The 57,177-nt window shown below is 46.2% G+C and carries 59 protein-coding genes and 2 riboswitches (2 of these 61 cut by a window edge); of the genes, 14 read left to right on the top strand and 45 right to left on the bottom strand.

All coding sequences use genetic code 11. From position 1 onward, the window contains the following. A protein-coding gene (locus tag NST25_RS02805; protein ID WP_340393280.1) for a hypothetical protein crosses the window boundary here: on the bottom strand, window positions 1–2,034 show its 5' portion. Its footprint begins 381 nt before the window's first position; 2,034 of the gene's 2,415 nt are visible here — the first part of the coding sequence; its start codon is at window positions 2,032–2,034; the stop codon falls past the left edge of the window. A gap of 67 nt (window positions 2,035–2,101) precedes the next feature. Beyond that, window positions 2,102–3,154, bottom strand: a complete 1,053-nt coding sequence (locus tag NST25_RS02800; RefSeq protein WP_076193723.1) for a LacI family DNA-binding transcriptional regulator — start codon at window positions 3,152–3,154, stop codon at window positions 2,102–2,104. Window positions 3,155–3,369: 215 nt separating this feature from the next. Between NST25_RS02800 and NST25_RS02795 the strand changes: the two genes are divergently transcribed. Continuing rightward, on the top strand, window positions 3,370–3,687 hold the full coding sequence (locus NST25_RS02795; RefSeq protein WP_076124439.1) for an MGMT family protein: 318 nt from the start codon (window positions 3,370–3,372) through the stop codon (window positions 3,685–3,687). On the opposite strand, the gene NST25_RS02790 is transcribed toward NST25_RS02795, so the two are convergent. The 8 genes from NST25_RS02790 to NST25_RS02755 form a co-directional block, all read right to left on the bottom strand. Further along, window positions 3,684–4,379 (bottom strand): DUF1361 domain-containing protein, encoded by a 696-nt coding sequence (locus NST25_RS02790; RefSeq protein ID WP_340393278.1) that lies wholly within the window; start codon window positions 4,377–4,379, stop codon window positions 3,684–3,686. The two genes, NST25_RS02795 and NST25_RS02790, sit on opposite strands and share 4 nt — an antisense overlap. Window positions 4,380–4,529: 150 nt before the next feature. Further along, window positions 4,530–6,293 carry a SulP family inorganic anion transporter gene (locus tag NST25_RS02785; RefSeq protein WP_076279648.1) on the bottom strand — a complete coding sequence of 588 codons (1,764 nt, stop codon included), beginning with the start codon at window positions 6,291–6,293 and terminating at the stop codon, window positions 4,530–4,532. A 107-nt stretch (window positions 6,294–6,400) separates the two neighbouring features. Continuing rightward, complete coding sequence (locus NST25_RS02780; RefSeq protein ID WP_036676741.1) at window positions 6,401–6,727, bottom strand: metalloregulator ArsR/SmtB family transcription factor; 327 nt, start codon at window positions 6,725–6,727, stop codon at window positions 6,401–6,403. Between the two features lie 61 nt (window positions 6,728–6,788). Next, window positions 6,789–7,166, bottom strand: a complete 378-nt coding sequence (locus tag NST25_RS02775; RefSeq protein WP_076307915.1) for a hypothetical protein — start codon at window positions 7,164–7,166, stop codon at window positions 6,789–6,791. A 62-nt stretch (window positions 7,167–7,228) separates the two neighbouring features. Further along, window positions 7,229–8,797 (bottom strand): phosphatidylserine/phosphatidylglycerophosphate/cardiolipin synthase family protein, encoded by a 1,569-nt coding sequence (locus NST25_RS02770; protein WP_340393276.1) that lies wholly within the window; start codon window positions 8,795–8,797, stop codon window positions 7,229–7,231. 175 nt (window positions 8,798–8,972) lie between these two features. After that, window positions 8,973–9,266 carry a putative quinol monooxygenase gene (locus NST25_RS02765; protein WP_076124444.1) on the bottom strand — a complete coding sequence of 98 codons (294 nt, stop codon included), beginning with the start codon at window positions 9,264–9,266 and terminating at the stop codon, window positions 8,973–8,975. 59 nt (window positions 9,267–9,325) lie between these two features. Then, window positions 9,326–9,961, bottom strand: coding sequence for a nitroreductase family protein (locus NST25_RS02760; protein WP_076101373.1), 636 nt, complete (start codon window positions 9,959–9,961; stop codon window positions 9,326–9,328). 33 nt (window positions 9,962–9,994) lie between these two features. Continuing rightward, window positions 9,995–10,423, bottom strand: coding sequence for a MarR family transcriptional regulator (locus NST25_RS02755; RefSeq protein WP_076304354.1), 429 nt, complete (start codon window positions 10,421–10,423; stop codon window positions 9,995–9,997). 164 nt (window positions 10,424–10,587) lie between these two features. On the opposite strand from NST25_RS02755, the gene NST25_RS02750 reads away from it, so the two are divergent. Further along, a complete protein-coding gene (locus NST25_RS02750) occupies window positions 10,588–11,367 on the top strand; it encodes a carbon-nitrogen family hydrolase (protein WP_340393275.1) in 780 nt (259 codons plus the stop codon). Window positions 11,368–11,469: 102 nt separating this feature from the next. Here the strand turns inward: NST25_RS02750 and NST25_RS02745 are convergent, their stop codons facing one another. Then, window positions 11,470–12,363: a hypothetical protein gene (locus NST25_RS02745; RefSeq protein ID WP_340393274.1), complete on the bottom strand. Its 894-nt coding sequence runs from the start codon at window positions 12,361–12,363 to the stop codon at window positions 11,470–11,472. 239 nt (window positions 12,364–12,602) lie between these two features. On the opposite strand from NST25_RS02745, the gene NST25_RS02740 reads away from it, so the two are divergent. Next, the gene (locus tag NST25_RS02740; RefSeq protein ID WP_076124450.1) at window positions 12,603–13,490 is read left to right on the top strand and encodes a CHAD domain-containing protein; all 888 of its coding nucleotides are present in this window, start codon (window positions 12,603–12,605) and stop codon (window positions 13,488–13,490) included. Between the two features lie 28 nt (window positions 13,491–13,518). Here NST25_RS02740 and NST25_RS02735 read toward each other — a convergent pair whose 3' ends face one another. From NST25_RS02735 to NST25_RS02705, 7 genes are all read right to left on the bottom strand, one after another. Continuing rightward, window positions 13,519–14,730: a Ger(x)C family spore germination protein gene (locus tag NST25_RS02735; RefSeq protein WP_076302357.1), complete on the bottom strand. Its 1,212-nt coding sequence runs from the start codon at window positions 14,728–14,730 to the stop codon at window positions 13,519–13,521. Beyond that, window positions 14,727–15,818 carry a GerAB/ArcD/ProY family transporter gene (locus tag NST25_RS02730; RefSeq protein ID WP_076179795.1) on the bottom strand — a complete coding sequence of 364 codons (1,092 nt, stop codon included), beginning with the start codon at window positions 15,816–15,818 and terminating at the stop codon, window positions 14,727–14,729. Before NST25_RS02730 ends, NST25_RS02735 begins: the two co-directional genes overlap by 4 nt. A 27-nt stretch (window positions 15,819–15,845) precedes the next feature. Next, on the bottom strand, window positions 15,846–17,594 hold the full coding sequence (locus NST25_RS02725; protein WP_139330149.1) for a spore germination protein: 1,749 nt from the start codon (window positions 17,592–17,594) through the stop codon (window positions 15,846–15,848). Between the two features lie 111 nt (window positions 17,595–17,705). Continuing rightward, window positions 17,706–18,032: a thioredoxin domain-containing protein gene (locus tag NST25_RS02720; RefSeq protein WP_076124458.1), complete on the bottom strand. Its 327-nt coding sequence runs from the start codon at window positions 18,030–18,032 to the stop codon at window positions 17,706–17,708. A 37-nt stretch (window positions 18,033–18,069) separates the two neighbouring features. Beyond that, window positions 18,070–18,462: a MerR family transcriptional regulator gene (locus NST25_RS02715; protein ID WP_076185170.1), complete on the bottom strand. Its 393-nt coding sequence runs from the start codon at window positions 18,460–18,462 to the stop codon at window positions 18,070–18,072. 145 nt (window positions 18,463–18,607) lie between these two features. Further along, entirely contained in the window at window positions 18,608–19,243 is a 636-nt protein-coding gene (locus NST25_RS02710) for a ThuA domain-containing protein (RefSeq protein ID WP_280753273.1), read from the bottom strand. 48 nt (window positions 19,244–19,291) lie between these two features. Next, window positions 19,292–20,014 carry an SDR family NAD(P)-dependent oxidoreductase gene (locus NST25_RS02705; protein ID WP_280753274.1) on the bottom strand — a complete coding sequence of 241 codons (723 nt, stop codon included), beginning with the start codon at window positions 20,012–20,014 and terminating at the stop codon, window positions 19,292–19,294. Between the two features lie 228 nt (window positions 20,015–20,242). Between NST25_RS02705 and ytxJ the strand changes: the two genes are divergently transcribed. Both ytxJ and NST25_RS02695 read left to right on the top strand, forming a co-directional pair. Beyond that, window positions 20,243–20,569 (top strand): bacillithiol system redox-active protein YtxJ, encoded by a 327-nt coding sequence (gene ytxJ, locus NST25_RS02700; protein ID WP_042123836.1) that lies wholly within the window; start codon window positions 20,243–20,245, stop codon window positions 20,567–20,569. Next, entirely contained in the window at window positions 20,566–20,805 is a 240-nt protein-coding gene (locus NST25_RS02695) for a glutaredoxin family protein (protein WP_076124465.1), read from the top strand. Before ytxJ ends, NST25_RS02695 begins: the two co-directional genes overlap by 4 nt. 99 nt (window positions 20,806–20,904) lie before the next feature. Here NST25_RS02695 and NST25_RS02690 read toward each other — a convergent pair whose 3' ends face one another. The 5 genes from NST25_RS02690 to NST25_RS02670 all read right to left on the bottom strand — a co-directional run bounded on the left by NST25_RS02690 (window position 20,905) and on the right by NST25_RS02670 (window position 28,357). Further along, a complete protein-coding gene (locus NST25_RS02690; RefSeq protein WP_076220122.1) occupies window positions 20,905–23,229 on the bottom strand; it encodes a histidine kinase in 2,325 nt (774 codons plus the stop codon). A 104-nt stretch (window positions 23,230–23,333) separates the two neighbouring features. Further along, complete coding sequence (kdpC, locus tag NST25_RS02685) at window positions 23,334–23,942, bottom strand: potassium-transporting ATPase subunit KdpC (RefSeq protein WP_339191108.1); 609 nt, start codon at window positions 23,940–23,942, stop codon at window positions 23,334–23,336. 55 nt (window positions 23,943–23,997) lie between these two features. Next, window positions 23,998–26,031, bottom strand: coding sequence for a potassium-transporting ATPase subunit KdpB (gene kdpB / locus NST25_RS02680; RefSeq protein WP_340393273.1), 2,034 nt, complete (start codon window positions 26,029–26,031; stop codon window positions 23,998–24,000). A 16-nt stretch (window positions 26,032–26,047) separates the two neighbouring features. Then, window positions 26,048–27,724 carry a potassium-transporting ATPase subunit KdpA gene (gene kdpA, locus NST25_RS02675; protein WP_076141854.1) on the bottom strand — a complete coding sequence of 559 codons (1,677 nt, stop codon included), beginning with the start codon at window positions 27,722–27,724 and terminating at the stop codon, window positions 26,048–26,050. 216 nt (window positions 27,725–27,940) lie between these two features. Then, window positions 27,941–28,357: a hypothetical protein gene (locus tag NST25_RS02670; protein ID WP_076124472.1), complete on the bottom strand. Its 417-nt coding sequence runs from the start codon at window positions 28,355–28,357 to the stop codon at window positions 27,941–27,943. A 251-nt stretch (window positions 28,358–28,608) separates the two neighbouring features. Further along, window positions 28,609–28,798: riboswitch (cyclic di-AMP (ydaO/yuaA leader) on the bottom strand. 419 nt (window positions 28,799–29,217) lie between these two features. After that, window positions 29,218–29,382, top strand: a riboswitch (cyclic di-AMP (ydaO/yuaA leader). 68 nt (window positions 29,383–29,450) lie between these two features. Here NST25_RS02670 and NST25_RS02665 point away from each other — a divergent pair. Genes NST25_RS02665 through NST25_RS02655 form a run of 3 tightly spaced genes read left to right on the top strand, consistent with a single transcriptional unit; the run spans window position 29,451 to window position 31,034 of the window. Then, on the top strand, window positions 29,451–30,005 hold the full coding sequence (locus NST25_RS02665; protein WP_076124474.1) for a hypothetical protein: 555 nt from the start codon (window positions 29,451–29,453) through the stop codon (window positions 30,003–30,005). 14 nt (window positions 30,006–30,019) lie between these two features. Next, the gene (locus NST25_RS02660; protein WP_051490930.1) at window positions 30,020–30,541 is read left to right on the top strand and encodes a hypothetical protein; all 522 of its coding nucleotides are present in this window, start codon (window positions 30,020–30,022) and stop codon (window positions 30,539–30,541) included. A 40-nt stretch (window positions 30,542–30,581) separates the two neighbouring features. Then, window positions 30,582–31,034: a hypothetical protein gene (locus NST25_RS02655; RefSeq protein ID WP_340393272.1), complete on the top strand. Its 453-nt coding sequence runs from the start codon at window positions 30,582–30,584 to the stop codon at window positions 31,032–31,034. A gap of 459 nt (window positions 31,035–31,493) precedes the next feature. Here NST25_RS02655 and NST25_RS02650 read toward each other — a convergent pair whose 3' ends face one another. The 6 genes from NST25_RS02650 to NST25_RS02625 form a co-directional block, all read right to left on the bottom strand. Next, window positions 31,494–31,685 carry a hypothetical protein gene (locus NST25_RS02650; RefSeq protein WP_340393271.1) on the bottom strand — a complete coding sequence of 64 codons (192 nt, stop codon included), beginning with the start codon at window positions 31,683–31,685 and terminating at the stop codon, window positions 31,494–31,496. Between the two features lie 31 nt (window positions 31,686–31,716). Further along, window positions 31,717–32,997: an ABC transporter permease gene (locus NST25_RS02645; protein WP_076124479.1), complete on the bottom strand. Its 1,281-nt coding sequence runs from the start codon at window positions 32,995–32,997 to the stop codon at window positions 31,717–31,719. Beyond that, window positions 32,990–33,892, bottom strand: a complete 903-nt coding sequence (locus NST25_RS02640; protein WP_036676693.1) for an ATP-binding cassette domain-containing protein — start codon at window positions 33,890–33,892, stop codon at window positions 32,990–32,992. The genes NST25_RS02645 and NST25_RS02640 overlap by 8 nt, the downstream gene beginning before the upstream one ends. A gap of 4 nt (window positions 33,893–33,896) precedes the next feature. Beyond that, window positions 33,897–34,826, bottom strand: a complete 930-nt coding sequence (locus NST25_RS02635) for an ABC transporter ATP-binding protein (protein WP_340393269.1) — start codon at window positions 34,824–34,826, stop codon at window positions 33,897–33,899. An 18-nt stretch (window positions 34,827–34,844) separates the two neighbouring features. Beyond that, entirely contained in the window at window positions 34,845–35,240 is a 396-nt protein-coding gene (locus NST25_RS02630) for a GntR family transcriptional regulator (protein ID WP_076124482.1), read from the bottom strand. Window positions 35,241–35,301: 61 nt separating this feature from the next. Continuing rightward, window positions 35,302–36,030: a hypothetical protein gene (locus tag NST25_RS02625; RefSeq protein WP_076185183.1), complete on the bottom strand. Its 729-nt coding sequence runs from the start codon at window positions 36,028–36,030 to the stop codon at window positions 35,302–35,304. A gap of 344 nt (window positions 36,031–36,374) precedes the next feature. Between NST25_RS02625 and NST25_RS02620 the strand changes: the two genes are divergently transcribed. After that, window positions 36,375–36,548, top strand: coding sequence for a hypothetical protein (locus NST25_RS02620; protein ID WP_179088739.1), 174 nt, complete (start codon window positions 36,375–36,377; stop codon window positions 36,546–36,548). Window positions 36,549–36,935: 387 nt separating this feature from the next. On the opposite strand, the gene NST25_RS02615 is transcribed toward NST25_RS02620, so the two are convergent. The 7 genes from NST25_RS02615 to NST25_RS02585 form a co-directional block, all read right to left on the bottom strand. Beyond that, window positions 36,936–37,400: a DUF420 domain-containing protein gene (locus NST25_RS02615; RefSeq protein WP_076124485.1), complete on the bottom strand. Its 465-nt coding sequence runs from the start codon at window positions 37,398–37,400 to the stop codon at window positions 36,936–36,938. A 26-nt stretch (window positions 37,401–37,426) separates the two neighbouring features. Continuing rightward, window positions 37,427–38,347 carry a cytochrome c oxidase assembly factor CtaG gene (ctaG, locus tag NST25_RS02610; RefSeq protein ID WP_340393268.1) on the bottom strand — a complete coding sequence of 307 codons (921 nt, stop codon included), beginning with the start codon at window positions 38,345–38,347 and terminating at the stop codon, window positions 37,427–37,429. Window positions 38,348–38,432: 85 nt separating this feature from the next. Next, on the bottom strand, window positions 38,433–38,759 hold the full coding sequence (locus tag NST25_RS02605; protein WP_036682505.1) for a cytochrome C oxidase subunit IV family protein: 327 nt from the start codon (window positions 38,757–38,759) through the stop codon (window positions 38,433–38,435). Window positions 38,760–38,764: 5 nt separating this feature from the next. Then, on the bottom strand, window positions 38,765–39,391 hold the full coding sequence (locus NST25_RS02600) for a cytochrome (ubi)quinol oxidase subunit III (RefSeq protein WP_038568531.1): 627 nt from the start codon (window positions 39,389–39,391) through the stop codon (window positions 38,765–38,767). Next, window positions 39,388–41,235 carry a cytochrome c oxidase subunit I gene (gene ctaD, locus NST25_RS02595; RefSeq protein WP_076185229.1) on the bottom strand — a complete coding sequence of 616 codons (1,848 nt, stop codon included), beginning with the start codon at window positions 41,233–41,235 and terminating at the stop codon, window positions 39,388–39,390. Before ctaD ends, NST25_RS02600 begins: the two co-directional genes overlap by 4 nt. Before the next feature lie 126 nt (window positions 41,236–41,361). Further along, window positions 41,362–42,408: a cytochrome c oxidase subunit II gene (gene coxB / locus NST25_RS02590; protein WP_076124488.1), complete on the bottom strand. Its 1,047-nt coding sequence runs from the start codon at window positions 42,406–42,408 to the stop codon at window positions 41,362–41,364. Window positions 42,409–42,811: 403 nt separating this feature from the next. Then, window positions 42,812–43,000, bottom strand: coding sequence for a hypothetical protein (locus NST25_RS02585; protein ID WP_019913840.1), 189 nt, complete (start codon window positions 42,998–43,000; stop codon window positions 42,812–42,814). Window positions 43,001–43,469: 469 nt separating this feature from the next. On the opposite strand from NST25_RS02585, the gene NST25_RS02580 reads away from it, so the two are divergent. From NST25_RS02580 to NST25_RS02570, 3 genes are all read left to right on the top strand, one after another. Then, entirely contained in the window at window positions 43,470–44,459 is a 990-nt protein-coding gene (locus NST25_RS02580) for a serine hydrolase (RefSeq protein ID WP_340393267.1), read from the top strand. Window positions 44,460–44,552: 93 nt separating this feature from the next. Continuing rightward, a complete protein-coding gene (locus NST25_RS02575) occupies window positions 44,553–44,891 on the top strand; it encodes a hypothetical protein (protein ID WP_340393266.1) in 339 nt (112 codons plus the stop codon). 110 nt (window positions 44,892–45,001) lie between these two features. Then, complete coding sequence (locus NST25_RS02570) at window positions 45,002–45,958, top strand: diacylglycerol kinase family protein (RefSeq protein WP_340393265.1); 957 nt, start codon at window positions 45,002–45,004, stop codon at window positions 45,956–45,958. A 113-nt stretch (window positions 45,959–46,071) separates the two neighbouring features. Here the strand turns inward: NST25_RS02570 and NST25_RS02565 are convergent, their stop codons facing one another. From NST25_RS02565 to NST25_RS02550, 4 genes are read right to left on the bottom strand one after another with little or no spacing between them, the layout of a single operon-like run. Then, on the bottom strand, window positions 46,072–46,665 hold the full coding sequence (locus tag NST25_RS02565) for a xanthine phosphoribosyltransferase (protein WP_076101352.1): 594 nt from the start codon (window positions 46,663–46,665) through the stop codon (window positions 46,072–46,074). Between the two features lie 42 nt (window positions 46,666–46,707). Continuing rightward, entirely contained in the window at window positions 46,708–47,010 is a 303-nt protein-coding gene (locus NST25_RS02560) for a hypothetical protein (RefSeq protein WP_038568522.1), read from the bottom strand. A 25-nt stretch (window positions 47,011–47,035) separates the two neighbouring features. Continuing rightward, window positions 47,036–47,854, bottom strand: a complete 819-nt coding sequence (locus tag NST25_RS02555; RefSeq protein ID WP_076124492.1) for a TrmB family transcriptional regulator — start codon at window positions 47,852–47,854, stop codon at window positions 47,036–47,038. 40 nt (window positions 47,855–47,894) lie between these two features. Then, entirely contained in the window at window positions 47,895–48,686 is a 792-nt protein-coding gene (locus NST25_RS02550) for a zinc ribbon domain-containing protein (protein WP_076193702.1), read from the bottom strand. A gap of 204 nt (window positions 48,687–48,890) precedes the next feature. Between NST25_RS02550 and NST25_RS02545 the strand changes: the two genes are divergently transcribed. Then, complete coding sequence (locus NST25_RS02545; RefSeq protein ID WP_076218890.1) at window positions 48,891–49,619, top strand: GTP pyrophosphokinase family protein; 729 nt, start codon at window positions 48,891–48,893, stop codon at window positions 49,617–49,619. 364 nt (window positions 49,620–49,983) lie between these two features. On the opposite strand, the gene NST25_RS02540 is transcribed toward NST25_RS02545, so the two are convergent. From NST25_RS02540 to NST25_RS02530, 3 genes are all read right to left on the bottom strand, one after another. Next, window positions 49,984–51,135: a YCF48-related protein gene (locus NST25_RS02540; RefSeq protein ID WP_340393264.1), complete on the bottom strand. Its 1,152-nt coding sequence runs from the start codon at window positions 51,133–51,135 to the stop codon at window positions 49,984–49,986. Between the two features lie 140 nt (window positions 51,136–51,275). Continuing rightward, on the bottom strand, window positions 51,276–52,067 hold the full coding sequence (locus tag NST25_RS02535; protein WP_340393263.1) for a hypothetical protein: 792 nt from the start codon (window positions 52,065–52,067) through the stop codon (window positions 51,276–51,278). Between the two features lie 33 nt (window positions 52,068–52,100). Continuing rightward, a complete protein-coding gene (locus NST25_RS02530) occupies window positions 52,101–55,196 on the bottom strand; it encodes a DEAD/DEAH box helicase (RefSeq protein ID WP_076124498.1) in 3,096 nt (1,031 codons plus the stop codon). A gap of 463 nt (window positions 55,197–55,659) precedes the next feature. Between NST25_RS02530 and NST25_RS02525 the strand changes: the two genes are divergently transcribed. Beyond that, window positions 55,660–56,427, top strand: coding sequence for a TspO/MBR family protein (locus tag NST25_RS02525; RefSeq protein ID WP_076124500.1), 768 nt, complete (start codon window positions 55,660–55,662; stop codon window positions 56,425–56,427). Window positions 56,428–56,522: 95 nt separating this feature from the next. On the opposite strand, the gene NST25_RS02520 is transcribed toward NST25_RS02525, so the two are convergent. Together NST25_RS02520 and NST25_RS02515 are read right to left on the bottom strand one after the other, a co-directional pair. After that, the gene (locus NST25_RS02520) at window positions 56,523–56,903 is read right to left on the bottom strand and encodes a RidA family protein (protein WP_036682524.1); all 381 of its coding nucleotides are present in this window, start codon (window positions 56,901–56,903) and stop codon (window positions 56,523–56,525) included. Window positions 56,904–56,996: 93 nt separating this feature from the next. Then, window positions 56,997–57,177 carry the final stretch of an oxidoreductase gene (locus NST25_RS02515; RefSeq protein WP_076124502.1) on the bottom strand. 485 nt of this gene lie beyond the right edge of the window, so the window shows 181 of its 666 coding nt (coding positions 486–666); the start codon falls outside the window, past its right edge; its stop codon occupies window positions 56,997–56,999.

Raw genomic sequence — 57,177 nt, 5'->3', positions numbered from 1 at the left:
ACTATATGTAGAGGCTGCCTCTCCAGGCAACAAACGGCGTGGAGTAGAGCGTACATTCCAATCGTAACAATTGAATACTGCCATCGTAGAACGGTAAGCGGCTTCCAAATATTCAGGGTCTTCAAGGAATTCATAGGCAACCCGGGATGCACCTGCTACCAATCCACCCCAAAGGGAATGAATCATATACGACAAAGCTTCCCACCAACGATCCGGATTCTGCACTCTGTAATCATTGCTGAATCCGATATTTGCCAGAATTAGTTGCCCATAACGCTGAGCCTCCTCTTTATTTCCAAGGTGACACAATGTTTCACAGGTAGGACCAAATCCTGCATTATCGTAAAAATGCTCCGTTATAGCTCCCTCATACTGCTGTATCCCTGTCTCCAGATTTCTGCCAAATTGCTCCCATAAGGTAAGTAGACGTTTATACTCTTCTGAAAGACCGCTCTGCTTCAGTGCCTCTAATAAATCAAGAATATAGAGCACAAATATACCATTTAGACGGCTCTCATCCTGTTCACGCTGCCCACTATGCCGATCAGGGTCTAGGCGAAGGCACATGATTTCGGCAGTCCATTGTAGATATTCTCTAGGAGAATGAATTTTAAGTAATGAACCATCCATTCGTGACAATAGATAAAAGACATGCCCAATATAATCCAGATCATAAATGCGGTAGAATTCTCCATACAAGGGACGCGGATGATTGAAATCTCCGCCTTCAAACCAATGCTCCTTCACATCCAATACTGCGGCAATCTCGGCCTTAGCTACTTGTTCGGGGACAGCCTTGGCCATGCTATTCTTCATCAGAAGAAAAGCAACCTTACCCAGCGATTCTCCCTGATTCGATAGCGGACGGAAGGCATATGGCCTCTCAGCCTCACCTGTCCCTCCAAAGTTGTTATTTACCAACCACTCGGCTCTCTTTTCCAGAATCAGGTCAATCGACTCCAGTACATTCCAGACCAGGATATCGGTCCGTCCATCTTCTAGCCCCAGCTCCAGCTTATGTTCTCCCGGCTCCAAACGCTGTAAAGATATAGTGTAGCTGCTGCCTGACTCCAACCGTACAGCTTCGTTCGTAATATTCTCCTGGCGGATCAGCTCCGTTGCCGTTGAAGTGCTATACAAACGCAGCTCACGTAGAGCCTGGCCCTGCGGCAGATCAACAACAGCTTCGAACCTTCCTCCCCGGGTTAATACAGGCGTATAGCTCCAGCGCGGATGTCCATAGGCCATACCCTGCCTATAGAAATCATCTCGATTCTGACAGGGATGGAATATGTATTCCCAGCTGGAGGTCTCTCCAGCGTCAAGATCCAGCGGACTGTAAGCGCCACCATATATCCAGTCGGCAGCTGCAGATTCGGTCATAGATGATCCGTCCTCCACCAACGATAGCCGATGATACAGCAGACCATCCAAAGAAGGGGAAACCTGCTCAAGAAAACGATTCTTATAACTACAATAAGTACCTACGGTTACTGTTCTGCCCTGAACACCATAAACACCCAGATGTGGTGCTTCGTTGCTCCGTCGAATGGCAGCAATTTTAGCGAAATCTCCACCAAGATGGGGGAATACTGCACAGGACTGACTCATATTGCGCTGCACATTTTCATCTCTGTACATGACATAAGCGAGCGAAAACCACACATGAAGTCCATTAATTCTTACAGACTGTGTTGAGCGGTTCATAGCTTCAATAGTCCATCTTAGTCGCTCATCTTCCAAAGAATATGTAAGTCTGATTGCAATCGGCGCACCTTCAAAATCCACAATTACACGATTTTTTCCTTCTGGCGTGATTTTGGGCAACAGATCAGTGCTTTTTATGATATTCCCGTCTAGCTCTATTGTCCATTCTCCGAATAGCTTATCTGTATCCGCATAACCTGCCTCTTTCAAATAAGACGGATCAACTACCCAATTCATTTCACTAGGGTCGCCCTGTAATATCAGAGACTGAAGTGCTCCGCGGTCGCTTAGCTCCATCCTGAAATTTTCGTTGCCTAGAATCGTCATTGCCTAGCACCTCTTCAATATTTTAAGTTAAACGTTTAGATTTATGAGAAAAAAGGAGCTGTGAAACTTATTTTTGTCTCACAGCATTTTTTAACGTAGCCACAGAATCACGTTCGATCAACCGGCACTCCGGCATGGTCAGTGAATCCATCTTCGTCCCCTTGATTAAATTGAACAACACCTCAATAGCTTGATAGCCCATCTCATGTAGCGGAAGTCCCATTGTTGTTATACGCGGGCGTAAGTAATCACTGAATTCACGATTATCAAAACCGACAACCGACAGATCATCCGGTATTTTAAACCCTTTTTCCTCTGCCGCCTGCAAAATACCTACAACCATTACATCATTCATGGAAAGAATCGCGGTTGGAGGCTCCGGCAAAGCGAGCAACTCGGAGGTAAGACGATACCCTGATTCCCTCTCCCAGTCTCCCATCTTAATTAACAGTGGATCGAACGGTAATTGATATTCAGTAACGGCCTTGTAATAACCGTTCAGTCTTAATCTGGAAGGGATTGAATCCATCAAACCACTGATTACAGCAATTCTGCTATGTCCTTGGTTAACCAAGTAGGACATGGCTTGGTAAGCAGCTTGCTCATCATTATACTGGATAGAGATATCGTCCTGTGTGTAAGAGTAGGTATACACAATAGGCTTACCTTCCGTATCGATTAAACCCGTTAAATCACGGGGATGAACACCGATATAAATAATCCCATCCACTTGATTACTGAGCAGTTCGGCAACCGCATTAGCGGCATACTTTCGATAGTCTTCCGTATTCGAGAAGTTACGGCCGATACGCTTGTCCAAACGAAGATTCACCAGTAAAATATGCAAATCATTACGATCTCCAAAATCATTAATTCCATCGATAATATCGGGGGTGTTAAATACCGTCACATCTTCTGCAATAACACCTATTGTATTCGTACGGTTGAGTTTGAGACTCTTCGCAATAGCATTCGGCTTATAATTCAACTCCTCAATGGCTGCAACAACTCGTTCCCTTGTATCGGAACGTACATTGCGGGTACCATTAAGCACATAGGAGACTGTAGCAATCGAAACATTAGCCTTTGCGGCTATGTCTTTAATGCTGGTTTTCCTCATTACACCTTCTCCTATCTTATTATGGGAACTCTTTTAATCACGTTGTTAAACGTTTAGATTATTTTTACAGTTAAAATATACCACGCGTATTTATTGCTTTGCAACCCCTTTTTTGCTATTCTCAAAAAATCCTCCTGTTCGTCCCCCGTTTCGTTTAGAATTGATTTATCTGTTGTTCATTGGATAAAAATAAGATATAGGAGCTTGAGCTTACTATGACACCATTTACTGAGAGAGTTATTCATATCATACAGTCTATACCAGAAGGTAAAGTGATGACTTACGGAGGAGTTGCCCGCGCGGCAGGCAGCCCAAGAGGAGCGAGGCAGGTCGTTCGCATCCTTCATTCCATGAGCAAAAAATATAAGCTGCCCTGGCATCGGGTCATTAATGCTAAGGGAATGATCGCACTAACTGAGGATGAGTCTAACTCCCTCCAGAGGCTCTATCTACAGGGAGAGGGAGTTAGTTTTAATGAAAAAGGTGTGGTAGATCTGAAGCAATTCCAGTTTGAGCCGGAGTGTGCCGATTAGTACCCTCTGGTAACTCTTCGTCTTTCTCCTGTGCCAAGAGCATTGAGTAGACAATACATCGTCGCGTAAATGACCAGCAGGACAAAGGCAATGAACAAGCTGAAAAATACGGACTGGAGATTCAGGCTATCCAGAACAAGTTGATACAACTGATGCCTGTCCGTCAGGACGTCCCAGCTATTGAGTCTGTAGACTCGGCCAAGCAGTACACCATATCCCCCGAGCATACATGCCGCAAGCACGAATACCCATGACCACAGCAGGTTGCTTTTACGATAAATGACCGTCTGGAACTGATACAATGAGAAAAAACCGGTCAACCATCCACTCCAGGTGAACAATAAAAGAGTGACCAAGTCATACCAGTAGCGATTCTGAACGGCTCCCTCCACGATATATCTACTTTTTCTTACCGTTAAATGCACCAGGTCAGTCATGAGATAAGGCGCGTTGGGAAAGAACAGCAGCCACGCGACACCCAAAGGAAGAAGTAATAGACCGCCTATCTTCCTTTTGTCTAGCTCATAAGCAGCCATGGAGAATAAAAACGGAATCCATGCTAAGAACAAATTCCAAATTAAAAAACCGTAAAACGAATCCGTCTGAAGTGACACTACACGATATACCGCCAATGTAGCGACAGACAATCCCGCCAAGAGCATAAACACCTTCGGATAATTCAATTCCTTCATGAGCTTATATTCTCCTTATCGATATTGATTACATTAAACTTATACCTAATTGTACAAATTCAGAATTCCGAAGTCCAATTTTAATACAAAAGCCCAGACGCAAGAATAGCGCCCAGGCCGACTTTATTTATTAAGCTCAAGTACCGCTGATTAGTTCAGAGGCAATGCTGGCTTCTTGCGTCCTGTCAGACCTCGTAGTCCACCTGCATCCTCCTGACAGGATAATGCCGTACACTCCCTAAACGCCGCATGGCTGCATCCGATACATTTATTGTGATTAATACTGCTAAGAGCTTCATTGATCGCTTCACCGGTATGATGATAGAACTGTGCCTCTCCTATTTTGTCATATAGCCCGGTTCTCTTAAGTAGCTCAAGCGGCTGCGGCTGAACACCGGAGATCATCAGTTTCCCTCCAACAGCATGGAGATGCCGCACCAGCTCCGCCAGATTGGATTCGCCCGTAGTATCCATGAATGGCACTTTTCCCATCCGCATTAATATAATTTTCGGCTGATCGGAGCCATAACCCGGCATGGTGTCATCAAATCTATACGCAGCGCCAAAAAACAGCGGCCCTTCCACGGTATAAATCCCAATCTGCGGACAATCATGACTCTCCGTTACCATATGTGCTCCTACCTTGACGGAATTAGGATCAGGCAATACTTTGGATACCAGATGAACCTCTCCCATCCGTTTCACAAACAAAATCACCGCAAGAATCAATCCCACCTCTACAGCCAGCGTTAAATCTGCAAATATCGTCAACAAGAAGGTGATGAATAACACCAAAGAATCACCTGTTTTGATTTTAAGCAAATGAAGAAATTGTTTACGCTCACTCATATTCCAAGCTACTACCATCAAGATAGGAGCCATCGCTGCCAACGGAATACTAGAAGCATAGGGTGCAAACAACAGAAGAATTAGGAATACCACTACCCCATGAACGATCCCTGAGATCGGAGAAACTGCGCCGCTTTTGATATTTGTGGCGGTTCTGGCAATGGCACCCGTGGCTGGAATTCCTCCAAACAATGGAGCTGCAATATTGGCGATTCCCTGACCAATCAGTTCACGGTTGCTGTTATGGCGGCTGCCCGTCATCCCATCAGCTACGACAGCTGACAATAAGGATTCAATAGCACCCAACATCGCGATGATAAAGGCCGGACGAATCAGCAGTATAATCCGCTCCCAGGTAATGGTCGGAAAACGGAAGCTTGGCAATGTATTAGGGATATTCCCATAGGCCAAACCAATCGTAGTCACCTTACCGCTAAAAAATAACGCTGCTATGACAGTTGCACAAAGAAGACCGACCAATGAACCCGGCACCTTCGGAGCAAAGCGAATCGCTAGGATAACAACGGCCAGACAAATCGCGGCGGTCAGGATACTATATCCATTGATCGTCGATAGATGAAGTCCAATTTCTTTCATGTTATCTACAAAGCTCTCGTGCCGTTCAATATCCCTTAACCCAAGGAAGTTAGCAATCTGTCCGGTGAAGATAATAACCGCTATTCCTGCTGTGAAACCAATCGTGACCGGCTTCGGAATAAATTTAATCAGTACACCCAGCCTTAACAATCCCATGAGGACTAAAATAACCCCCGCCATCATCCCCGCTAACAGCAGGTTCTCATAACCATACTGCATCCCAATGGCGAACAAGATAGGAATAAATGCACCTGTCGGTCCACCAATCTGAAATTTCGATCCCCCGAACAATGAAATACATATGCCGGCAACGATTGTCGTATAAATGCCATATTCCGGCTTTACACCAGAAGCAATAGCAAATGCCATCCCTAAAGGAATGGCAATAACCCCGACGATTGTCCCTGATATCAAATCCTTGCGAAAAGCGTTCATGTTGTAGCCTTTATAACGACCCCGCCCTGTCATGTTCAAACCTTCTTTTCTTTAAATATCTGATTATTTGAATATAAGAAGAACATTACTCTAGGACGCGACTGTTGTCAACGCCAAAATAACGTTAATCTATTCCATTTTCACTCGCCGCGCATGCCTTCCAGCAATGAAATGGTATTCACGAGATGGTTATCAAATATTTGTTTGGCCACGACCAGAAGGTCCTTGATCAGAGGATCACGTAAGGCATAAATGACTGTGGTGCCTTCTTTCACACTGGTTACTACATTTTTGGCGCGTAAAACAGCTAGCTGCTGGGATACAGCAGAACCTTCCGAGCCGAGAATAGCCTGCAGTTCATTCACATTCTTCTCACCTTCGCTAAGCAGCTCCAGAATACGAATACGCATCGGATGAGCCAGCGCCTTGAAGAATTCGGTCTTAAATTGCTGAATTTCGGTGTTCATAGCTTTCTACTCCTCATGCTTAACTTTCTGAATCTAATGTTATCTTAGTCCCTAAGAAGCGTCAAATACTGAAGGGATAGATTCGCACATCCCGGACCTGCAATTCTACGAACACACCCAGTGCCATAGGTTCACCGAGACACTCGAACATCACTAACCCTTCACCTATTCGTAAAAATCCTGTGCCATCTTCTTCAATATTCTCCAACACGCCCGTAAAAATAACCCTATCCTGTTCGAGCCTGATGTTGAACTCACCTGCAGGCACAGGATGGATATCCACCCACCTCATAAGCAGCTCCGAAAGCTCGAATTCCACATCCATTTCTGCCCCTGGATTCACAGGAGCACCACACCAGACTCCCCGGCCCTCCCCAAATTCTGTGAGAAAAAATACCTCGTCCTTTTTCAACCCACTTTTTGTAATTTTGATTTGCATAGCCCATACTCCACCCTAATGATTTATAACGATCATTATATCATGAGAATTAGCCCAATTTATCAAGTATAATTCTGGGTTGCCTTATTCAGATAAGTACTAGGGTGTAACCAAGGATGCTTAAAGAACTCACTTTTACTGGTAATCTTCCGCGAAACACTCAGGTCATAATCGATCATAGACTTTATCTGCTCTGCAAAGGCCTCCCCTTTTACCAGCATTCCCAGCTCAAAATCGTGGCAGGCACTTCTTTCGTTGATATTATATGAACCATGAAAAACGGCTTGTGATCTATAATCATAGGTAATTTTCCAATGGGAAAATCGACCGGTGGCACTGTAGTCATAGAAGGAAACACCGTTAATAAACGGCATATACATATTGCCTCTTACCGCCGCGCGATTTGTAGGATGATCATTAACCTCCAGCGGGTTACAAATGTTCAAATTACACGAGCATTCCGGACCAAGCAGCCCGAGCCGATCCCAAAAATCCTGATCAATCAAATAAGGATTCACGATGATAGTCTCTTCAGCCGCGTAAGTAATTAAATCCAGATAATATTGTTGAATCAGGTTAACCGGGTTACCTGGAAAGCTTGCTAACAGCGTACATTCTTCCTCACCAAAATGATAATCCACATCCGGATAATAAAAGACATCATTCACATCAAAATGATCTCCGCCTAGAAGCAGCCAGCGAGAATAGAACATCGCATTCAAAGGCTGCGCTGCTGCGCCGCGAATCCGGAAGCAGCCATCATGCCACTCAGCCTCTTTACTAGGAATCCCCTGTGGATGTCCATCTATACTCATTGCAGAGGATGCCTGCACTGGGGTCTCATACGTATATTGGTCACCAATATTTACACTGCCTATAATCGAGGTTACCCCATCTATGACCATAAACTTCCGATGATCGATGACATTCAGTCCTGTGACCTCAACATCCTCTTGCACTTTATCCTGCAGAAACAGGATACTTTCCGGCACTCCCGCTTGCTCCAGCGCCTTTCGTTTCACCCGCCATTCCATAGCTGAATAATACGAATTGAAGGTATTCAGCAGCTTGGCGCCTGCATTCTCAAGCTGATCAGCAATCTTGGAGAACTGGCCGTACTCCAGATTATTTCCGTACCCCAAAGCCGTCAATGTGTAATTGACCATAACCCTTACCTTAACGCCACGCTTAAGAGCATAAAACAGTTCATCTGCAACCAGATTGCCCGAGCGATCATTAAAAAAAAGCATGACAGACAGGTGGATATAATGCTGCGCTTTTCTGATCTCCTCTAATATCATTCCTAGACACTCTGGACCATTCACGTAAGGTGTTACTTGATTATTCCACGTAGTCTGCGGAGCCAGAACTTTTAGCTTGCCTGAGTCTAGTCTGCCCAATACTTCAGTAAGTTGTTCCAGTAAGCTTGGGCTAAATCCAGGAAGCTGGAATAGCTGCTGACTTGTCGTAATGACTCCGCCAAGCGTCTGACGATAGGCTCTGGCAGCCTCTAGGTCTATCCCCTCAAGCTTACGCTCCACCTCTTCTCCTGCTACACCCATAATACGGGCAAGCGATCCGCCGGATAGATAATAATTCAAGAAATCAATCATATTTCTCTGTGTCTTCATATGTAAAGTCCCCCATCGTTTATATTGCATGCCTTTGAATCAAGGTAAGGATAGATACCCTAGATCTCCTTTTTATAAACGGGGTGAAATGCAAAACAGGGATGCCCCACAGCCTTTATGGCTATGGATCATCCCTGTTTAGGATTAAATAAAATTCGCTAAGAATGGAGACAGCTTATTTTACCTGTTCTGCGCTAAATACTTTAACATCTAGAGGAGCAGCCAAGAATTCGCCAGCTTTAGCTGAGAAAGCAGTGAAATGAGCGCTCGTATTGTGGCTGGATACTGCATCAGCATCACGCCATTGCTCAATCATAATAAATGAGTTGGCTTCTCCAGCATTCTCATATAGCTCATAAGAAAGGTTACCCTCTTCAGCATGAGTAGCAGCCAGTAATGCTTTAGACTCCGTCAAAAACTGTTCGCGACGCTCTGGATTAACTTTAAGTACAGCATGAATAATGATCATTGTATATTCCTCCTAAGATTAGTGTTTATGGTAGCGTGTTGGCTTACTAACTTTAATAATTATTTCCACTCAGCAACTTTATCGATAGGCAGACGAACAGAGGGGTAACCTGCATCAACAGCTTTACCAATGGAGAGCAGCATTACAGGAACATAACGATCTTTTTCCATACCAAACGCTTCAGCGATTTGGTCTTTTTCAAATCCACCAATTGGGTTTGTATCGTAACCATGTGCACGAGCAACCAGCATCAGCTGCATAGCAACAAGTGCGCCATCGATAAGCACGGTGTCTCTATTAATTTCCCGTGGCAGGTTAGCGAAATGAGCGGATAATCTGGTTAATTGATTTTCTTTTACTTCAGCAGGCATAAGTCCACGTTCAACAGCCGTACCGTAAATTTCTTCAGCGTAATCGAAGTTGTTCAAATCACCAAAGATGGCAATCATAGCCGCAGAAGTCTCTACTTGTACGTTATTAAAACGAGCGAGAGGCGCTAAAGTAGCTTTAGCTTCGTCACTTTCAATGACCAGAAAACGCCAAGGCTGCATGTTCACTGAAGATGGAGCAAGTGTAGCTTCGGTAAGGATCTGTGTCATTTCTTCTTTGCTGATTTTAACGGATGGATCATATTTGCGGATAGAGCGGCGTCCTGTAATAATTTCTTGAAAATCATTTGTTTGTGTAGCGTTCATATGATTAATTCTCCTTTGAGTGTGTTTTGTAAGTTACAACAGAATGATATTAGATTGCAGACGATTGAGCATATCAATGAGCACTGCTCGCTCCTGATCGTTAAAACCTGTTAGCAGAGTAGCGATAAACCGCCTTTTCTCTTCGCTATATTTAACCATTCTTTCCCGACCTTGATCGGTTAATGAGACCAATGTGACCCTGTTATCGGCTGGGTTATTGCGGCGAGCGATCATGCCACTCTCTTCCAATCCCTTCAGATGACGTGTGACGGCTGCCGCATCAATATCCATTTCCTTTTGCAGACTGATTTGGCTGACTTCATCTACCCGAAACAGTTCATGCAGGAGGCGAAGCCGTGTGGGACTGATCCCTGCACAACGTTCGAATTTTGGAGAGATTCCTTTGTTTAAGGCCTGCAGCAGTTCAAATATATGTTCTTCCTCAGGACAGTACTCCGTCAAAATATACCTCCTTTCTATATTTAATTGCATGCAATTGTTTTGTATGAAATTATACTAACGCATAATCATTGACCCGTCAACTAATATATCAAATCATTTTTAAAAAATCAACATTGCTTATCCTCATCCGGTGCTATACGCTTGAATAAAAGAGGAGGATACCTATGAGAATATCCCTGATTCAGCTGGATATAGCATTTGGCAATCCCGCTATGAATTATGCTGCCGTAGCCCAAAAAATAAGTGAAGCTGCTTCCGCAGCCCCTGATTGTCTGATTCTCCCTGAGCTATGGACCACTGGTTATGATCTGACTCGCTTAGAAGATATTGGCGATCCGGAAGGAGAAATTACCAAGGCATTTATCTCCAGCTTGGCTAAACAATACAGCATTAATATCATCGCTGGTTCTGTCGCTAGCCGAAATGATACTGGTGTAACCAATCGTATGTATGTATTTAATCGATCAGGTAAGCTCGTCGGACAATACAGCAAGCTGCATTTGTTCCAGCTGATGGACGAACATTTGTATCTGCAGCCGGGAGAAGCCAAAGGACTATTTACATTAGACAATACGTTATGTGCAGGGCTAATCTGTTATGATATCCGGTTTCCGGAGTGGGTTCGCGCCCATACCGCACAAGGGGCGGAAATCCTGTTCGTCTGCGCTGAATGGCCACTGCCCAGATTGTCCCACTGGCGGGCGCTGTTGATCAGCCGGGCCATTGAGAACCAATGTTTTGTTGTAGCCTGCAACCGTGCAGGCAGCGATCCTGCCAATATCTTTGCTGGGCATTCAATGATTATTGATCCTTGGGGAGATATTGTGTGTGAGGCTTCTGAAGAGGAAGAAATTCTAACCGGAGAGATCGATTTACATCAGGTGCGTGAGATTAGGAAACAATTTCCGATTTTTTCGGACAGACGTCCTGAGTTGTATAATTAAAAGAGCGTCATTGTTGAATATTAAAAAAGACGTTACGTAGGCTGGCATTATCCAGCTTTCCGTTACGTCCTTTTTTAACAGACTCCAACCCATGCTCAGCCCTCAGGAATACCGCTCGCGCAGCACCCGCGTTGCATCGAGCACACGTGGATCATCATAGTCCAAGCTGTATCCTGTCTCTTGCTGCAAAATGCGGGATGCTCTAAGAGAGACTCCACGACGAATTAAAGCCTGAATAATCCCCTCCACAAACACTTTCGCCACTTCAGGTCCACCAAGTTCACCCAGTCCAGCAATCGTCTCTGGACGAACCCGTGGATATGATAGTGAGGAGTCTCCTCCGGAGGCTTGCGCATAGAAATTACGAATTTGTTCACCGCGTTCTTGACCCGAGCCAGAAACTACGACAAAAGCATGTACAAAATAGGCATTGTTCTGCCTACGCTGAGCAATACCACAAAACTTCCGCCCCCCAATGGCCAGATCGAAATCACCAGGGCAGTAAGAACCAACAATCTCACCAGCCTCAATTTGCGCCGCAGCCTGTGGATGACTTATAGCAACCGCTTCCGTAATCAAAGCAGCCAAGAGCTTAAAGTCATCATGAAAGTCCAGCTTTCCACGTCCTTTGGGCAGAACTAGAGAAACATTAATGATCCCTGCATCCAGAGGCACCGCAGCCCCGCCGGAATGCCTAACCGCCGTTCTAATCCCTTGCTCCTCAAGCGTGAGCATCGCCTGAACTGCACACGGTAGCTTACTGTCCCGAAGTCCAAGCGCTACACCACCAGAATGACTCCACAGATGCAAGCTAGGAGGTATAATACCCGCTCCAACATCCCGGCATAAGGTTTCCTCAAAAGCGAACGGGACCAACATATCCTCTAAGCTATCTACTTCTATACCTTTGCTCTCATCCCTTGCACTCAGATGTTGAAAGAGCCCCATTTCTGAAGGAAGTTTACTAAATATTGAATCATACTCACGAGTATCCACCAAAGCCCCTCTTTCCCGAATATGAGCCACGAGACCTGCTATTCTCTACCAGCTAAGGATCCAAGCCTATCCGTATAAATAATGATAGTAATATTGTAACCGATCTGTCTCCATGCTGTGAGTAGAGAATTGAAATGAGGTTATGATAACGCTATTCTTATAGTAAATGGACTTACCCTAGAGCATAATAGGGGAAGCCCTAAATTCATGCTATCCCAAACGTTAAGGAGTGATGCTGCATGACAGGAGACAAGCTGACCAAAGAACGACAGCTAACCAAAACAAAGCAATGGGAACAAGCCCTTAACCACCTTTATATCAACTTTTGGGATTACAGCCATGACGCATTAAATAAATTCGCTGATGAAGATATCCACCAGGCAAGAGTGAACTGCCGTAAGCTGCTAAGTCTATTATCCATTCTTGATCCGCGGCACACTTCAGGCCTGTACCCTATTTTCAAAAAAGCGCAAAAGAGATTAGGTAAAGTGAGAGATGCAGATGTTCTAATAGAATCTTTCAAGAACAAGCGCAAGCAAGCGAAGGAGAACGGAGATTCCAAAACTGCAGACCTGTTAAAGGCAGTGATTGCTTACCAAAAGGATAAGCGCAAAACTTACCGCAAGAAGCTCGCTAAGGAGCTGCCTGAACTAATCAATGAAGACCTCGAGGAAAAGTGGAAGACCTTCCTAAGCGAGCAGCTTGAAGCCCTAGCCGCCAAAAAGAATGTTAACGTTGTTATGCGTGAGCTTGAGATCGCTTATGAGCAGAAAAAAAAAACCTGTAAAGCTATTTTCCATGAAGACAATGCCGAATCTAAAGAAGCCTTCGACGCTTTGCACCAGCTAAGAATCGCTGCTAAGGAACTGCGTTATACCGCGAGTGCGGCCGATTTTGCGTTAAATCAGAAATTTCATGCGCATGAGGAGATCTATAAGGAGATTCAAGATCAACTTGGGCTGATTAACGACAAACGTCTATGGCTGGAAACACTGAATGCTATTGGACGTGAAGAGCTGGACATCGGTAAAAAAGCATGGAACGCCTTCACATCGCAATTAAAGGATGAAGTGCTCGATGCACTGCATCATAATGATGTCATTCCTATCCAGACACAAACGAAGTAGCTCCATACAACATTGCAAATGGTCCTTTCTATTCAGCCGTTGTATCTGATGCACCATACTCTTCAATATTCAGTTTCACTTCATAGGTAATCGGAATCTCGCTAAAGGTTTCATCCCAGTTATCCTCTACGCTCCGCCATACGGCTGGATGTTGAATACGCAAAGCGTTGCCGAAACCTGCAACCTCTGTATGCAGCTCCTTCTGCATTTTTTTCACAGTGACCTGAAGCATGTCTAAGACATGCTTCTCCAGCACTGCTTTATCCTCCTTTACAATGCCGTCATGTAACTTCTTTGCACTCTTGGCAAAAGCCTCACCATATCTCCCCGTAGATTCTATTTTCACATGAAAAGAGATCTTCCCATCCTTCACATTAGCTTTATACTTACTACCCAGGGATTTGATTTCATAGGTAATGAGCTTATTGTTAGACGGGTCGTATGCTTTGAGAGCACCCCCCTCTCCCTTTCCAGTCAGCCAGACCATACCTTCCAGCTCCGATGCATCTAAAAAACCAACGAGCTTTCCCGTTTTCCCTTTAATTACGCCTGCTCCATCCAGCTTTGTCTCCTTCTCTTTTTCTAAAGAAATTACATTCTGCAACATGAAACTTCTTTTACCATGCAAAGGACCCGCCACTTTAGCTATTGAAACCGGCTCCCATATCCTCGTGCTCCGACTTCTATTCACAAAAATCCCCTCTAATACAAATGAAGGGGTTTGGCCCGGCAGCGCATTTTCCAATACATCTTTGGCTTTTCCCTTGCTGACATATAGTAGAACACTGGGACGGATATCGTTATCCCTGCTAAAGAAATCAATTAACTCAGAAAACTTGGTAGAACGTGCAAGCTTCTCACCGATCACAATGACCTTAAGGTGATGTCCGATCGGAGTACGTCTAGTACGCAGTGAAAGTGCCCGTAATGCTTCAAACATCGAATCACTTACTTCACTCATGTTATAGTAATTTCTGGTTGAGGATGGGGAAGCCCCAGACTTCATACCTGACCCTCCTGAGCCTTGAGGAATCGTAAACTGGTAGGTACTCATTATTTGGGCAGGCATAGGATTTCCCCCGCCTCCTTGCTGGGTTGCCTCCTCATCCCCTGTCTCCTCCGCACTGTCCAGGGCAACACCAATCTCCATACTTAACTCCTCAACAGGTGTGCTGCTCCAGCAACCGGTCAACAGAATACATACTATAAGAAATGTAATCGACACTCTCCATTTTTTCATGAAGCCGCCCTCCGGAAATGTGCGATGATCAACAGCGGCAATGGAATTAATCCAAATAAAACGATCATCCAATTACCTACGACTGTTCCTAATGCAAATAGAGCATTCACATTTGGTGGCATTCTGGAAACTACATAGGCTACTGGAAGTATAGCCAATAAGCAGCTATTAAATCGTTTATGAAATATTTGAGAAACTCCCAAAGCAGCAGCATAAATAGTGATGCAGAAGGTGCAGAAAATTTGCATAATCCAAATTACCAGTAGCAGCGATTCAAACCTCTCAAAAATAAGATAATTCACCTCAAAGCTTCTCACTAGATCAAGAAATGGCCAAGTTCTTGTGACCACTCCATCTATAGAAAACGCACCAATAGTCATTACAACAGCTAAAAGATAAAAGAACGTTGATATACATGATCCAGCAATAATTACCTTTACTGCTTTTTGTGGCTTATCCATAAAAGCAACAACGAACAGCATCGCTTCACCAGCAGTAAAAGTCAGAATGGTTGGCCTGATGCCCTTCCATACCGGTCCTAAACCATCTCCAAGGAAAGGCCGCAAATTATCGATATCGAAAACTTCAATACTAAGCAAGCATACTCCAACAAAAACTGTCCAAGTAATCGGAACAATCAACCTACACATGCTAGTGATAGCATTAAGTCCTCCTCTGCATAAATAGAAGGCTATCCAAATAAACACAGCAACAATAGCCCAAGGAGGGGTTCCCTCCAACAGAAAAAAAGAGGTCACTTCCTGTACGGAACGTGCTTCAAAACTGGCTATACACAGAAAATAAACAATCACTAATATAGAGAGCATCACTCCAAGTGGTTTGCCAATGATTTTCCCGCTAAATTGAAAAATAGTTTGACCTGGAAACCGTTGGCTAAGTTTCACTATAATTAAACCTGTTAAAAAGGTAATTACTCCCCCTAAAAAAACGGAGATCCACACGTCTGGAGTTTCACTAGCCTCTACAATCGTCCGAGGAAGTGTAAGTATCCCTGCCGCAATAGTATAATTGGCTAGTATGATCGTCGCTTGAACAGCAGTAATTCGGTCCTTCACCTCGGTACTCATATTCGCTTCCTCCTTTACTTCGATCTCTCACCCTTTGCGTCGGGGGTCCTTCGGCTTCAACAGCGTAGGGCGGCCTGTTAGAAATTGCAGTGGCATACGGAATATAAAATCTTTCCAATCCTTAATCTTATACGGTATAAACATGCCAAGATAAGGCATGCCGAAGCTTTTTAGCTTGATTAAATGGGCACTCAGGAAAAGGAAAAATAACACAACTCCATATAATCCAAAGACTGCTGCAGAAAACATCGCTATAAAACGGAGCATACGCAGCGTCATTCCCGCACTATACATAGGGATGGTGAAGGAGGAGATTGCTGTAACTGAAACAACGATGACTAGAATTGGACTCACAATTCCCGCTTCTACTGCGGCTTGGCCGATGATTAGACCGCCAACAATCCCCATCGCGGGACCGATAGGTTTAGGTAGCCGGAGTCCAGCCTCCCGTAATATTTCGATTGAGGTCTCCATAATCAAAGCTTCGATTAATACCGAAAAAGGTACACCTTGGCGGGAGCTGATGATTGAAATGGCCAACTTTGTCGGAATCAATCCCGGCTGAAAGGAGAGGAAGGAAATATATAGTGCCGGTGCAAACATTGATATCAATGCGGCGAGAAAACGCAGTAAGCGCACCAACGACCCCACCATCCACCGATCGTAATAATCCTCTGGCGATTGCAACAGCATCCCGAAGGACACGGGCATGATCAAGGCAAAGGGTGTGCCATCCAGCAGGATAGCTACTCTCCCTTCCAATAACGCTGCCATTACGCGGTCAGGTCTTTCCGTATTCTGAATCTGCTGGAATGGAGTGAAGCTATTATCTTCGATTAATTGCTCCACATAACCAGATTCTTGCACATCATCTATATCAATCGTCCTAATTCTTCGTTTAACTTCTTCGACAAGTTCATCATTCGCGATATCTTTGATATAAGTTAGAACCAGATCCTTCTTCATCCTCTTTCCTACAGTAAAAGAAATCATGGCTAGCTCTGTGCTCTGCCCATGTCGGCGCAGTAATGCCGTGTTATCACTTAACGTCTCATTAAACCCGCTTCGAGATCCCCGCAAGACAGCTTCTGATTCAGGCTCCTCTATCCCTCTTGTGTTCCCCTTCGGGGTGCTGAGCACAATAGCCTCCGGTATCCCTTCTACTAACAGCACTACAGAGCCGAACAATACCTTTTGAAGGGAGAGCTTCACATTATCCGTAAACTCAACTTCCGAAATAAGCACGATCTCATGAATGAGAATATCTTTTAGATCCTTTGCTTCCGGTATCGTATGGGGATCTTTAAAAACCTTATAGGCATCCATTAAAGGCTTCAGAATATTGCGATCCATTTTATCTTTATCTGTCAGTCCATCTACAAATATAAGGGCCGCTTGCAGCTTTATACCTCCGATACGCAACTCCCGAAAACTCACATCATGCATATCTGTGCTCATCTCTTTAAATCTTTGCAAATCCTCCCGAAATTGACCGCTATAGCTTGCTCCTGTAGGAGATTCTTCACTGATTCCAACGGAATCGTCCGCCTTAGTAACCTTTTTCGTATTGCTAGAACCTAGAGATGCTTCTCCGTAAGGAACCCCCCCACCTATGCTGCCGGCAGCTTTTTTTGCTCTAGTACTTATCGTATCTTCCTTTACATTAGCCCAACTCATCATCCGGATTAGAATAAACGGAACGAAAAAGATCATAATAGCTTGGAAAATCACACTCCATTTAGGAATTATCTCTAGAATAATATTCCACACCTTCATCACCTCCTTTATAACTGTGTTCGTATTTTTTACCGAAGATGGGTAAATCATGCACGCAAAAAAGACCCCACAATATGGAGTCTCCCTAATTTCATCTTTAAAATTATCGCCTTATGCTTGAAGAACCTTGTTCAGTATGCCTTGGTAGGCTGCTTTCGGACGCAGACCGACCAGCTTTTCCACGGGCTGCCCCTCTTTATATACAATGACTGTAGGCATCCCCATAACACCCGCTTCTCCAGCCAAATCCGGCAGTTCATCACAATTCACCTTAACAATAGAAACATCGTCTCCATATTCCTGGTGAAGATCTTCCAGAACAGGCAGCAGCACCTTACAAGGGGGGCACCATGGCGCACCATAATCCACCAGTACCGTTCCTCCACCACGTATTTCTGACCGCACCCAATCCGCACTATCGGCATTTATAATAGACATTTGCCATTCCTCCTCATATTTTTCAACACCAGCAGTACTATTCCAAGTTCTCCAGTGGACACGTTCCCAACTTGCTCTCATCCTGCTCCTGCAGAATAGATGCCATTCGTTCTTCCAAATTCCTCTTGATCTGATTCAGCTCTACAAGCTGACGTTCAATATCTTCCAATTTACTGCGGTATAGTGGCATCACTTCTGCGCAGAAAGCTTCTTTGTTCTTCAAGACACAATGTAGAAAGCCCGCGATCTGCTCTGTCGACAGACCCAGGTTCAAATATAGTTTAATCGTTTCTACCGTCTCTACAGCAAGTGAAGAATACTCCCGATATCCGTTGGCCTGACGGATCGGCGAGATTAATCCTTGACTCTCATAGTAACGAAGTGAACGGACGCTTACGCCCGTCAGTTTAGCAAGCTCACCTATTTTCATAGCATTCTCCCCGGGGTTCATGAGAATTGTTCTACACCAGTATAAACCCTGACACCAATGTTAGAGTCAACAAAAAAAATCCAACCGCGGCTAACCCGCAGTTGGACTCGTGTTTTATTTTACAACAGGTATATCCGCTTATATCCTATAATAATCCTGCCGCCCAAAGTCCACCTCTAAGAATCATCTGGCGAAAGGGCTCTACGGAAAATGACGGCAAATGATGACCAGGCATTAAATAAACAACCCGGCCTAGACCAAATTCATGGCACCAAGCCGCCTGCCTCATTGCCCCATCATGAGGATATTCCATAAGCACAGTTGTTTCGAAATAGGGATGCTGCTCAAAATAATAAGGCTCATCATCGATCACAAATTCTTCGATTCCCTGCATAATGGGATGCTCCTGTACCGGTATGGACATCTGGAGCGAAGTGAATTCTGGATGATGAGTGAAATGCGCTCCCAGCATAGCGCCTAGCTCCTGATTACGCTGTAAGGAGATTCCGTTATGTACCACTAGTAATCCGCCACCGTTAGCCACATAGGAGAGCAATGCGCTGCTTTGTTCCGCCGGTATTTTATCATCGGAGAATTCGGTATAAGAGATCACCAGCTTGTAGTCAGATAATGTTTCTTTATTAAGCAGCCCATAATCCTCCGAGGAGAATACCTGCAGGTCATTGGCAAGGATCTGCTCAATCTCCCGGTCTACTCCCGCAAATGGGTGATATTTAACCTCCGAATAACTTCCGAGTGCCAGTGCTTTTAGTGTAGACATCCTATCATCGCCTTTCTTCGTGTACTTTTTTGATTACGGGAAGACCATCTACCAAGGCCATGTATTTCCATCCACGTCAAGATAGGCCGGCTCATCCCCTAGATACTTTTTATACTCCATAACCTGACTTATAATCTGGTCTGCAGACACATCGGGTGAAATATCCGCTTGCTCATTTTTTTCGCCATGCATATAAGTCTTCATCCAGCCGGGGTGAAACACCATCACTTGACCCCCAAGCGTCTTTAGATGATTGTGCATCAGGGAGGATTGCATATTGAGAGCCGCCTTAGACATGCAGTAGCCGTACATATTAATACGTTTATTTCTGCCGATGCTGCCCGCTTCCGAAGAAATATTAACAATCAATTTATCCTTACTTTGCAATAAAAGTCCCATAAGTGCATTGCTGACTCTCAACGCGCCTAGCGTATTCACATTATAAATCTCCGCCATGCCCTCATCATCCATATCCACCAGCATCGTAGCATCATCTGCGGAATGAATAATTCCGGCATTATTAATAAGAATATCAACATGCCCAGTTCTGCTGGCGATAGCCCTTGCTGCCTGCTTTACACTGTCCTTACTACCAATATCGAGTGGAATAAGTTCCAGCTGTTCCGGATACTCCTCTTTAAGCGCTTTCAATTCATCTGTATCTCTCATGTATTGTCCAGCAAATACTGAGAACTGTTTCTCTAAAAGAGAGTGCACAAGAGACAATCCGAGACCCCGATCAGCTCCAGTCACACATGCGACTCCGTTCATTCTTATCAACACTCCTACCTAGTAAGGATTATTGAAGCAAGTTGTCTTCCTTTCACCTTAGCATGCCATCCCCTTTTTTTCAACGCGCTAAAATGAGGGTTTGGTCATCCTTGGATTAGCTGCTCCAGAATCCTTTTTGTTTTAAATTTAATATATGTTACAATCATGATTACAGGTTGTTAACAACACAATGGTTAGTAAAATAACGATCCCAGGAGGGTGATATCTATGTCTATTCAACAACTTCATACATTGGAAGATCTTGAGCAGTATGTGGCTAAACCTGGCAAGAAGCTGCTGTTCAAACACAGCACTACCTGCCCGATTAGCGCCAAAGCTAATGAGGAGTTCCAGGCTTATCTAAAGGATGCGGATACTGCAGCAGCAGTGGTTCTAGTCATCGAGGATCGTCCAGTTTCCAATCAAATTGCCGAGGATTTCGGGATTAAGCATGAATCTCCACAGCTCTTCCTGCTTGAGGATAATGAGGTCCGCTGGAACACTTCCCACTGGAAGATCACAAGAGATGCTATCAAAGAGGCTGTGAACCAATGAGCCAGCAAGTGATTGTTTATTCAACAGCAGGCTGCAGCGACTGTAATCTGGTCAAACAATATCTTACGGAGCAAGGTATCCCTTTTGAAGTAAGAGATGTTATGACTAGCACCGTCTATCAAGAGGAAGTCGAAAAGCTTGGTTTCATGGGTGTTCCTGTTACTGTAGCAGGGGATCACGCCACCAAAGGATTCAATCTTCCCGAGCTGAAAGCACTTCTCGAAGCTGCTCAGTAATTCATTCGTTTAATTATTTAGCACTTGATATATGCTTACAAAAAAGGGGATTCCAGCAGCCACTCGGCAAGGAATCCCTTTTTTTCATTGTTCTAAAGCTTAGGGTTCCTCACGCATAAGATTTGCCACGACCAGTACATCTACATTTCTGGCCGAACGCAAAATCTGTTTAGTGACATCCCCGCGTAGCCATTTGCGCACCCATGAGCGTTGGGACTGGCCGATAATAATCTGTGTGCTCTGTAAGGCTTGAGACCTTTCAAGCAGCAAGGAAGACACTCGTGCCGGGAGCACGTTAGGAATCATCTTAAACGTTCCACCCAGTCGTTCCGTCAATTCTTTCAAATCATTAATTCGTTTATCGTAAGAAGGCCCGCTCTGCTTATATTCCTGTACGTACGTAACATACCAGCAAGCTTTTAGACGATAGGCAATCCTAAAACCGCGCCGAATCAGACGTTCCGCATGATCTCCTAAGGTGATGCACACATAGATCACTTCCTGCCGCCGCCAAGGTCCCCGCAGCGACCCGACACGTTCCCAGGCCTCCAGACGTTCATCCACATCATCAGCAATTTCCCGCAGCGCCAGTTCACGGAGGGCGATTAGATTGCCGATTTTGAAAAAAGCACCCAGCGCCTGATCCACTTTGGTCATCGCATATATTTTTCCATCCTTCATCCGCTCTTGCAGTGTTTTGGGGGATACATCGATAAGTTCAACTTCGTCGGCCCGTTGCAGAATGCTGTCCGGGAAAGTCTCTCTAACTCTAACTCCGGTAATTTGTTCTACTGCATCATTCAAGCTTTCTAAATGCTGAACATTCACAGTGGAGATTACAGAGATCCCCGCATCCAATAACTCCATAACATCCATATACCGCTTCTTATGCTTGCTGCCCGGCATATTGGTATGTGCCAGTTCATCTACCAGTACGACCTCCGGATTACGCTTAATAATAGCTGCCGTATCCATTTCCTCAAGGACAGTCCCCCGATAGTCAATGCTCAGTCGCGGTAGGATCTCCAGCTCACCGATCTGTTCAAGGGTTTCTTTACGTCCATGCGTTTCTAGTAGTCCAATAACAACATCGATCCCTCTCTTTAAGAGATCATTTCCTTCTCGCAGCATCTTATAAGTCTTGCCCACCCCGGGAGCAGCACCAATGTACACTTTAAATGTGCCCCCACGAATCGCATCGATTTTATCCTTTACTTCCTGAGTGCTTAATCTGTGATAGGCATCAGCTTTCCGCTCATTTCGGCTCTGCCGGGTAGGAAGAACACGTTCTCCCTCACGCTCAGCACGATCAGCCACGAAAAACACATCTACTCCGCGGATTTGCTTTAACAATGAGTTAGCAATCGAACCCTTCCACAGCTCCTGCCACGCCGTTTGCTTAGAGTGACCCATAACGATACGGGTAATATTATGCTGGATGGCGTATTTCACTAGAAGTCCCGGAATCTCCCTCTTCGAGCGAAAAGAAATCTCCTCCATCGAGGCCCCAATCTTCTCAGTCAGCTTCCATAGGGATCGCTTGAAGGTTGCTGCTTCCTTAGAGGGCGTCAGGCCCTGCTTCCAGAAGGATACCACCGCCAGATCTCCGTTTAACCGTTTAGCGATTTGCTGCCCACGGCGGATATGAATCGAGCCATTCCAATAATACTGTGCGGACACCAACACTTTTTCGGCAATCCCCGAAGCCCCCAGCAATCCTTGCTCCTCCCGATGCTTCTCCAGCGAACCATTAACATCCTCCGCAACCATTCTCAGCGCCAGCTCCCGCAGCTTGCTTAGATTCCCTTTGTTAAAAAGCGAAGTCCGCTGCTTCTTGCCCAAATGTCCTTCGGACAAACGTTGAAGTATCTTTTCCGGAGTCACATCAATTAGAACGATATCATCTGCAAGGGTGAGCACTTCCGCAGGCAAGGAATATTCCACCTCAATCCCCGTCCACTTCCGCGCAAGATCTGCTGCGCCCTCCAGCTCGTATACGTTTACAGTTGTGATGACACTAATTCCACAGCCCAATAAATATTTGATATCCTCCAGCCTAGTTGATCTCTCCGCACCCTCGCGATTATGATGAGCCAATCCATCGGTCAGTACAACCTCTGGATTACGTGCCACAATGGCCTCCACGTCCAGATCCTTCTTCTCGATCTCCTTCTGAAACCAATGAATACTTGGAATCCGTTCCAAGTCACCCAGCTGATCCCTTGTTTCTGGACTCTGGTTGGTTGAAACCGCACAGATTACAACATCGATGCCCTGTGCTTTCAGCGCCTGACCCTCACGCAGCATCTGATAGGTCTTGCCTGATCCACTGACCGGACCTATATAGATCTTCAGGCGTCCACGATGCAGCTCATAAATAGAGAGCAGCAGTTCCTCCGGCGTCTTCCTCCGATATGTTCCCATCAAGACCACTCCTTAATAACCCGTTCATCCATTCACTCTTCTATGCCAGAAAGCAAGATATCCCTGACCCAGTTTGAACAATCGGGCAGGGATATTAGCTATATTTATTTGTTCGTTAATTTCTGCAGCTCCATGTTCAGCTTCAGAACATTTATCCGCTTTTCACCAAACAGCCCTAGATCGCGACCTTCGGTCTGCTTATTCACTAGCTCTTCCAGCTGCGTAGCTGGAATCCCGGTCAAATTACTGATCCGGGGAATCTGCACGATTGCTGACGCAGGAGTGATATGCGGATCAAGACCTGAACCTGAGTTGGTTACTAAATCAACCGGCAGCTTGTTTACAGGCACATCCGGATTATCCAGCTGCCACTGTGTAATGGAATCCTTCGTCCGCTGCAGCATATCCAGGTTGGATGGGCCGTAGTTATTGGAGCCTGAAGCTTCCGCTTTATAATCAATGCTGGATACACGGCCATGGAATAATGCCGGGTCCGTAAAGCTTTGCCCGATGAGTTCTGAGCCCACAACTACTCCAGCGTCATTCTTCAGCTGACTGCCGTTTGCTTGCGATGGCATCAGAACTTGAGCAATCGCTGTAGTAGTCAGAGGATAAATCACTCCGCAAAGAACAACAAACACTAGACATAGCCGTAATATAATAAAGAAATTAGCACCCTTCGATGATGACAACTGTTCTTCAGCGTCCGCAATCGATTTTCTGTTATTCACGATGCTCTCACCCTTTCAATGATTAGTCAATCCGTTGTTATATCCATACACTTACGAGCAAATCAATAAGTTTGATGCCCGCAAAAGGAACGACTACTCCACCTAAACCATAGATAAAAATATTACGTCCCAGCAGCTTCGTAGAACTCATCGCTTTATACGAGACACCTTTCATAGCCAATGGGATCAGCAGCGGAATAATAATCGCATTAAATATTAATGCAGATATAATTGCCGAGCTAGGTGAACCCAATCCCATGACATTCAGGGCTTCCATTTCAGGAATAGCGAGCATGAACATTGCCGGAATAATTGCGAAGTATTTAGCGATATCATTCGCAATACTGAACGTTGTCAACGCGCCCCGCGTCATCAGTAGCTGTTTACCAATAGCTACAACCTCAATGATCTTCGAGGGATCTGAGTCCAGATCAACCATGTTTGCTGCTTCCTTAGCGGCTGTGGTCCCGCTGTTCATCGCTAAGCCCACATCAGCTTGGGCAAGGGCAGGTGCGTCATTCGTACCATCACCAGTCATTGCCACCAGCTTGCCTTCGTTCTGCTCGCGGCGGATAACCGCTATTTTATCCTCAGGTGTACTCTCTGCAATAAAATCATCTACCCCTGCTTCACGGGCAATAGTAGCTGCGGTCAGCGGATTGTCCCCTGTACACATGATAGTTTTGATTCCCATTTTTCGCAGCTCATCAAACCGCTCTTTCATGCCTGGCTTAACTGTATCCTTTAAGTAAATAAGTCCATAAATCCGGTTGTCTACCGCAACAGCAAGCGGGGTCCCCCCCATCCGAGCGATAGCATCGGAATTACTGTCGAGGTTCGCGGGAATGACTCCGCCCTTCGACTGTACCCATTTCTTCACGGAATCGACTGCCCCTTTACGTATAGATCGTCCATCACGCAGATCTATACCACTCATCCGGGTCTCAGCCTTAAACTCTACGAACTCTCCGCCTTCAGCAAGTTTGCTGTCATAGCTACGTTCCAGCTTCTTAGCTAGCTCAATAACAGAACGTCCTTCCGGAGTCTCATCCTTTAGCGAACTAATAGCTGCCCAAGCCGTAAGCTCAGCTTCCGTTTCATCTCCAACTGGCACAAAATCACTCGCCATCCGGTTTCCGAAAGTAATCGTACCGGTCTTATCTAGAATCATTGTATTAATGTCGCCGGCAGCTTCAACGGCCTTCCCTGACATAGCAAGGACATTAAACTGTGTGACGCGGTCCATCCCTGCTATCCCGATAGCGGAGAGTAGGCCCCCGATTGTGGTCGGGATCAGACAGACCAGCAAGGCGATCATAACAGGAATATCTAGATCAACGCCCAGATAAGTAGCAATTGGCCGCAAGGTCACTACTACAATCAGGAAAATCAACGTCAGACTGATCAAGAGTGTATTTAGTGCAATTTCATTGGGTGTCTTTTGACGTTTCGCCCCTTCAACGAGGGAGATCATCCGATCCAGGAATGACTCACCGGGATCACTGGTAATTTTGACTTTAATCTCATCACTGACTACCCGGGTGCCGCCTGTGACTGAGCCAAAATCTCCGCCGGCTTCCTTAATAACAGGTGCAGATTCACCTGTAATTGCAGATTCATCTACGGAGGCCAGCCCTTCAATTACTTCACCATCGCCAGGGATAAGTTCTCCCTGACTGACGATGACAATATCTCCTTTACGAAGCTCGGAAGAAGAAACGGTCTTCATAGACCCTCCAACGAGTTTGTTAGCTGTGATATCCTGTTTCGTTTTCTTGAGTGAATCCGCCTGGGCTTTCCCGCGGCCTTCAGCCAGCGCTTCAGCGAAGTTGGCAAACAGCACTGTGAATAGCAGAATGAACAACACTGTGATATTGAAGCCTACCGATTTCTCTGCATTAAAATATCCGGGGGCCAGTACCATAAGCAATACAATAATCGTACCGATTTCTACTACGAACATGACCGGATTTTTGATTAACGTCACCGGGTTAAGCTTAATAAAGCTATCCTTTACAGCGCTTAGGAGTATGGGTCCCGTCAGCAGCTTTTTTCTTTTTACAGTACTCATCTTGTTCTCCCTCTTCCTACCGTAAGGTCAAATATTCTGCAATCGGGCCGAGCACAATGACCGGCAGAAACGTCAGAGCCCCGATAATTACAACGGTACCAATCAGAATTCCGGTGAACAGACCATTGTCTGTGCGGAATGTGCCAATCGTCTCAGGAACTGGCTTCTTCTGGATCAGTGAGCCTGCTACTGCCAGCATCGCGATTATAGAGACATAACGGCCAAGCAGCATTACGATCCCGGTTGTAACATTCCAAAAGGTGGTGTTGTCCGCAAGCCCTTCAAATCCTGAACCATTGTTCGCGGCAGAAGAGACATATTCATATAACACTTGGCTAAGTCCATGGAATCCGGGATTCGTGATGGAACCGTTGCCCAAGTCCGTTAAGAACGCACCTGCTGTTGGTACAAGGATAATGAACGGATGCACAAGGATAGCAATCGCAATCAGCTTCATCTCCTTGGCTTCTATCTTTCGCCCGAGAAACTCTGGTGTTCTGCCGACCATTAGTCCACATAAGAAGACGCCCATGATGGCATACATCAGCATATTGATTAGTCCGACACCTTTTCCCCCGAAGACGTTGTTGAGCATCATTAGGGCCAGAGGGGTAATGCCACCCAGCGGTGTCAGCGTATCATGCATATTGTTAACACTACCTGTCGTAGCTGCCGTTGTTACCGAAGTGAACAGCGAAGATTGCGGGATACCAAAACGTACCTCTTTACCTTCCATGCTGCCTTGCGAAGACTCGATCCCCAGCGCATTGATAGCTGGATTGCCTTTGGTTTCCGCATAATAATTCAATCCCAGCAGTAGTACGAACAAGGTCATCATTGCTGTGAAAATCACCCAGCCCTGACGTTTGTTCTTAGCGAACAATCCGTACATATATGGCAAAGAGGCTGGCAGCATCCACATAGAGAGAATCTCCAGAACGTTCGTAAGTGGATTAGGGTTCTCAAAAGGATGCGCTGAATTGGCTCCGAAGAAGCCGCCACCATTCGTACCTAAGTGTTTAATTGATTCCAAAGAAGCGACTGGACCGATAGCGATTTGTTGCGTCTGCCCTTCGAGTGTAGTGACCTCAAGCGATGGCTTGAGCGTTTGTGGCACATGCAATCCTACCAGCACCAATGAAACTAGCAGAGCTAATGGAATGAATACACGAATATGTGCTTTTACGAAGTCCTCGAAAAAGTTCCCGACTGATTTCTGTCCTGTAATCCCTCTGACAAAAGCAACCGCAACAGAAAATCCGCTCGCTGCAGACGTGAACATCATCATCGTGATGACTGCCATTTGTGAAAAATACGATAGTCCCGTCTCCCCGCTATAATGCTGCAGGTTCGTATTGGTCATAAAGCTGATCACCGTATTGAATGAAAGCGTCTGTTCCATATCGGCAATTCCATTCGGGTTCAGCGGCAATCCCCGCTGTAATCTTAGAAAAATATAACTGAAAGCAACCAGTACGATATTAGTTAAAACAAAGCTGAGTGCATACTTCTTCCAGGACATTCCGTCCCGTTTTTTCAGGCCGATCAGCTTATAAATACCTTTCTCTGTGCCTGCAAACCAGCGATCCGTACGATTCGGTTCGTTAGAAAATACATGATATAAATACGTTCCCATCGGCTTGACCAGCAAGATGAGAATTACAATTACGACGACTATTTGCAAAATGCCCATGAATGCCCCTCCTTAAAATTTCTCAGGATGAATCAACGCGTAAACCAGATATATAAACAACAGTAGGGTAACAGCGATTACTAGAATCACAGCTTATCCCTCCCCGTATCCTCAACTACACCTGCGCACCAGCGCATAAAGCCATAAAATAACCCGTAAATTACAGCTAACGAAGCCACCATATACAGATCCATCATATCTTCCGCACTCCTTCCATTATCCTTGATGAGGTGATCTATCGATTAGAAAATCAGCATCACCACTATGGGAATAGATTACATAGCTCGCACCAAGTCTTTTATAGACCAATCTAGGATTTATTGAACTTGTAATCACAAAAATCGGCTGTGTCGTCCAGGTACGGCACATCTGAATATAGCGGCAGCAAAGCGGAAAGCTGCTCTCAAACAGATATACCCTGCCTACCGGGAACGATGGGCGAAACCAAGTGCTCTGATGGCGGGTATCCACTAGAATAACCTGCTCAATCCCGAGCTCCTCAAGTAAAGCTTTCTCAGCCACATTGTTGGTTAATCCCGCCATCTTAATACCCCTGAACTTCAGAAGTTTAATGAAATGTTCTCCCGCCTTTGTAGGCGCACATACAAGCACATATTCATTCTGATCCGTCATCTTTTTTTCTCCTCCTGCTCATTTACAACAAGGAGGCAACGAAAATCTCCGAAAGGATGTTGACCTATCGTCATTTTCGGGCACAACCTAAAGCTCGGTTGTGTCACGTCATTAGACGCTGCCTTACAAATACCGCTAATGATGAATTTAGCGACCTCTTAGGGGAGGCCTCCATAAATGCTTTGCTTCTAAGAGCACAGCAAAAAGCCACAAAGGATCTCCTCTGTGGCTCGCTAGCGGTCACATTGCACTCATCCTCTCTCCATACGCTTACGAGGTTAGCTGTCGGATTCGGGCGGTGAGAGTCGCCCTACCTGTATAGATGCGAGCTCACTCACACCCTCTACAGGATTCACCCCATAACCGGCTTCCGACTCTCACATCGGCTGCCGATTGTTGGTTCCCCCGCTTTCCTTATCGGAAATTAAGCGGATCAAATATTCGATTGTCGTTGAAACAGGAGTAATCATACTCTTATGCACGAAGACTTGTAAAACCTGAATGATGCCAAAATAATGCAAATTAAAAACTATTTTCCCATTAGATAGCGCTTACTTGATATCTAATCTCTCTATATCTCTTGTTTACTCGAGTTTGGAGCGTTTAATCGCTATCTATAACCCATGTGATTTTTTTCACCTTTTTAGAGCGAAAATACTGCAAATTCCCATTATAGGTAGAAACGCAAGAAGCTGAGGCTGAGCGAGAAAGAGGCGCGATAACACGCCATAAATACCTATTTACCTCGTTTTTCAGTCGTAGTCGGCAGGATATGGTTAAAATTGCTCTAAAAGAACATTTTCCGTTTTTTACAGAAAATCTTGAAAAGAGTATGATTCGGGTTGAATCTAATTCATGAAAAACAATCAACGCTGAGTTCCTGCATTCGCAGGGAACGGGGGAACCATCAGGCCACCTGGCCTACTTGGGGTGAATCCAAAGGAGACTGCATAAGTCTCAATAGGTAGGGCGACTCTCACCGTCCGAATCCGACAGCTAACCTCGTAAGCGTAAAGAGAGAGACCCTTGATCCGCCACGCTTTGGCCCAGGTATATCTGCCTGTAATCCAAAACCGCAGCAGAGGTCCTCCTCTTGCTGCGGTTTTTGCGTTACCTGAGCTTATTAGGTGATAGCACGCTGGATGGGGTGAATGTTTTGAAGCACTATTATTTAGGGATACATCAAGGGCTGCTTGAGCCGATAAGTCTAAATTACGTTTGTTTCGGGGCCTTGTGGTTCGAAGAACATAATCACAGGTACATTGTAGGCTATGCATTTGGCCAGAACCAGATCCAAGCCCTTCGCCAGTTCAGCACACCTTCTTCTTGTAAAGACTGTTTAGACTCTAAGATTGTATATGAGATATATAAAAAAATTCGAGAACAACAGCAGCAGCAGGATTGGTCATCACACCAAAAGCTCCCGTGGTTTACAGCCTTCAAGGAGCCTTGGAAAGATGTAAGCGCCGGTTGGTATGTCTTGAGATCCCGCAGCACCTTTCCCTTACATCTATCTGTTATACGAAAAGAAAAGTTCCGACTATGGCTAGAGCACACCGCAGTCTGTGAGAATAAAATGGAAATGCTCGCTTGTGTAGAAAAGGCTAGTGTCACTCATCATGTAGACTTAAAGCTTTTGGAAATCTAAGGAGGAACCCTACTATGGACCAGCGCAGACTATCCCGCATTGAAGTATTTGTATTGGATGAACCCGAGCCTATTCACTATGGAATGGAAGGGGCTGAAGGCTGCCGTTATGGTATTCTGAAGCTCACCTGTAAGGGAGGCTGCAGTTGGGGGGCTTGTCTGATCTCTGCCAACACCAAAAATTTTGATCTCATTAAATGGAGTTCCTTTTTACGGGCCATCTGTCATTGCCGTCTTGAAGAAGCGCTGGATAAGGTCCGCCGCGAAGGTTCAGATTGGGAGCAGGTTAAGCTTGAGCTAGTTCAGGGTGCTTTGCAGGATTTAAAGGCCAAGCTCCAGGGTAAATCCTTGGCAGGGCATATTCAGCAAGGGCGTCTGTACAGTGTTGCAGCAGGGGGGAGCAATTCCAGAAGTGAACGGCTCTACTACAAGCCTTCAAAAGCTTTATCCACTGCCTCCCAGCAGAAACACAGTTGCCCGGAACCAGACACCGCCGATCTCATCAATAAATCCATCTCTTACTTTTCTATATTATAGATTCAAGCAAATCTCTCAATCTGAAAGGATTGTGTTCACCATGCCTGACCCCTTACCTCCCGAGTCCACCTACAGTACTAAATTTGCAGAGTGTGTCCAAAAGTATACTAATGAAGTCTACGTACTTAGTTCCATGTTGTTAGAACAATCTAATGAGGCAGACAAGATTACTATCCGCACCTTCACAGAGCTTCATAAAATATATCGTCAGGATGATTTCGATCCTCAGTTATTCTCTATCCACGCTTACCGCACTTGTATTCACCAGTGTGCTGATTCTTTTGCCCGGCGCTCCCTTCTATCGGCTAAGGCATTACCTTGGGAGGAACAGCTTGTGAAGGTCATGTGGTACGGCCTAAAGCTGCCTCTTTCTCAAATAAGCATTATTCTGCAAAAAAGTGTTCCCGCACTGAAAGCACAGCTTAGAGCTGTACGGGAGCAGATGACCACCCAAACGGATATACTAACGAGCGCAAATCTTTCTATAATTTAGTCACTGACTAGAATTCAGACAATCTTTAAGCGCATGAAGCATCTAACGGACTCAGGAGCCTTTAATTGAAGCTTTTCCTCAAATATGGCCGGCGTTCGGACTCCAGTAGAAATCCCGAGCAATGAACGTCTCGGATCGTCTTAAAGCAAGCCCTAATCATCTTCCACCAAGGCTTACGGACCCAGATGACGTTATTTGCACGTTTATCGCCTTTTGAGCATAGTATCGGACTCCAGTGCAACTATTTGGTTAAAAGAGCTACTGATTCACCATTTTTCATGCCAATAGCGACTATAGTGTCCGATATCTTGCTAAATCTCGATGATTGCTGCATTTAAGTGCTGCTGGGTCCGTTAGCTATATCAGCTCGTATACAAAGAGATTGCCAACTCAAAAACGGGGATATCCCAGCAACCATAAATGGCTGTTAGGATACCCCCGAAAATTCAGTTCCTACTATTACACTTTACTCTTACGCGCCTTACCGTACATCCACAATCCTGCCAACATCCCCACTATAGCAACACCAGTCAATACGCCTTGAACGACATCCATAAAAGTGGAGCCATCCGGAAGCATTCTACTAACCGTAGCCAGCGATACAGAACTCATTAAAAGCATAATGTTATATTGTTCGCTTGTAGACATCATTAGCACTCCTTAAAAGTTATATGAGGTCTTCTTAGATCTTGTAAGCTTTCATTGCTTTTCTGATTTCTTTAATACTTGGGCGTTTGCCGTACATCAGTACGCCGGTACGATAGATCTTGGCTGCCAGCCATCCGAAGATGAAGGTAGTCACAAGCAGGATCAGCAGCGATACAATGACTTGCCAGATCGCCACCTCGCCGACACCAATTCGGAGCAGCATCGTCAATGGTGAGGTGAAAGGCACATAACTCGCTATCTTAACCACTAGAGTATCTGCATTGGAGATACTGAACAGTGGAACATAGAACGCTACGAAGCCTAACATCATGATTGGCATTACCGCCTGACCGAGATCCTCCGTACGGCTGACAATCGAACCTACAGCCGCATACATCAAGGCATAGAGGAAGTAACCTAATACGTACAAGACAAATCCATAGAGCAGCAAGTTAATATTGAGCTGGCCTAAATCGAGATCAAAATCAGCCAATACAGTCGCATTATGCGGGAGCGTCAAATTGACGACGATCGCTGCGACAAAGATCCCAATTTGCAATATTCCTACTAGGAAAACACCGATAACTTTACCGAACATTTGCGCTAAAGGTGAGGCACTTGTAATCAGAATCTCCATAATCCGCGAGCTTTTCTCAGAAGTTATCTCTGCGGCAATCATGTTGCCTGTCATCATAATGGACATAAAGAACAACATAAGCATGGCATATACGATAATGTAGTTAATGGCTGGAGTGTCCTCCTGAGAGCTTTCACTGCCACCGCCTGCGTTAAGCTGTTGTGTAGTAATCTGCACAGGCGTTGACATTGCAGCAATCTGTTCAGAGGTCAGCTTGTCGCCAACGATGAATTGTGTGTTTGCTTGCTGAAGTGCATTTTGGAGATAAACTTGCACATCTCCGTTTAGTTCCCCATCATTACTATGATAAGTAACGGGTGGAAGCCCTTCACCAGTAGGTTCCGCAAAAGTAACATAACCTTCTACGGTCTCTTCATCTAATGCTTTCTTTAACTCGGCATCCTCCGCAGAAGCATATTGTACTATCTTAGCCTGTGGCATGCCCTCTGGCGCAGTATAAGCCTTCAACAATTCTGCAACCTGATTTCCCTCTTCAGCAATCACAGCAATTTGAGTAACTTCACTTTTGGCCGAATCACCCTTAAACTGATCGATGATATAGGGAAGATTCATCCCTATGCTGAGCAATAATACTAGAATCAAAGTAGTAATCATAAATGATTTCGTTCTAACTTTATTTTTAAAGGTAAAGCCGATAATTGTCCCCATCTTATTCATTAGATTCACCCACCGCTCTGATAAAGATTTGGTTTAACGTAGGTTCCTTGATTTCAAAATGCTCCACTTCACCCTGTGCTATCGCCTGCTGTAAAATACGCTGTGCGGCACCGATCTCACTGATCGATAACAGATACCCACGCTCCAGCCGTTTCACTGCTGTAACACCTGCGATGGACTCCAGACCTTTTACCTCATTAGCTGTACGCAGCAATACTTCTTCCCGCGGGTAGCCATTCTTGATCGTGCGGATATCCCCTTGAACGACCGTATTGGATCGATCGAGAATCGTAATGTTACGGCATAGCTCTTCCACATGCTCCATCCGGTGCGTAGAGAAGAGGATACTTGTTCCCGAATCACGTAATTCTTTGACCGTATCTTTCAGCAGCTCCACGTTTACTGGATCCAGCCCGCTGAAAGCTTCATCTAGAATCAGAATCTGCGGCTTATGAACGACAGCGGCGATAAAGCCCATTTTTTGCTGATTTCCTTTGGAAAGCTCTTCTATTTTTTTATTGTAATAATCCGGAACCTCGAATCGATCCAGCCAATAGCGCAAGCTCTTATCTGCATCACTAGCTGACATCCCACGCAGGCGGGCCAAGTAAACGATTTGATCGCTGATCTTCACCTTAGGATATAGTCCACGTTCTTCGGGCAGATAACCCATAAGTTGCTGCAGTTCACTGTTGAAAGGTTTTCCGTTATACAAAATCTTGCCCTCATCAGGGTAGATTAGGCCGAGCACCATACGCATCGTGGTTGTTTTCCCCGCGCCGTTCGCCCCCAGTAATCCGTAAATTTCCCCTTTACCTACGGTTAGGTTAATTCCGTTTACTGCGGTTTTTTCTCCATATTGCTTAACTACACTTTCCAGCTTTAAGGCTTCCATTTCTCTAGTCCCCTCTCTTGTGGTCAATTAGAATAGGACGATGACCCTGTGTCCATAAACTTAATATTTCGTCCAGCTCCAAACTGCGGCTCTTGATAACCTTTACGCCCAAGTCATGAATGCGTTTCTCGTTTTCTGAAAATTGTTCTATGATAAAAGAAGCTACACCCGGTGTATCCATGGTAAAGTGCAAGCCTCCTGGCAACTCAGCCGATAACTCCGCAAGCTCCTCTTCACCCGCAGCATTCACCCAAACCTCGGTCCAAGCACCGAACAGACTGTCTTTTTCAGCCATGCCCAGCAGTTCACCCCGATGCATAAGGACGATATAATCCGCCAGCCTTCGCACCTCATCCACAATGTGTGTGGAGATGATAATCGTTGCGTTATGCTCATCCATATATTTACGAAGTGTCTCGATCATAATCTTCCAGGCAAAAGGATCAAGACCCGATGAAGGTTCATCCAATAGCAGCAGACTTGGCCGTGCCGCAAGTGCTGCAGCAATTTCGAATTTCCGGCGCTCCCCTTTAGACATCTTCGAAAGTCTCGTATGATACGGAACCTCAAAGCGATCCATCAGCTCGTGAAAATACTGATCGTCCCAATTTGGATACCAATACTTCCGAAATCGCGCTGCCTCCTCTGCATTCCAGTGGTTCTCCTCAGTAATTGACGTTTCAGGAACATAGGCAATGGTCTGGCGAAGCTCCAGAGACAACCCGCTATCATACCTGTTCTCGAACCAATAAATCTCGCCTTCCTCTGGATTAGTCAGCTGCATCAGCAGATTCAGCAGCGTGCTTTTGCCGGATCCATTCTGACCTACCAAAGCTGTAATATATCCTTTAGGCAGATTCAGGGTCAGTGGCCCTATCGTCTTGTTTCGCCGCCGTTTAAGTACATTCCGCAATTCTATAGCCATCTGTACCATATGAGTAAGCGCCCCCTCTCAATCCTTTTCTCTATACTTGCGTTCTACAATCTCCATAAAAATCTGTTCAAGTTCATCCTTGCTGCAATGTACCGATCGGGCGATATCCACTGCACTTTCAAGTGCTTTGCCAACCGTTTCACGTTTATATTCTTCCATGGCTCCGTCACCTACATGGGATACAAAGGTACCCGTTCCTTGTCGCGTTCGCAGCAAACCTTCGTTCTCCAGATCCTGATATACCCGCCGCACGGTAATTACACTGCATTTCAGATCTCCTGCGAACTCACGAATCGAGGGCAGCAGCGTACCTTCTGTAATGACTCCGCTAATGATTAATGATCTAAGCTGAGTCTCTATTTGATGATAGAGGGGCTCTGCACTATTTTCGTTGATTTGTACCGGTATCCACATTATTTACACCTCGCCTTCCACTCTAGCGTGCTAGAGCGCAGTCCTTGCCATTTCCGATTTTTTATATGAGATTGCGACTTTTCAGCCGATGTATAGTCCATTTAGAGAATAACTGCACAGATATTGTTCCCAGCAGAAGTGACCCCCACATGATCGGAGATAACAGCCCCCACTCCTTAGAATAGGAGATACTGTATAAGAACAAACTGCCTCCGCCCAGTGTAACTAGGAACGATGTTGCCCACGATAAAACTACGATAAGCAATGTTAGCCATAGATAAGCTTTGCCGCTAAAAAGATATTCAATAAAAATATATAGACCTGAGACCATGAATCCGAAGCCGAGCCAAGTAATCGCAAAAGCTATATACGATGGAACCGCCAGCTCTGCCCGAAAATTCTCTCCTAACAAGTAAATAATACCGAAGAATAACGTGCCATTTAGAGTAAAGGAGATCACACCCTGAAGTTTTCTCCGCAATAATATTACTGAAGCTGGAATCGGTAAAGTTCGTAAGTAAACCAACATTTTTGTGTATGAGTCTTCACTCCAATATTTCATGGAACGGCGAGAGAATGTTAATCCCAATAAGGGGATAAAGGAGAGAAATAAGAAATCCGCTAGCATCGTCCGATCCTGCTCACCTAGTACATCATTTGCTATCAGGCTAGTCAGTCCACCAAGATAACTCATAAAAACAACTGTTATCACGAGGGTCCCTAATATTTTTAATTTGTCTCCGCGAAAATCAGAGCGCAACATAAACCATGAATCTTTTAATGTTCTCATTAATGCTAACCTCGCTTTACAATGTCTTCAGCGTCTAGCAGAAGCAGGTGTTCATATCCCTGTGCTTACTGTATATATCTATATACACAGTATATGACCTTGGTTTTTCATTGTCAATCCTGTAACTGGAAATTATTCTAAAGAAATAGGAGGTTTGGGCAACCTCATACTTCAAGCTTATGAAGACACTCTCAGACGTTAGGTAACGCTTATTAATTGAGATTAACTACAATGAGGGGGAATTGAGGCAGAATGCTGCTACGGGGGCGAATGTAGCTGGGATAATTGAGTTTATTAGATAATTCATTCTGGAAATGAAGTAGTAAGAGCTCACTCTTGCTTCTATGCAACGTGTTGGTGTGATGTGTGTTGAGGGAGGCGGGTATGGCGGATGGTGCGGTATCGGGGGCGGGGTGCTGATTCGGCTGCTGACTGGTTCAGGTTTCGGGTGTGGGATACCGTTTCGGCTGCTAGTGCAGTTTCAGGTATGGGATATGGGCGACTGCCGGGCGGATTAACATTAGAGAAAAACTCCCTAAAATCTGCCCAACCGAGCTTAGATTATTAGTTTTTAGGGAAATCCTCCCCAAAATTTCAGCTATTACTCCGTTATTGAGCTAAATCCATTCACTTTCAGGGAGGATTTCCCTAATTATGGCCTTTTTTAGCTAATTTCGTGCATTATCAGGGAGGTTTTCCCTAATTGCGTCTTTTTCGAGCTAACTTCGTTCAGTTTCGGGACAGATCCCGAAGCTCCACAAACCAAAATAAGCCCATCACCCGCAATCCCTACTCAGGAACATGCAGATATATAGGCTTATTTCATAACTATTTACGGTTCTGCTACTCTAGTGCTGTTCATTCGCTCAACGCACTAAACTCTGTGCTCTATTCAAGCACTTATTTTACGCACCCAAAATAACTTCCCACACCGGCTTGGTATGTCCACCTGGATACAAAACATACAACAGCACGTACACCATAACGCCTGTAATCGCTGTGATAAACCAGATTATCGATGTCACTCTGCCCCACTTACGGTGCTTGGAATACTTCGCCTTGAAACCAAGAGTTAACGTAGTAAGTCCGAATACCGCAGCTACGGTTGCCAGAACGATATGGAAGATCAAAAACACTTGATAAATCGTCTTCAGTTCATCCGGTCCGCCCCATGAGGTATTCCCCACAAACAACGTTCTCGATACGTAAACAATAAAAAACAGCAGCGCAGCGATAGCGGCAGCAATCATCGTTTTCTTATGCGCCTCGCGTTTGCCCTTGATAATGAGCCACCAACCTATAGCCACCAGCACCGCGCTGATCACGATGAATGACGTACTAATAGTCGGAAACACTGTGAAAATATCCATGATTCTCCCCCTCGGCAGTCTACCAGTTATGCACGGTTCAAGTTGCTCTCCTGAAGTGTTGAGGATGGCGTCGACAATTCATCGTCGTCTTGTCCGTTCTCTTTTTTATACCAATGATAGAACACATAAGCAAGCATAGAGGCAAAAATAAATTCCTGAATGAACTTCATCGCGATACCTCCCACCTGTTGATCTACCTTCGGCGACATCACTTCAAAGAATGCAGGACCTCCAAAATTCTGAAGTAAAACAGAGGGGTCTCCCGAGATACAATAGCCCATAGCACGCGCCCAAGTCTCTGGATCACTGTAAGTGGCGTAGAGCGGATGATCGGCAAATATAATCAGCCCGCAAGCCGGTGTCAGCAATACCATGTTCAGAAAAATAAATCCAATCTTCCCAAGCCCACTCGCCATACGATGTTCCGGCAGCGGATTAATCAGTGTCCACCACATTAAAGCAGAGGTCAGGAACAAAACAATGTAATAAATACGATGAACAGTAAAATGCAGCATCACATAATCATGAATAACAGGAATATGGTACAAGGAAAAAAGTCCGTTAAACAATAGTGCAGCTACTACCGGATGAGCTAAAAAAGATAACGGCCGAAGCGGATTCACCTTTAGTATCCTGCGCCAGATAAAATCTGGAATTCCAAGCATAATCAGCGGCACCGCTACCAGATAAGACAAGGCCATACTGACCATGTGGAAGGAAAACATCATATGCCCTAAAAGGCTAATGGGTCCTCCTTGTGCCAGGTAAAGGGCAAGCATCCCACAGACAAATAACGCTCTACGCCAAAATGGCACCGGTAATGAATCGGCATAACGCCCAGCAATCGGACCAATCCACACAAAATAACCTGCTGTCAGCAGCAGCATTACCGCTAGAAAAAGCGGACTCCATAGTTCAGCAAAACTAAAGTATTCTAATCCCAGCATAATCCCAACCTCCTAGCGCAGGAATTCATATATCTAAACATCAAAAAGAGGGGGCATCGCAGCCCACCTCTTTCATTATCGTCCGTTAATTCCACCAAACCCAATACAGCGACATAACAATGCAGGTCCCAGCGATAAAGAAGCCGCCCAGCATGAAAAGAATCGGCAGAAGATGCCCTTTATCTTTTAGATGCATCCAGAAGCCCATCTGTACAATGACCTGAAGAACAGCCATTACCAGCAGCAAAATAATCGCAAAGGTTGCATTTACGCCCCCAGCCGCAACAGCAGCGAAAGCAATCAATGTTAAGACAATGGAGAAAATAAAGACAACAATATGTTTCTGTGGTCCTTCATGCCGATGACGTTGCTTATACCCGCCGCTATCTGGCATATGCTGATCCGTCGTCATAGTGCCTAGCCCACCTTTCCGAGTAGGTATACAACCGTAAAGATGAAGACCCATACTACATCGATAAAATGCCAGTACATGGCTGACACATACACTTTTGGTGCAGTAACAACCGTTAACCCCTTGCGGGCGAGCTGCCCGATCAAGATGGAGATCCAAGCGATCCCGAAGGCTACGTGCGCACCATGAAATCCTACCAGTGTGTAGAATGCCGAGCTGAATGCACTTGTGGTCATTCCGAATTCTTCGTGTCTTACATATTGAGTAAACTCATAGATCTCCAAAACCAGGAAACCTAAACCTAAACCTACAGTAACTAAAAGCCAATTCCGTAGCAGTGCCGGCCGATTTCTGTGCATTGCTTGAATAGCGAATACACTCGTCAGACTGCTTACCAGCAGGATGAATGTTGCAGCGGCTACAAGCGGCAGGTGAAACAGTTCATTCGCCGAAGGCCCCTCATTCGTCTGATTACGCAGTGCGAGGAAAGTAGCGAACAACGTGCCGAACAATACCGCTTCGCCGCCTAGAAACAACCAAAAGGCAAGAACCTTGTTGCGTCCTTCGAGCGTAGCTTTTTCCGGCTCGTGCGGAAAGGTATCCTTAGAAGCTTCTGCATGTGCCGTTGTCATGTCCGCTCACTTCCTTCCAGCTCTTCAGGTTCAATATGCCATCCGTGATCATCATACAGTGAACGCATCAGCATGGATCCAAATGTAATAATAAGACCGATGGCTGTAACGATATAATTATTAAACAGGAAGCTCATAAAAGCATTGCCGAATTCATCACGGCTAAACATAAAGCCAAGCCCAGCGATAAAAATTCCGACAGACATCGTAAACGGTAAAATCGTTGCTGACGGCATATGAATTGAGCCCACCGGCTCTGCTGGTGTCATGCCTTTATTCCCTGCTACTTTTTCTTTCCAGAAGGCATCAATCCCCCGAATAAGAGGTGTTTGCTTGAAGTTATATTCTGGCGGCGGTGAAGGAATGGTCCATTCCAATGTACGTCCATCCTCCCACGGATCATTGCCTGCATCCGCTGGTTTTCTGGAAGTCAGGAAGATGTTCACCAAGAAAATAATCATACCAACACCCATAAGTCCTGCACCAATGGTACTGACTAGATTTAGCAAATCAAATTGCTGATTTGGTAAATAAGTAAATACGCGGCGCTGCATCCCCATAAGCCCAAGGAAATGCTGTACAAAAAAGGTCAGATGGAATCCGATGATAAACGTCCAGAAAGTCCACTTGCCCAGCGTCTCACTCAGCATCCTTCCGAACATTTTTGGCCACCAGTAGTGCAGACCTGCGAACAGGCCAAGCACCAAACCACCTACAATAACATAGTGGAAATGCGCTACAACAAAATACGTATCATGGAACTGAAAGTCAGCAGGTGCGGACGCCAGCATCACTCCAGTTACTCCCCCCATAGTGAAAGTAGGAATAAATCCTACAGCGAACAGGTTAGGGGTTGTGAAACGTACTTGTCCGCCCCACATCGTGAACAACCAGTTAAAAATTTTAATCCCAGTTGGAACCGCAATTAACATCGTTGATACGGAGAACAACGCGTTAGCTACAGGTCCAAGTCCAGTTGTGAACATGTGGTGAGCCCAAACCATAAAACCTAAGAAGGCGATCAAGATGGTTGCAAACACCATGGAGCTATATCCGAACAGTCTTTTACGCGAAAAGGTTGGGATGACCTCGGAAATAATCCCGAAGGCAGGCAGAATGAGAATATACACTTCCGGGTGACCAAATATCCAGAAGATATGCTGCCATAGCACTGGACTTCCTCCGGCTCCGACTTCGAAGAAATTGGCTCCTAGAATCCGGTCGAATGTCAGTAGTACTAAACCTACTGTTATTGCTGGAAAAGCAAACAAAATAATGGCGGAAGTAATAAATGTAGTCCAGGCGAACATCGGCATCCGCATATAGGTCATTCCCGGCGCACGCATCGTAATGATCGTGGCTAGAAAGTTAATCCCCCCGATGAGGGTCCCTAATCCGGCAATTTGCAAGCCGATCGTATAGAAGTCTACACCGTGTGTAGTGCTGTATGTACTCGTAGATAGTGGGGTGTAGGCGGTCCACCCGGCATCAGGAGCACCACCCATAACCCAGCTAAGATTCAGTAGAATCCCGCCGAACAGGAAGGTCCAGAAACCAAGTGCATTTAGAAAAGGAAAGGCTACGTCACGTGCACCGATCTGTAGCGGAATGACGGCATTCATGAGTGCGAAGATGACTGGCATGACGCCGAGGAAGATCATCGTCGTACCATGCATGGTTATGAGTTCATTAAACGTTTGTGCATCCAAAAAGTTATTCATCGGCTTGATGAGCTGCCAACGAATCAGAAGCGCTTCAATTCCCCCGATGCCAAAAAATAATCCTCCGGCCCATAGGTACAAAATCGCGATTTTTTTGTGATCGACGGTTGTTAGCCAATCCATAAGTCCTGTATGGCGCTTCACACTGTGGCCGTGCCCCAGAGGCTTGGATGAATTCAAGGTATGCGCTGCTTGAGCCAAAGTTCGTCCCCCCTTTTCGAAAGTTCCGCCCGCCTTTAGGCTAAGGCATTAGTCCAGCTTATAGTTGGCCAGATACTCTGCAATGCCATCAATCTCAGCATCACTCAGGCCCAGATCTTTGGGGTTAGGCATCAGATTGCCTGGTTTTACGGATTGCGGGTCGTGCAGCCAGGTTTTGAGATTCTCTTCAATCGGCGCACCATCTTCCCTCGTGTCGTCGTTGAGCAGAATTCCAGCAATCGATTCCCGAGAACCAATTCCGGTCAAGTTCGGCGCATTATTAATCCCTTGATCGCCTACAGCGTGGCAAGTCAGACATGCCGCTTTGAACTTCTCAGCTAAAGCAGGATCCTCTGGCAGCACAGCTACAGGTGCTTTCATCGAATCAATCCACTTTTGAAACTCTTGTTCACTAACTGATTTCACCTTAAATTCCATCAATCCATGAGAAGGTCCACATAGCTCCGCACATTTCCCACGGTAAACGCCTTCATTAGGCGCACTAAAGCTAAAGCGGTTAATCGTTCCAGCTGGGTTGGTATCGATTTTACCGGAAAGAGAAGGGACCCAGAAGGAGTGCAGCACATCTTTAGTTTCCAGTTCAAAGGCGATATCTTTGCCCACCGGAATAATCAGGTCCTGCGCTGTAGTTACCTTATAGTCGGTATACTCAAACTCCCACCAGTATTGGTGGCCGGTTACTTTAACCTTGATCGCATTCTTGTCATTGGAATGATCATCTCCAGCGGCAAACACAGCTTTAACCGTTGGCACGGCCAGTACTACAACAAGGATGAGCGGAATGACTGTCCAGAGAATCTCAAGTTTCATACTGCCCTCAACCTGCTCAGGGATTTCATTCTGACCCGGTCTTCTGCGGAAGCGGATCAGTACATAAGCTGCAATCGTAAAGACAATCAGCAACACCACGATCATAATGCTGATCGACAGCTCCATTAATCCGTAAGATCTGTCTGCTGCAGGTCCCTGTGGTCTGAGTACTGACAAGTCCTCACGACCGCACCCGGCAAGAAAGAGTCCAAACATAGCGGTCATGGGAAGGAGTCGCTTTACAGCCTGCCACGTTTTCATCATTGATCTACCCCGCTTTTCCCGATTTCGTAGATTCCTGTTTTTTTCTGTCAATTATAACAATCACTATTAATATAAGTTTAAGGGAAAGTTTTGTCAATCGTTCACAACTAGTTCACATTGTAATTTTCGACACAATAAACCCTTGTCCCATCTGGATTTTATAGCATTTTATGAAAACGCAAACAAATAAAAAATAATAAAGAAAGCGCATTCAATTTAAAATGTGTCTATTAATTCATTTGACTATTCTATGAGGAAGACTTTTCCTTATTCGTAAATGGGCATACAAAAAAAACCGATTCCAGCAACAAAAGTCGCTCGGGCACGGTTTATAAGAATCCTCGTGGATGTTATTACTCAAAATGATGTCTAAAGTTAAGCAAGTGACAAACGTATCTGTTAGCTAGGAGACGGATGAATTCATCCGTACCAACTCGTGTTCCACGACCATGGTCAGTTCTTCTTCATAGCCTCCTGTAATCCGATACTTTCGGACGTACTCCTTTACGAATTTCTTGGGATCTTTGGGCCGGAAAATGCGTGTCATTTCCCGTAGACTTTCCTTGACTTCGTTATGACCTTTACTTGCCATGATCAGTTCCCTCCCAAAACATTGAAAATGAATGCTCCGTTGTAGAGAATGCATGATGAAAAGTACGCCGTAACCTCGAATGCAAGTGAAGTATCCATTACACATACGTGGCTTGCACTATCCGTCAACACGTGGAATCTAAAGCTAAATCTAGCCTTTGAAACACCGCCTTGCCGGTGAAGCAGGTTCGTCGTGATTTGGGCTGAGAGTAAGGACGCCTGATGAACGATAGCTCCTTGACACTTTTATTACCCGAAGAGCCACTTACTGAATCACTCCTTTCGGGCCTTATCGTTATATTGTATCATATTCCGGATTAACTTCCACCTTTCCTTGTAAAATGTACTATTTGGAAAATATTATTTTTTACAGCTGTCTTCGTAAGTCAGATGTCTCCAAACTGGTTAAAATACAATAACCTATACAGCAAGCGAAATTGTATTTATCAACAAATGAGAAGGAGATCTTTATGGCCCAGCCTGCAATTCCCCTAATGACTACCGCAACGCCAGAAGACACCGATACACGCCGGGAGGGTCTTGAACAAGCCCATCAAGCTATCCTAAAAGAATACCCCAAGATGCATAGCATGCTTATTGTGCGTCATGGAAAACTTATCTTCGAACGTTATTATAATGACCATCATGCTGGAGCATTAAATGATCTCCGTTCTGCCACCAAAAGTTTTGTCAGTGCCCTTACGGGAATCGCTATCGGCCGTGGAGAGATGCCTGATCTCCATATTTCTGTGTCCGAGGTCCTTCGCAAGCATATTCCATACCTTCACTCCCCACATCTCTCAAAAATCACACTCCGTCATCTTCTTACCATGACTTCCGGTTTTAGCTGGATCACAGGGAAGAAGCTTGGTGAACCGCTTGTTCGGAACCTCCATCGCAGCCGCCGCTGGGGTTCCTTTGGCCTTAGCTTGAACATTATTCCAGAACAAATCGGCCAGTTCCAATATCGAAGCATCGACTCACATCTAATCTCGATAATGATTAGTGAATCTACAGGTCTTGATGCATTTTCCTATGCAGCACAGCATTTATTCACTCCACTCCGAATGGCTAATACCGCTTGGTTACCTAGCCCCGAAGGACATAGCATGGGTCATATCGGTTTGCACCTAACGTCTCGGGATATGGCTAAATTCGGAATCTGCCTGCTGAATAATGGAGTGTTTGCAGAGCAGCAAATCATCCCAGAACATTGGTTGCAGGATGCACTTACCGCTCAAGCTAAGGGATATCCAGCGTTTGGTGATTACGGATATCAGTTTTGGATCGGTACGATGAGCGGGCAGCCCTACAAGCTCGCCCACGGGCATGGCGGGCAGCAGATTCTGCTCTTTCCCAATCTGGATGCTGTAGTGGTCTTTACAGCAGAGAGCAAGACAAACAACTGGAAGAACCCTCGCAGGCTGCTTGAAAAGTATGTTCTCCCTTCAATGAGCTAAACATACTTTTTCCTGACAAGTCATAGGCTTGTAAGGAAGAAGGATTCGAACAATCAAGCCCCTTCTTCTCCAAGCAGAAGGAGAGTGAGCCCATTGTCCCCTTTTAAATCATCCACCGGATTGCCCGATAATATAGCGGGCGCGTTGTGTTACTTTTTCCCTTTTCTCGGCGGCGTCGTCTTTCTCGCATTGGAGAAACGCAGCCGCTTTGTGCTGTTCCATTCGCTGCAATCACTGATTACCTTCGGGGTGCTGATGATCCTCCACGTTCTAACCGGATTGGTCCCATTCCTCGGTCCCTTGATGAGTGCCCTCGTCTCTCTTTGCAGCTTTGGGGTGTGGCTGTTAATGATCTACCATGCCTTAAGTGGCAGGTGGTATAAACTCCCTTGGGCAGGTGATATCGCAGAAAGTCAGATTCGCTATCTGTAATCCCCCAAAAAGCAGCCCCTCTGATCGCTGAAAAGTATTCCCTTTTGCCCATCCACTCCTTACAATGTAGAAAGGGCATCAATGGAATTCTACAGGCTGGAGGAAATCATATGTATCTATTTATCATAAACCCGCGTTCCGGCGGGGGAGCAGGCGGCCGGACCTGGCATACTGTAGAGGCGCTCATGAAGGAGCGTTCGCTGCCTTTCATGTCCTTGTTTACGCACAGCGTAGAGGGTGCAGAAGCCCTTGTTTTAAATACAGTAAAGCATCGCGAGGATTGGAAAGCCGTGATTGTAATCGGCGGTGACGGCACGCTCCATAGCATTTTGGGTGCACTTTGCGGCAAAGATATCCCCATGGGCGTGATTCCTGCCGGCTCCGGCAACGACACCGCCCGGGGGTTTGGCATTCCACTTTCCATAGAAGCCGCGCTGGAGGCCGCCCTTAGCGAGCGGTATATCGAAGCAGACCTGCTTTCAGGAGCAAACGGACTGACCGTAACAGCTGTTGCCAATGGCTTTGATGCTCAAGTGGCCGAGAATGTGAATGCCAGCCGATACAAAAGGCTGTGCAATGCCATTGGAGCAGGCCAGCTCGCGTATATCATCGGCATATTGCATACGCTGATGACATTCAAGCCCTGCCGGGTAAGTGTAGTCTGCGACGGCACGGAGCACGCCTTCGAGAAGGCATGGCTGGTCTCGATCTGCAACCTGCCCAGCTACGGCGGCGGGCTTTTGATCTGCCCGCAGGCAAAGGCCGATGACGGCCAGCTTGACGTCTGCGTCGTGCATGGGTGCAGCCGCGGGCAGCTGCTGCGGTTGTTCCCCACGGTACTGAAGGGCAAGCATGTGGCGTTGCCCTTCGTGTCTATGCTGCGCGGACGTAGCGTAGCCGTAGGCTTTGCCGAGGCCCGGCCTGCGATCGGCGACGGCGAGAGCCTCGGCAAAGGGCCGCTGGCCGTTCGCTGCGAGCCGGGGGCGCTGCGTGTGCTATCGCCGCTGGCGGCGGACAGCGTACAGCTGCCCGCCGACACTGCAGCGGCATGCGGCAGCAACGGGTAACCTGACCCGTGCATACCATACACACAAAAAACAGCAAGCGACTGGTTCATTACCAGTTCGCTTGCTGTTTTGTATATCCTATAGCTTTTGTTTGAGAATGCATTCCAAAATCCTCAAACAAGAGGCTCTTCCTCGTCTTCCACGAAAGTGACTCTTCCGTCCTCCAGTGAAGCAATACGCACAAGTGACTCTACGCGATATCCCGCTTCCTGCAGCAGCCGATTTCCTGGCTGGAACGCTTTTTCGATCACAATACCAATTCCAACCACACTTCCCCCCGCCTGCTCAACAATACGGGCAAGTCCGAAGGCGGCTTCACCATTCGCCAAGAAATCATCAACAATCAGCACCCGTTCTCCCGGAGCAATGAATTTCTTCGAAACGGTAATTTCATTCGTTTCTTTCTTCGTGAAGGAGTAGACCTTCTCCACGTAAATGTCTTCTGTCAGCGTCAGCGATTTCTGCTTACGGGCAAAAATCAGCGGAACCTCCAGCTCTAATGCTGTCATAATCCCCGGAGCAATCCCCGAGGATTCTATAGTCAGCACCTTCGTAATTTCTTCGCCAGCGAACCGGCGGATAAACTCACGGCCAACCTCACGCATCAGGAAGGGGTCCATCTGATGATTCAGAAAAGAATCCACCTTGAGCACTCCTTGCCCGAGTACAATACCTTCTTTCAACACTTTTTGTCTCAACAGCTCCATAGTGCTCCTCCTTCTCCCATCATTGAATCCATTCTCCCCACATTACAGACCTGTCGGCTTCTGAGGCAATAAATTTCCAACGATCGATTTTAAATTATGATCATCCTTGCTCTTTTCCTGACCGTTATCATAACCCGTAATTCGAATCTCCAAGAAATCCCCCGGATTTACCGGTTTAAAAATCAATTTTTCGCGGTCTTCCAGTCTCACGTTAAAATTCATATCCTTAAACATTTCGACTAATTCTGCTTCTCCAGGAGATGCTCCCTTATCCAGAAACAACAGTCCACGCAATTTTTTAGGACCATCATTGTGCACCACTTCAAAATGAACGATACATTCCATGCTTCTCACCTCCCTATGATAATAACTACTGCGCCTGTTCTTCCCCATCATCGCCTTGATCATACATAACATATTTGCTATGAATTTTGCTGTAACGTTCTCCATAACGCTCTACTAATTCTGCGCCCATATCCTGCTCCAGCTCGAACAAGACCATTTCCTGTGTAAAATGATTCAACAGCAGCTCCACTAACACCGGGTGCTCTGTTACCACTGCTTGCGCGGATCCATCATCATAACGCATCCCCAGCATACACCAGCTCCGGTCAATCACAAATGAGAACTTCCGTCCATCCGCCCGCTGCGAATTTTTTCCGAATGACGGCCATACTGGGTAAGAGGCAGCAGCAGCATTGCCACCGTCAAAAGCCCATAAAAGCCTAACACCACGCAGTTCGGCCTGTTCAAGTTCGCTCCGCAGAAGCGACGCTTCCTCGCGCCACATATCCACTACAATTTCCTGCTCTGCCATGTTAAGCTGGCGAATCAGCGCCCCCATTACATTGCGGTCGCCCTCTACATTATAAAAAGAAGGACTAACAGGCCCTCCGCGAGGCATCTCACTTTCCATATAAGCCAGCGAAGCTTGAACTCTTCCCGAGATCATCGTCGCCAGCTCCTCCGGATTGAGAACACTATACCGCGCAGGCTCTCCTTCACCACATCGTACATATCCCTGCTGTGTTAGGCGCTGAAGCGCCGCATACACATTTGATCTTGAAACTCCGAGCTGTTTGGCAACCTCATAGCCAGAAGCCTGACCTTTAGTCGCAAGCTCGACCATGATTTTGGACTCCATCTCCGTGAAGCCCAGATTGCGCAGATGCAGCAGCAGCTGTTCCATCTTGTTGTCCCCCTAAGCCCTAAGCTGACTGATATCTGTACTATATTTGCTCCGATCCACAACGCGGGCACCATAAGGAGCCCTTGGGCAATTCATTCCGACAGATTTGACACTTAATCATATCACGAACACCACTGTCCTGGGTGACTGCGGACTCCTCCTGATGTTCATTCGCGTTCCAATCGCGGATGCGACGATCCAGCTCAAGCTGTCTTTGTCTTTCCCGTTCCAGCTGATCAGCATGTCTGCGATCCCGTTCAATGTCATGTTCGTTCGCCGCATATTCCTCCAATGGCAGCTCATCATCCTCTGAAGGCAGGATCTCAGAATACACCACACTTTGCGGATGGAGCTTCATTGCAATCTCCTTCTCTTCATCCGTTAGCTCATCCGCACCATAGTATTGATCCTCATCCTCTTCGTCCTCATCCACAGTTTTGACGAATACCGGCGGTGACGGAATCTTTCTTGATGTGGTTAGCTCCTCCAGCTTACTTCCACACTTTGGACAAAAGTTTGCATCGAGCGCCACAACATTGCCACAAGAACATAACCGTTCATTTTTCAGTTCAGCAATTCTTGCGCGTTGGACTTCAATTTTTTCCTGAAGCTTGGAACAGGTCCGTGCCAGTTCTACCATTTTGCCTTCAGCTACAGACATATCCTTAGAGCGATACCCTTCATAAAAAAGCCTGCCCATTTTCGTGAATTCCACTTCCATCTCACGTTCAATATCGGAAATAAGCCCGTTCAGCTTGCCGATCTCAACAGAGCTTTGTGCTTTTTCGGTAACCCGGCTCGCACTATCTTTGATTCGTTTCATAAAACTCATTACAGTTCCTCCCTCTCCAGCGATACGTGTTTCTATCATACCAAATGTATCGAACAGATTCATTAATGTGCTTTAATACGCGATTTAGCGGAGAATGTTCCTATAAATTCTTATTTTCCCTGATTTCAGACGTTATTTTGCGTCAGGGGTTCTACATCGGTTAAAATAGAATTAATCACAAATAACGAAATTGGGAGAGTTTCAGTGGAAGAACATGACAGCACACAGCTTACGCTAAAACAGATGCAGGTACACGTTAAGGATCTGCAACATTGGCAAGATAACGAGGATTTCACAAATCTTATCAATGAGTTCAAGTCTCTGCCAGCACTCTATCGCCATGCACTAAACGATCTTGAGAATAAAATCGATGTGATCAAAACGGAATGGCAGGTCCGTGACGGCTTCAGTCCCATCGAGCATGTTAAATGCCGAATTAAAGAACCCAAGAGCATCCTTCAAAAGATGGAGCGCAAAGGTTTCGAGTTCAACTTGGAAAATATGGAGCAGCACATTCACGATATTGCAGGTATGCGGATTGTATGTGCTTTTGTTAAAGATATTTACCGCCTGGTTGATCACCTCAGCACACGCGAAGACATTCGCGTATTGGAGATCAAAGATTATATAGCCCATCCCAAGCCGAATGGGTATCAAAGCCTGCATCTTATCGTCGCAATTCCGCTCGTCCTGCTGGAAGGAACACGCTGGGTCAAAGCAGAAATACAGCTGCGAACCCTAGCCATGGACTTCTGGGCAAGTATGGAACATATTCTGTATTATAAATTCGATAAGCAGCTTCCTTCGCATGTTGCGGAGGAATTGAAGGATGCCGCACGCGCCGCCGATGAACTGGATCAAAAAATGCTGCGCCTACGCCGCGAGATTCTGGAACTTGCAGAAGGGGAATCCCCTGCCGGCGGGCAGGTTTAAGCTTTCATATTTCTACATTTCTCAAAAATTAAGGGGATGTCTCATAAGCCATGACAATGGCTGCTGGGACACCCCCTTCTTTTTAATCGATTAGGCCGTTTGATCGTTACCCTTCGCCGCCGAAGCAAGGTGCTATCGGACACAGCCGATCTTATTCGCAAAATAATCCTCCATTTTGCATACTAACGGACCCCAAAGTCGCTAACGGCATAAAAAACGCCGGATCTGCGCCCTCCTATATAAAATAGCTGCACTGGAGTCCGAAAACATACTGGATAGGCGATAAATGTGTGAATAACGCCTCCTGAGTCCCTAAACCTCAACCAACGGCTAATCATGACCCGGCGTTCCGCTGTATTCAGCCTCAAGGCTTACTAACCAAAGGCTTCCATGTAACGCCGCCATCTGTAGTGGTCTTTAGAAATCCTGGACCCGCCAACCAACCGTTTTTCGGCGTAACGAACTGAATGTTTTCTGCCTTCGCGAATAGCTGTGATGTCGCAATCAACCTCCAGCTTACACCCCCGTTGACAGTCGCCACCAGTTTGCCGCCCTCCTGCAAAGCCCAACCTTCACGAGCGTTCAGCCATGTTGTTCTCGCTGCCTCAGTACCGAGCAATTGAGGGCCAAGCTTCCATGTCCTGCCTCCGTTATCACTTGTGTAAAACACCATACTTCGAATCCCATCGTCAACGATCTCCAGCGGCAGGATGCCTTTCATATTGTCTTTGCCTGAGAATTTAGGCGGATAACTATTACTGTAAGTAAAGGCTGCCAGAGCAGCTGGCTTCTTTAATTGCTCCGGCTTCCAGCTCTTCCCGCCATCCGTAGTTCTGAATGTTAAAATGTATTCTTGCCCATGGTTGCTGGAGGTGATCCAGCCATTCTGGGAATCCTGAAAGGTTATCCCTGTTGGATAGGCTTTAATACTCTCCGTTAGATTTCCGATTCGCTTCCAGCTGTTCCCGCCATCAGCTGTGCGATACAAGGATTTCTCCATCATCCCGAGACCAGGTTCTGAATCCAGCAGCACATACCCGTTATTCACATCGATAAAATGAATAAAACCGCCACTGTATCCTTGCTCCCAATCCTCCGTGACGGGAAGTTTTGTCTCCTTCCAGGTCTGGCCCTGATCAGAGGTATGATAGATCAGGACAGGTTGCCCTATACCATGACTACTTATAATCCAGCCATTTGTGGCATTCAGGAAAAAGCTTGCTGCGGCAAAGATGCCTGTTTCTTGTGGAATAGGAACAATATTGCTGTCCGGATGGTACCAACTACTTGCTCCATCGTTCGTAGTCCATAATCCAGTCTTATCTATTCCCCACCCATGCTTTATGTCATTCATGCTAAATTTAGCAGGATACCCCTGCAAAGAATTCATCTCCGTCTTCAGCTCAGCGGTATTTATCCCCATACTCGAATCTAAACCAAGATTATCATTTACCATGTAGGATTGCAGAAATAACCCAGCAATGATTATCGGGGCAAAAACGGCATATAGTCTCAAATGAAACCCTCCTTTTTCCATTTCCTTCTATTCTATAATCATAGACAGAGTTTAATAGTAAAAGGTTACAGAAGCTTTACCAAAGAAGAAGCCGCCTCCTCAGATAGGAAGCGGCTTCTCTAAACTCCACTGCTGTTTAACTACGCCTTACTTGCACGACGGGCAGCAGCTTCTGCTACTCGATTCATAATCAAAGTTAGGCCTTCTAGAGCCTTAGGTGTCTGAGGCAGCAAAGCTCCCCAGTCTTCCGTTACCGCTGCTACTACCGGCGATGAGGGAAATGGCCTAGCCGTAATCTCATGGAACTGCGGTCCCGGCTGGTGAAGCGAACCTTCAGCAGCCGCTTCTGCAAGCCATTCCCCAGAAGAAATTGCGGGGCCCTTGCGCTCTAACCGTGCTAATTCCGTTGCAAGCTCACTAGCTGGGGCTGCCTCTGTCTCAGAATCATCGGCAGCTATATCAGTTTCAGCCCAAAGGGCAAATATTCCATCCAGGAGTTCTCCCTTAGTAAATCCTCTCAGAGAAAGCGCCAGCAGCGGCTCTTCAGCAAGTCGTTCTTTTATAAGCTGTAGAGTCTCCGCCTGGTTCTCTAACCCTTCCCCCTCAAAGAGGGCTTGCTCCAGCTCTGTATCTGTAGGCAGAAGCTCCAGTTCCGCCAGCCCACCCGTCAATCTCCCTTGCAGCAAAGCAAATACCTCATCCGGACTTAGCGCCAGACGCCGCAATATTTCTTTTCTACGGGCAGCATGCCAGACTGGAACCTTCAGAGAGAGGGGTTGCTCCGGTCTTTGTCCCTGAGGAACAGCAGAAGTACCGACATTCCATTCACCTTTTGCCCGCGACCCTCCCGTCACTTTCCCGGGCGAAGCCGTCCATGCTGCTTTTACTAATCCAGGCACAACTTCCAGCCGCATCTCTAACAGTTCACTCATTGTTCGATCCCTCCGTATTGCTCATGTCTTTCTTTACATCCAATCCTGATCCTGCAGTTCAATAAGCTCCTTCAGTTCATGATTAGACATCTCGGTCAACCATGTTTCACCAGAACCAACAACCTGCTCCGAAAGGCTTTTCTTCCGCTCAATTAATTCGTCAATACGTTCCTCCAGCGTTCCTTGGCAAATCAGCTTATGAACTTGTACGTTCTTATCCTGCCCAATTCGGAAAGCCCGGTCTGTCGCCTGATTCTCCACTGCCGGATTCCACCAGCGATCGTAATGAATAACATGATTGGCCCGGGTTAGGTTCAATCCTACTCCGCCCGCTTTAAGAGATAACACGAAGAAGGCTGGCCCCTTGCCCTCTTGAAAATCATGCACCATCTCGTCCCGCTCCCGTTTTGGAATCCCCCCATGAAGGAACAGCGGCGATGTACCATAACGCTTAGTAAGCTTGCTCACCAGCAGCTCACCCATCGCTACGTATTGCGTAAAGATCAACACAGATTCGCCAACTTCAGCGACACTGTCCAGCACCTCGAACATAACCTCCATTTTACCGGAATGTTCATTGCGTGGACTCCGTCCTTCTTCTTTCCGGAATAGCTGAGGATGATCGCAAATCTGCTTCAGCTTCGTCAGAGAGGATAACACCAGTCCACGGCGGGCCATACCACTGCTCTCCCCGATCACACCGAGCATTTCATCCACGACACCCTGATACAGGGCAGCTTGGGTCTCGGTCAGCGGGCAATAAGACTTCAGCTCCAGCTTCTCCGGTAAATCCTTAGAAATATCCGGGTCACTCTTCAGACGCCGCAACAGGAAGGGGGATACCAAGCGATGTAGCTCCCGCAGACGTTCCCCACCTTCACCAGACACATAACGCTGCCGGAAGGAATGATAGGTTCCTAAATAGCCCGGGTTTAAAAAGTGGAAAATAGACCATAACTCGCCAAGTCTGTTCTCTACCGGAGTACCTGTCATAGCTATGCGATGCGGCGCTGATAACTTCATCACACTCTGCGCCTGCTTCGTACGGTGATTTTTAATATATTGAGCTTCATCCAGCACCACTGTTGACCACTGAACATTGGCTAAATCCTCACTGTCACGGCCTGCCAAATGATAGGTCGTCAGTACGATATCATGACTGGTTGCCAGTTCTAAGAAGCTATCTCCCCGAACACGGCGTCCACCATGATGTATGTGTACATTAAGCGAAGGTGCAAAGCGCTGCAGCTCCCGCTGCCAGTTGCCAAGAAGCGATGTTGGGCAGAGAATCAGTACAGGCTCCTGCTTCTCTTCAGGGGGAGCACTTAACGCCCGGTCCAGCAGGCAGGTGATAACCTGCACCGTTTTACCTAGACCCATATCATCGGCGAGGCATACCCCAAAACCCAGACCACTGAGCTCGGCCAGCCACTGATAACCCCGCTCCTGATAAGGTCTTAAAGTTCCATGCAGACCCTCAGGTACAGGACGCACCGGAAGATTACGTAATACATCTCCGCGCATAAGTGATGCCAACAGCCCGGATGTCTCCATCCCAGTGACGGACATTCCTTTCCAGAGCCGATCTTCACCATCCTCGGCTTCTAGACGCATCCAATCCGCGGCAGTCATTTCTCCGTTTTCATGGCGTTTCATATATCTAAGAACCTGGCGGATTTCTTTAGGATCTATCTCGATCCATTCCCCGCGGAAACGTACAAAAGGTACACCGGCCTCTACTAATGCATTTAATTCTTCCTCACTAATCGTACTATCTCCAAGCGAGGCCTCAATACGGAACGAGATCAGCTCTTCCATACCCAGAGCTGCGGGCGCAGGGCTATCGCCCCCGTTCACGCCCGGCTGCATTTTCATCTTCATGCCAATGCGGCGGCGTCCCTCACGGCTCCAGCGCGAAGGCATCTGCACCGTTATTCCCCGATCGCGCAGCTGCTGCACCGTCTCCTTCAAAAAGAAATAAAGACGCTCCGGTTCCAAATCCGCCCCCGTGGGCGCAGGCTTAGCAAGAGCGCGCTGAATATCCGGCGATATCTTCGCAGCCCGGCCCAGCGCTATAAGCAGCTGCTGCTGGATATTGCGATAGCGTTTACCCCATAACGTAAACTCTCGTTCTTTACTACTCCAGATCGATTTGGCGGGAAACCAGAATTCCCCTTCTTCCTTATTCTCCGCCCAGAAGGTTAACCGCCAGACTTCATTATTGTTTTCATTGTCTTCTGGCGGCTCCAGCCGTAGCCCAAGACCCAGCTGCCCGCTCCGTGCTTCCTCTGGCTCTGAATGTGGTACATCGCTGCCAGCGGTCTCGTTCACAGTGACCAAAAGGTCTGTCACCTCTGCTGGAGTTCCTTGCACGGGTATATCTCGGCTTCCAGTGAGAAGGCTATTCCACCACAGTTCAGTTAAAGGGGAATAACCCCGGCGATAATTCGCTTTATAAGGGATTAACTCACTTTCAATGCCCGCAATTACTTTTTTTATCTCAGCAGTCATTACAGCCTGCATAAAGGAGTAAAGCACATATGCTCCAGCCTCATCACGAGAGGATAAATCCCCTGCCTCTGCGATATGCGTTCCTAGTGCAAGAACAGGCATGGATGCTGCCAGCTGCAGAAAGATCTCTTTGTCCTCCTGCTTTCGGAAAGCTGGCGACCAGCAGACCGTCGCCGCCTGTTCGCCGCCGCGGCGACGTGAGCCCACAGGGCGTGGTGGCAAGGCCCCCGGCGTAATCCCGCCCGTACCCATCAGCTCCAGCGCAAAACGTGCCGCTGCTGCCCAGTAACGCAGTTCGCCGCCTGGCTCCACTCCCTGATCTCGGCATAACGTCTCATCCCATGCCAGAAGCAGTTGAAATGCATCGCTAGGAACCAAGGCGAGCCCTTCGAACGTTCGTCCGGGCAATCCGCGCCGGGCTGGCTTCCCCTCTACAGGGGGAGCCGGATATTTCACTTCTGCCAGACGCAGAGCAGCAGTTGCAAAAGGACGCACTCCTCCCTGTAGCTCCATCCGCTTCACTACGCGAGTCCAAGCGTCAACCTTCGGCTCCGAAGTTTCGCCAGAGAAGCAAAATAAAACGTCCCCTAACCATATTGCATACAGATGCTTAGTCATCGGTGATCTCCTGTCTTTTAAGCAAGCAAAAAAAGAACCAGCCCCATACCATCAGGAAGGGTAACTGCAACCTTTTCCGCGAGAAATAAATTTTGAAGCTATACAAGTAGAAGCCGCTTCTTCCTCTTCTAGAGAGGGAATGCGCTCCTGCGGTAAATATAAGGATAAAGAACTAGGACAAAACTTATATTTTCTTGAATCTTCATCTCTTCATCTTATACGAAAAAGCGCTGATTTAAAAACATTTCTGCATATTTTCTGTAGATTTTTATGAAATAAAGTTGAAGGATATAGAAACACCCAGTAATTTGATTCATTTAAAATACCCCGCACTACTGCCCTGCTATCCAAGAATGTTATGACTCACTAGTCACTTCTTTTCTTTTTATAGTCTTAATTAGGCCAAAAAGGGGTATATTCTAAATAAGCAACACCCTATTAAAAAAGCTAGGGAGTGAATTATTTGAGACGTTATAATCCTTATAAATGGTGGAACCTCGTATTCTTTGTGGGTGTAATTATCGTAAATGTGCTGGCGGTAACCTTGCCTTTGGGCGGAAACAGTACAGGAGAAATCTCTGACAAATATAAGACTTACATGACTCCTGCTGGCTACGCATTCTCCATTTGGTCGCTGATCTACCTCTTGTTAGCCGGTTTCGTTATTTATCAATTCCGCTCCTATACAAGTTCTAGGGATTCTGTACGAGCTATTTCGTTCTGGTTTATCCTGAGCTGTGTTTTTAATATGAGCTGGCTTTTCCTCTGGCAGTATTTATATATCGAGCTTTCTTTGATTGCCATGGTGTTAATGTTAATTTCCATCATTGTTATCTATCGCCGAACGCGCCAGATCGCAAATCCTACTTCAGGTGAGAAATGGCTGATCAAGCTACCCTTTAGTATATACCTTGGCTGGATCTCTGTGGCGACTATCGTGAATGTTAGCGTTGTTCTGGAGAAAAATCATTGGGATGGGTTTGGACTTAGCGGGATAACCTGGGCCGTGATCATGCTCTGCGTGGGGACACTGCTTGCGGTGTTAGTCAGCTATCCTAACCGAGACAGCATCTATCCTCTGGTCTTCGTATGGGCTTTCATCGCGATCGCCTTGGAACATAGAGAAGCTAATGCAGTCTTTGTAACGGGCACAGTAACGGCAGGTCTTCTGCTGCTCTACAGCATTTGGCTATTGCTCACACCACGCCGCAGAAGATACAGCAGATACTGATTGTCCTCTTGATAATATAAAAAGGCAGGCTAAGAAGGTGATCCTCCTTAACCCGCCTTTTTTTTGTAGAATAATCTAGAAGTGCGAAATCATATTTATTTCTTACGTGCTACCGCTTCGATCTCAACAAGTCCGTCTTTGGGAAGTCGAGCAACCTCAATGGCACTGCGGGCAGGATAAGGTTCTTTAAAGAAAGTGCTGTAAACCTCGTTAACTGCTGCAAAATCATTCATATCTTTTAGGAATACGGTGGTCTTCACTACATGATCCAGTGATGCACCAGCTTCCTCAAGAATAGCTTGTACATTGCTAAGTGCTTGACGAGCTTGTTCCTGAACGCCCTCAGCCAAATTCCCTGTCTCGGGATTAAGGCCCAGTTGTCCTGAAGTGTATACCCAACTACCGGTGGTAATGGCTTGACTATAAGGACCAATGGCTCCTGGTGCTTTTGTAGTAGCTACTTGTTTTTTACTCATCTTGTTACCCCTCTCCATTAAACGCTGATCATTTATTGTCCATTGTAAGTCCTGTTCTCACCGTAATGCAAATTTATTAGCAGCCCGAAAAACTTAACGTTTTCCAATCACATGTATTACTTCATTCGTGTAGATATGCAAACCATGCGTGTCAGCAGAGGCAATGTTAACCATAGCTCTCGCCACAGTTACACCAGGTATGGCACGATATTTAGCCGCTTTGCCAACCATCACAAACTCCAGTGCTTTCATCAATCTAGCCGCGACGCGTTCT

This window comes from Paenibacillus sp. FSL E2-0190 (genome assembly GCF_037992965.1).
GTDB lineage: Bacteria > Bacillota > Bacilli > Paenibacillales > Paenibacillaceae > Paenibacillus_AQ > Paenibacillus_AQ odorifer.
The sequence above is the reverse complement of the archived record's forward strand: the minus strand, read 5'-3'. Positions and strand labels throughout refer to the sequence as shown.

Excerpts from the sequence above, each read along its gene's own strand:
- NST25_RS02800 (WP_076193723.1), bottom strand. The coding sequence starts at position 3,154 with ATGAGGAAAACCAGCATTAAAGACATAGCCGCAAAGGCTAATGTTTCG.
- NST25_RS02795 (WP_076124439.1), top strand. The coding sequence starts at position 3,370 with ATGACACCATTTACTGAGAGAGTTATTCATATCATACAGTCTATACCA.
- NST25_RS02790 (WP_340393278.1), bottom strand. The coding sequence starts at position 4,379 with ATGAAGGAATTGAATTATCCGAAGGTGTTTATGCTCTTGGCGGGATTG.
- NST25_RS02785 (WP_076279648.1), bottom strand. The coding sequence starts at position 6,293 with ATGACAGGGCGGGGTCGTTATAAAGGCTACAACATGAACGCTTTTCGC.
- NST25_RS02780 (WP_036676741.1), bottom strand. The coding sequence starts at position 6,727 with ATGAACACCGAAATTCAGCAATTTAAGACCGAATTCTTCAAGGCGCTG.
- NST25_RS02775 (WP_076307915.1), bottom strand. The coding sequence starts at position 7,166 with ATGCAAATCAAAATTACAAAAAGTGGGTTGAAAAAGGACGAGGTATTT.
- NST25_RS02770 (WP_340393276.1), bottom strand. The coding sequence starts at position 8,797 with ATGAAGACACAGAGAAATATGATTGATTTCTTGAATTATTATCTATCC.
- NST25_RS02765 (WP_076124444.1), bottom strand. The coding sequence starts at position 9,266 with ATGATCATTATTCATGCTGTACTTAAAGTTAATCCAGAGCGTCGCGAA.
- NST25_RS02760 (WP_076101373.1), bottom strand. The coding sequence starts at position 9,961 with ATGAACGCTACACAAACAAATGATTTTCAAGAAATTATTACAGGACGC.
- NST25_RS02750 (WP_340393275.1), top strand. The coding sequence starts at position 10,588 with ATGAGAATATCCCTGATTCAGCTGGATATAGCATTTGGCAATCCCGCT.
- NST25_RS02740 (WP_076124450.1), top strand. The coding sequence starts at position 12,603 with ATGACAGGAGACAAGCTGACCAAAGAACGACAGCTAACCAAAACAAAG.
- NST25_RS02735 (WP_076302357.1), bottom strand. The coding sequence starts at position 14,730 with ATGAAAAAATGGAGAGTGTCGATTACATTTCTTATAGTATGTATTCTG.
- NST25_RS02730 (WP_076179795.1), bottom strand. The coding sequence starts at position 15,818 with ATGAGTACCGAGGTGAAGGACCGAATTACTGCTGTTCAAGCGACGATC.
- NST25_RS02725 (WP_139330149.1), bottom strand. The coding sequence starts at position 17,594 with ATGAAGGTGTGGAATATTATTCTAGAGATAATTCCTAAATGGAGTGTG.
- NST25_RS02720 (WP_076124458.1), bottom strand. The coding sequence starts at position 18,032 with ATGTCTATTATAAATGCCGATAGTGCGGATTGGGTGCGGTCAGAAATA.
- NST25_RS02715 (WP_076185170.1), bottom strand. The coding sequence starts at position 18,462 with ATGAAAATAGGTGAGCTTGCTAAACTGACGGGCGTAAGCGTCCGTTCA.
- NST25_RS02710 (WP_280753273.1), bottom strand. The coding sequence starts at position 19,243 with ATGTCTACACTAAAAGCACTGGCACTCGGAAGTTATTCGGAGGTTAAA.
- NST25_RS02705 (WP_280753274.1), bottom strand. The coding sequence starts at position 20,014 with ATGAACGGAGTCGCATGTGTGACTGGAGCTGATCGGGGTCTCGGATTG.
- ytxJ (WP_042123836.1), top strand. The coding sequence starts at position 20,243 with ATGTCTATTCAACAACTTCATACATTGGAAGATCTTGAGCAGTATGTG.
- NST25_RS02695 (WP_076124465.1), top strand. The coding sequence starts at position 20,566 with ATGAGCCAGCAAGTGATTGTTTATTCAACAGCAGGCTGCAGCGACTGT.
- NST25_RS02690 (WP_076220122.1), bottom strand. The coding sequence starts at position 23,229 with ATGGGAACATATCGGAGGAAGACGCCGGAGGAACTGCTGCTCTCTATT.
- kdpB (WP_340393273.1), bottom strand. The coding sequence starts at position 26,031 with ATGAGTACTGTAAAAAGAAAAAAGCTGCTGACGGGACCCATACTCCTA.
- kdpA (WP_076141854.1), bottom strand. The coding sequence starts at position 27,724 with ATGGGCATTTTGCAAATAGTCGTCGTAATTGTAATTCTCATCTTGCTG.
- NST25_RS02670 (WP_076124472.1), bottom strand. The coding sequence starts at position 28,357 with ATGACGGATCAGAATGAATATGTGCTTGTATGTGCGCCTACAAAGGCG.
- NST25_RS02660 (WP_051490930.1), top strand. The coding sequence starts at position 30,020 with ATGGACCAGCGCAGACTATCCCGCATTGAAGTATTTGTATTGGATGAA.
- NST25_RS02655 (WP_340393272.1), top strand. The coding sequence starts at position 30,582 with ATGCCTGACCCCTTACCTCCCGAGTCCACCTACAGTACTAAATTTGCA.
- NST25_RS02650 (WP_340393271.1), bottom strand. The coding sequence starts at position 31,685 with ATGATGTCTACAAGCGAACAATATAACATTATGCTTTTAATGAGTTCT.
- NST25_RS02645 (WP_076124479.1), bottom strand. The coding sequence starts at position 32,997 with ATGAATAAGATGGGGACAATTATCGGCTTTACCTTTAAAAATAAAGTT.
- NST25_RS02640 (WP_036676693.1), bottom strand. The coding sequence starts at position 33,892 with ATGGAAGCCTTAAAGCTGGAAAGTGTAGTTAAGCAATATGGAGAAAAA.
- NST25_RS02635 (WP_340393269.1), bottom strand. The coding sequence starts at position 34,826 with ATGGTACAGATGGCTATAGAATTGCGGAATGTACTTAAACGGCGGCGA.
- NST25_RS02630 (WP_076124482.1), bottom strand. The coding sequence starts at position 35,240 with ATGTGGATACCGGTACAAATCAACGAAAATAGTGCAGAGCCCCTCTAT.
- NST25_RS02625 (WP_076185183.1), bottom strand. The coding sequence starts at position 36,030 with ATGAGAACATTAAAAGATTCATGGTTTATGTTGCGCTCTGATTTTCGC.
- NST25_RS02620 (WP_179088739.1), top strand. The coding sequence starts at position 36,375 with ATGCAACGTGTTGGTGTGATGTGTGTTGAGGGAGGCGGGTATGGCGGA.
- NST25_RS02615 (WP_076124485.1), bottom strand. The coding sequence starts at position 37,400 with ATGGATATTTTCACAGTGTTTCCGACTATTAGTACGTCATTCATCGTG.
- ctaG (WP_340393268.1), bottom strand. The coding sequence starts at position 38,347 with ATGCTGGGATTAGAATACTTTAGTTTTGCTGAACTATGGAGTCCGCTT.
- NST25_RS02605 (WP_036682505.1), bottom strand. The coding sequence starts at position 38,759 with ATGACGACGGATCAGCATATGCCAGATAGCGGCGGGTATAAGCAACGT.
- NST25_RS02600 (WP_038568531.1), bottom strand. The coding sequence starts at position 39,391 with ATGACAACGGCACATGCAGAAGCTTCTAAGGATACCTTTCCGCACGAG.
- ctaD (WP_076185229.1), bottom strand. The coding sequence starts at position 41,235 with ATGGATTGGCTAACAACCGTCGATCACAAAAAAATCGCGATTTTGTAC.
- coxB (WP_076124488.1), bottom strand. The coding sequence starts at position 42,408 with ATGATGAAAACGTGGCAGGCTGTAAAGCGACTCCTTCCCATGACCGCT.
- NST25_RS02585 (WP_019913840.1), bottom strand. The coding sequence starts at position 43,000 with ATGGCAAGTAAAGGTCATAACGAAGTCAAGGAAAGTCTACGGGAAATG.
- NST25_RS02580 (WP_340393267.1), top strand. The coding sequence starts at position 43,470 with ATGGCCCAGCCTGCAATTCCCCTAATGACTACCGCAACGCCAGAAGAC.
- NST25_RS02570 (WP_340393265.1), top strand. The coding sequence starts at position 45,002 with ATGTATCTATTTATCATAAACCCGCGTTCCGGCGGGGGAGCAGGCGGC.
- NST25_RS02565 (WP_076101352.1), bottom strand. The coding sequence starts at position 46,665 with ATGGAGCTGTTGAGACAAAAAGTGTTGAAAGAAGGTATTGTACTCGGG.
- NST25_RS02560 (WP_038568522.1), bottom strand. The coding sequence starts at position 47,010 with ATGGAATGTATCGTTCATTTTGAAGTGGTGCACAATGATGGTCCTAAA.
- NST25_RS02555 (WP_076124492.1), bottom strand. The coding sequence starts at position 47,854 with ATGGAACAGCTGCTGCTGCATCTGCGCAATCTGGGCTTCACGGAGATG.
- NST25_RS02550 (WP_076193702.1), bottom strand. The coding sequence starts at position 48,686 with ATGAGTTTTATGAAACGAATCAAAGATAGTGCGAGCCGGGTTACCGAA.
- NST25_RS02535 (WP_340393263.1), bottom strand. The coding sequence starts at position 52,067 with ATGAGTGAACTGTTAGAGATGCGGCTGGAAGTTGTGCCTGGATTAGTA.
- NST25_RS02530 (WP_076124498.1), bottom strand. The coding sequence starts at position 55,196 with ATGACTAAGCATCTGTATGCAATATGGTTAGGGGACGTTTTATTTTGC.
- NST25_RS02520 (WP_036682524.1), bottom strand. The coding sequence starts at position 56,903 with ATGAGTAAAAAACAAGTAGCTACTACAAAAGCACCAGGAGCCATTGGT.